This is a genomic window from Alishewanella sp. WH16-1 (assembly GCF_001441695.1).
GTDB classification, from domain to species: Bacteria; Pseudomonadota; Gammaproteobacteria; order Enterobacterales; family Alteromonadaceae; genus Alishewanella; species Alishewanella agri.
The window spans coordinates 1-40,826 of sequence record NZ_LCWL01000016.1; the positions used below are offsets into that span (position 1 = coordinate 1).

At 50.5% G+C, this 40,826-nt stretch carries 39 protein-coding genes; 12 read left to right on the forward strand and 27 right to left on the reverse strand.

Annotation, left to right across the window (positions count from 1 at the left end; all coding sequences use genetic code 11):
* Positions 1-66 precede the first annotated feature (66 nt).
* Both AAY72_RS02170 and AAY72_RS02175 read right to left on the reverse strand, forming a co-directional pair.
* The gene (locus tag AAY72_RS02170; protein ID WP_008984164.1) at positions 67-279 is read right to left on the reverse strand and encodes a cold-shock protein; all 213 of its coding nucleotides are present in this window, start codon (positions 277-279) and stop codon (positions 67-69) included.
* A gap of 229 nt (positions 280-508) precedes the next feature.
* A complete protein-coding gene (locus AAY72_RS02175; protein ID WP_057785445.1) occupies positions 509-1,843 on the reverse strand; it encodes a DEAD/DEAH box helicase in 1,335 nt (444 codons plus the stop codon).
* Between the two features lie 104 nt (positions 1,844-1,947).
* Between AAY72_RS02175 and AAY72_RS02180 the strand changes: the two genes are divergently transcribed.
* Positions 1,948-2,487 carry a DUF2058 domain-containing protein gene (locus AAY72_RS02180; RefSeq protein ID WP_057785423.1) on the forward strand — a complete coding sequence of 180 codons (540 nt, stop codon included), beginning with the start codon at positions 1,948-1,950 and terminating at the stop codon, positions 2,485-2,487.
* A gap of 39 nt (positions 2,488-2,526) precedes the next feature.
* Positions 2,527-3,384, forward strand: a complete 858-nt coding sequence (locus AAY72_RS02185) for a TraB/GumN family protein (RefSeq protein ID WP_008984167.1) — start codon at positions 2,527-2,529, stop codon at positions 3,382-3,384.
* Positions 3,385-3,417: 33 nt separating this feature from the next.
* Here the strand turns inward: AAY72_RS02185 and AAY72_RS02190 are convergent, their stop codons facing one another.
* Entirely contained in the window at positions 3,418-4,182 is a 765-nt protein-coding gene (locus AAY72_RS02190; protein WP_057785424.1) for a class I SAM-dependent methyltransferase, read from the reverse strand.
* 40 nt (positions 4,183-4,222) lie between these two features.
* On the opposite strand from AAY72_RS02190, the gene gloB reads away from it, so the two are divergent.
* The 3 genes from gloB to AAY72_RS02205 are packed head-to-tail and all read left to right on the forward strand — an operon-like array spanning position 4,223 to position 7,128.
* Positions 4,223-4,990, forward strand: coding sequence for a hydroxyacylglutathione hydrolase (gene gloB, locus AAY72_RS02195; RefSeq protein ID WP_008984169.1), 768 nt, complete (start codon positions 4,223-4,225; stop codon positions 4,988-4,990).
* Positions 4,991-5,045: 55 nt separating this feature from the next.
* On the forward strand, positions 5,046-6,629 hold the full coding sequence (locus AAY72_RS02200; protein ID WP_057785425.1) for a LysM peptidoglycan-binding domain-containing protein: 1,584 nt from the start codon (positions 5,046-5,048) through the stop codon (positions 6,627-6,629).
* A gap of 37 nt (positions 6,630-6,666) precedes the next feature.
* Positions 6,667-7,128, forward strand: coding sequence for a hypothetical protein (locus tag AAY72_RS02205; protein WP_231728876.1), 462 nt, complete (start codon positions 6,667-6,669; stop codon positions 7,126-7,128).
* Here AAY72_RS02205 and AAY72_RS02210 read toward each other — a convergent pair.
* The 16 genes from AAY72_RS02210 to pspA form a co-directional block, all read right to left on the reverse strand.
* Positions 7,112-7,324 (reverse strand): hypothetical protein, encoded by a 213-nt coding sequence (locus AAY72_RS02210; protein ID WP_008984172.1) that lies wholly within the window; start codon positions 7,322-7,324, stop codon positions 7,112-7,114. The two genes, AAY72_RS02205 and AAY72_RS02210, sit on opposite strands and share 17 nt — an antisense overlap.
* Position 7,325: 1 nt before the next feature.
* A complete protein-coding gene (locus tag AAY72_RS02215) occupies positions 7,326-8,171 on the reverse strand; it encodes a GAF domain-containing protein (protein WP_008984173.1) in 846 nt (281 codons plus the stop codon).
* Positions 8,172-8,326: 155 nt separating this feature from the next.
* Complete coding sequence (maiA, locus tag AAY72_RS02220; RefSeq protein WP_008984174.1) at positions 8,327-8,968, reverse strand: maleylacetoacetate isomerase; 642 nt, start codon at positions 8,966-8,968, stop codon at positions 8,327-8,329.
* On the reverse strand, positions 8,965-9,984 hold the full coding sequence (locus AAY72_RS02225; RefSeq protein ID WP_057785427.1) for a fumarylacetoacetate hydrolase family protein: 1,020 nt from the start codon (positions 9,982-9,984) through the stop codon (positions 8,965-8,967). The genes maiA and AAY72_RS02225 overlap by 4 nt, the downstream gene beginning before the upstream one ends.
* Positions 9,985-10,005: 21 nt before the next feature.
* Positions 10,006-11,136, reverse strand: a complete 1,131-nt coding sequence (locus AAY72_RS02230; RefSeq protein WP_057785428.1) for a homogentisate 1,2-dioxygenase — start codon at positions 11,134-11,136, stop codon at positions 10,006-10,008.
* Positions 11,129-12,202 carry a 4-hydroxyphenylpyruvate dioxygenase gene (gene hppD / locus AAY72_RS02235; protein ID WP_057785429.1) on the reverse strand — a complete coding sequence of 358 codons (1,074 nt, stop codon included), beginning with the start codon at positions 12,200-12,202 and terminating at the stop codon, positions 11,129-11,131. Before hppD ends, AAY72_RS02230 begins: the two co-directional genes overlap by 8 nt.
* Positions 12,203-12,428: 226 nt before the next feature.
* Positions 12,429-13,991 (reverse strand): transcriptional regulator TyrR, encoded by a 1,563-nt coding sequence (tyrR, locus tag AAY72_RS02240; RefSeq protein ID WP_008984178.1) that lies wholly within the window; start codon positions 13,989-13,991, stop codon positions 12,429-12,431.
* Positions 13,992-14,123: 132 nt separating this feature from the next.
* Positions 14,124-14,465, reverse strand: a complete 342-nt coding sequence (locus AAY72_RS02245) for a 4a-hydroxytetrahydrobiopterin dehydratase (RefSeq protein WP_008607539.1) — start codon at positions 14,463-14,465, stop codon at positions 14,124-14,126.
* Between the two features lie 10 nt (positions 14,466-14,475).
* On the reverse strand, positions 14,476-15,276 hold the full coding sequence (phhA, locus tag AAY72_RS02250) for a phenylalanine 4-monooxygenase (protein WP_057785430.1): 801 nt from the start codon (positions 15,274-15,276) through the stop codon (positions 14,476-14,478).
* 211 nt (positions 15,277-15,487) lie between these two features.
* On the reverse strand, positions 15,488-16,423 hold the full coding sequence (locus AAY72_RS02255) for a chemotaxis protein (RefSeq protein ID WP_057785431.1): 936 nt from the start codon (positions 16,421-16,423) through the stop codon (positions 15,488-15,490).
* A gap of 32 nt (positions 16,424-16,455) precedes the next feature.
* Positions 16,456-17,718, reverse strand: coding sequence for a PLP-dependent aspartate aminotransferase family protein (locus AAY72_RS02260; protein ID WP_057785432.1), 1,263 nt, complete (start codon positions 17,716-17,718; stop codon positions 16,456-16,458).
* A 117-nt stretch (positions 17,719-17,835) separates the two neighbouring features.
* On the reverse strand, positions 17,836-18,840 hold the full coding sequence (locus AAY72_RS02265; protein ID WP_057785433.1) for a TIGR01620 family protein: 1,005 nt from the start codon (positions 18,838-18,840) through the stop codon (positions 17,836-17,838).
* Positions 18,837-20,222: a YcjX family protein gene (locus tag AAY72_RS02270; RefSeq protein ID WP_057785434.1), complete on the reverse strand. Its 1,386-nt coding sequence runs from the start codon at positions 20,220-20,222 to the stop codon at positions 18,837-18,839. The genes AAY72_RS02265 and AAY72_RS02270 overlap by 4 nt, the downstream gene beginning before the upstream one ends.
* A 20-nt stretch (positions 20,223-20,242) precedes the next feature.
* Positions 20,243-20,659 (reverse strand): envelope stress response membrane protein PspC, encoded by a 417-nt coding sequence (gene pspC, locus AAY72_RS02275; protein WP_057785435.1) that lies wholly within the window; start codon positions 20,657-20,659, stop codon positions 20,243-20,245.
* Positions 20,649-20,888: an envelope stress response membrane protein PspB gene (pspB, locus tag AAY72_RS02280; protein WP_008984185.1), complete on the reverse strand. Its 240-nt coding sequence runs from the start codon at positions 20,886-20,888 to the stop codon at positions 20,649-20,651. Before pspB ends, pspC begins: the two co-directional genes overlap by 11 nt.
* Before the next feature lie 30 nt (positions 20,889-20,918).
* Entirely contained in the window at positions 20,919-21,584 is a 666-nt protein-coding gene (pspA, locus tag AAY72_RS02285) for a phage shock protein PspA (RefSeq protein ID WP_008984186.1), read from the reverse strand.
* A gap of 187 nt (positions 21,585-21,771) precedes the next feature.
* On the opposite strand from pspA, the gene pspF reads away from it, so the two are divergent.
* From pspF to AAY72_RS02320, 7 genes are read left to right on the forward strand one after another with little or no spacing between them, the layout of a single operon-like run.
* Positions 21,772-22,854 (forward strand): phage shock protein operon transcriptional activator, encoded by a 1,083-nt coding sequence (pspF, locus tag AAY72_RS02290; protein WP_057785436.1) that lies wholly within the window; start codon positions 21,772-21,774, stop codon positions 22,852-22,854.
* Between the two features lie 23 nt (positions 22,855-22,877).
* Positions 22,878-24,461, forward strand: a complete 1,584-nt coding sequence (locus AAY72_RS02295; RefSeq protein WP_057785437.1) for an ABC transporter substrate-binding protein — start codon at positions 22,878-22,880, stop codon at positions 24,459-24,461.
* On the forward strand, positions 24,458-25,474 hold the full coding sequence (locus AAY72_RS02300; protein WP_008984189.1) for an ABC transporter permease subunit: 1,017 nt from the start codon (positions 24,458-24,460) through the stop codon (positions 25,472-25,474). Before AAY72_RS02295 ends, AAY72_RS02300 begins: the two co-directional genes overlap by 4 nt.
* Before the next feature lies 1 nt (position 25,475).
* Positions 25,476-26,369: an ABC transporter permease subunit gene (locus AAY72_RS02305; RefSeq protein ID WP_008984190.1), complete on the forward strand. Its 894-nt coding sequence runs from the start codon at positions 25,476-25,478 to the stop codon at positions 26,367-26,369.
* Complete coding sequence (locus AAY72_RS02310; protein ID WP_057785438.1) at positions 26,369-27,364, forward strand: oligopeptide/dipeptide ABC transporter ATP-binding protein; 996 nt, start codon at positions 26,369-26,371, stop codon at positions 27,362-27,364. Before AAY72_RS02305 ends, AAY72_RS02310 begins: the two co-directional genes overlap by 1 nt.
* On the forward strand, positions 27,361-28,125 hold the full coding sequence (locus AAY72_RS02315) for an ABC transporter ATP-binding protein (protein ID WP_057785439.1): 765 nt from the start codon (positions 27,361-27,363) through the stop codon (positions 28,123-28,125). Before AAY72_RS02310 ends, AAY72_RS02315 begins: the two co-directional genes overlap by 4 nt.
* 49 nt (positions 28,126-28,174) lie before the next feature.
* Complete coding sequence (locus tag AAY72_RS02320) at positions 28,175-29,365, forward strand: cache domain-containing protein (RefSeq protein WP_057785440.1); 1,191 nt, start codon at positions 28,175-28,177, stop codon at positions 29,363-29,365.
* A 108-nt stretch (positions 29,366-29,473) separates the two neighbouring features.
* On the opposite strand, the gene ppiD is transcribed toward AAY72_RS02320, so the two are convergent.
* The 8 genes from ppiD to proB form a co-directional block, all read right to left on the reverse strand.
* The gene (ppiD, locus tag AAY72_RS02325) at positions 29,474-31,381 is read right to left on the reverse strand and encodes a peptidylprolyl isomerase (RefSeq protein ID WP_082628920.1); all 1,908 of its coding nucleotides are present in this window, start codon (positions 31,379-31,381) and stop codon (positions 29,474-29,476) included.
* Positions 31,382-31,522: 141 nt separating this feature from the next.
* Complete coding sequence (hupB, locus tag AAY72_RS02330) at positions 31,523-31,795, reverse strand: nucleoid-associated protein HU-beta (protein WP_008607515.1); 273 nt, start codon at positions 31,793-31,795, stop codon at positions 31,523-31,525.
* A 209-nt stretch (positions 31,796-32,004) separates the two neighbouring features.
* A complete protein-coding gene (gene lon / locus AAY72_RS02335; RefSeq protein ID WP_008984195.1) occupies positions 32,005-34,401 on the reverse strand; it encodes an endopeptidase La in 2,397 nt (798 codons plus the stop codon).
* Between the two features lie 108 nt (positions 34,402-34,509).
* Positions 34,510-35,790: an ATP-dependent protease ATP-binding subunit ClpX gene (clpX, locus tag AAY72_RS02340; RefSeq protein WP_008984196.1), complete on the reverse strand. Its 1,281-nt coding sequence runs from the start codon at positions 35,788-35,790 to the stop codon at positions 34,510-34,512.
* A 50-nt stretch (positions 35,791-35,840) separates the two neighbouring features.
* Positions 35,841-36,446, reverse strand: coding sequence for an ATP-dependent Clp endopeptidase proteolytic subunit ClpP (gene clpP / locus AAY72_RS02345; RefSeq protein ID WP_008607512.1), 606 nt, complete (start codon positions 36,444-36,446; stop codon positions 35,841-35,843).
* A 133-nt stretch (positions 36,447-36,579) separates the two neighbouring features.
* Entirely contained in the window at positions 36,580-37,890 is a 1,311-nt protein-coding gene (gene tig / locus AAY72_RS02350) for a trigger factor (protein ID WP_057785442.1), read from the reverse strand.
* Positions 37,891-38,145: 255 nt separating this feature from the next.
* Positions 38,146-39,399, reverse strand: coding sequence for a glutamate-5-semialdehyde dehydrogenase (locus tag AAY72_RS02355; RefSeq protein ID WP_057785443.1), 1,254 nt, complete (start codon positions 39,397-39,399; stop codon positions 38,146-38,148).
* Positions 39,396-40,517, reverse strand: coding sequence for a glutamate 5-kinase (gene proB, locus AAY72_RS02360; protein WP_057785444.1), 1,122 nt, complete (start codon positions 40,515-40,517; stop codon positions 39,396-39,398). The genes AAY72_RS02355 and proB overlap by 4 nt, the downstream gene beginning before the upstream one ends.
* Between the last annotated feature and the right edge of the window lie 309 nt (positions 40,518-40,826).

Below are 40,826 nucleotides of genomic sequence, written 5' to 3' on the forward strand. Positions count from 1 at the left end.
CGCCATGCCCGGCGCACGCAATAAAAAGCCGGCGCTAGGCCGGCTCTTTTACAAAAACGAGACTAATTAACCGGTAACAGTGACGTTTTCAGCCTGTGGGCCTTTTTGACCTTCAGTAACTTCGAAAGTTACTTTCTGGCCTTCAACCAGCGTTTTACGACCAGTGCCGTTGATGGCGCGGAAGTGTACAAACACGTCTTTGCCGCCTTCACGGGCGATAAAACCAAAACCTTTTTCCTCGTTGAACCACTTCACTGTACCAGAAATTAACTGTGACATAACATTCTCTTACTTAAACAAAAGTTTGCCGGAGCTCCGGCGTCTTAAATATTACCGGCCAGGTAATCGAGCTGATAGATATTCAACCTCATTATCAGTGGCGCTGATGCTGTGGTCAACATAAATACCGGAGCGAACAGAACTTTCGTTGCTGTACAGGCCGTACCGGCGACATGGCAAGTTTTGCTATGTCACTTTTTGAGTGTAGCAGCAGATGTTGAAAAAATAATCACTCTGGCTGAATTTTTTTCCGCCGCACCGGTGCACTGCCATCGTCGCCGCCCTGAAAGAAACGTTTGGCTGTTGCAGTTGGGCTGGTTTCAGGTTTTGCCACTACCCGTGTTGCCTTGCCAGCACCTGGCTTAGTCAGCTTAGTTTGTGCGGCTTTCTTCGGCGCCATCTTAACTACCGGCTGACCATTAAAGCGCGCTGTAAGCCCCTCCAGGGTACTGAATTCTGCCGGCCGTCGTAAGAAGGCTTCGATTTTTTGCAGTGCCTGCCAATCCTTCGGCCCCACCAGCGAGATTGCGGTACCCTTGGCACCGGCCCGGCCGGTACGGCCGATGCGGTGTACATATTCTTCCGGATGTTTCGGCAGGTCAAAATTGATTACATGTGATACTTGCAACAGATCCAGACCGCGCGAGGCCAAATCAGTCGTTACCAACACCTGATACTTGCCGCTGGCGAAATCCTGCATCACTTTATTACGCTGTGCCTGATTCAGCCGCGCACTTAAGCCAATAGCGGGCAAACCGGCTTGCTGACAAAACTCGGCCAGCCGGCCGGCGTCATCGCGGGTTGCGGTAAAAATAATCAGCTGCTTCAGGCTTTCCTGTTGTAACAACTTCGCTAGCAGCGCTTCTTTGTGCGTTAAATGATCGGCAAAATAGAAGCGCTGGCTGATATCACTGTGCAGCTCGTGCCCGCTATTTACACTAACCCGAAACGGATTTTTTAACAGCGCCAGTGATAACGCATCTAAGTCGGTATGCTCCAGCGTGGCGGAAAACAACAAGGTCTGCCGTAAGCGATGATCGGCGGCTTTATTAATGATGGTCAGTTGCGGTAAGAAACCCAGATCCAGCATCCGATCCGCTTCATCCAGGATCAGCATTTCCAGGCCCTGTAAAAATACCGACTTATGCTCGAGGTGATCAACAAAGCGGCCGGGCGTGGCCACAATAATATCAGGCTGGCGTTTCAGCAGCTTTTCCTGATCATTAAAATTCTCGCCCCCCACCAGCAGCACGGCAGTCACCGGGGTATTAGCCACGAATAGTCGTAACTGGGCGTAGACTTGTTTCGCCAGCTCACGGGTCGGCGTTAAGATCAGCGCCCGCGCATCCTGTTTCGATAATGCCCGGCTTTTTAACAACCGCTGCATCATCGGCAGCAAATACGCCAGCGTTTTACCCGAACCGGTTTTGGACGAGACCAGCAGATCGCGCCCAACCATTACCGCCGGTATAGCCTCCTGTTGGATCTCGGTGGGCCGGGCAAAGCCTAAATGTTGTACAGACCGCAGCAAACGCGGGTCCAGCCCCATATCCTGAAATTGCAAAATATCTGTCTCCAAAAATCTGGCGCCTAGTATACCCTAATTGTCTGTGCCCGCCCATCGCGCTAGTATAGCGCCACCTAACGCACTACTGAGATGAATTAAAGATGAGTAATGCCCTGAAAGAACAATTGTTAAAAGCTGGCCTGGCTGATGCCAAAAAACTAAAAACTGTAAAAAAGCAGCAGCATCAACAACGGGTGCAAGCACCAAAAAATCAAAAAGTGATTAATGAAGCTAGTATTCTCGCCGAGCAACGTCGCCAGGAACAGGTCGCCCGGGATCAGGAGCTAAACCGGCAAAAGCAGGCTGAACTGCAGAAAAAAGCCATTGCCGCCCAGGTGAAACAGCTGATTGAAAGCAATCAGATTAAGATGAGTGGTGAAGTGGCCTTTAATTTTACTGATGGCAAGTTGGTGAAACGGCTATACGTTAATGATAAGTTGCATAGCGAGTTAACCCGTGGTTTACTAGCCATTGCCCGGCTGGGCGAGCAATATGCACTGGTTCCGGCGCAAATCGCCGAAAAAATCCAGCAGCGTCAACCCGACAGCATTATTTTGCTGAATAGCCGGCAACAGCACGAGCAGGCAGCCGAGGATGATCCCTATGCTGCTTATCAGATCCCGGATGACTTGATGTGGTAGAGCCGGGTACGGTTTACCGCTAATTAAAGGAGCAACACTATGCGGTCAATAATTCATTTAAGTTTTATCTTGCTGTTCTTCGTCAGCCAGGCGCTGTCTGCAGCTTCGGTGTGGCAAGTTAGTAAGGGTGATAAAACCTTCTATTTGGCCGGCACCGTGCACCTGTTAAGTGAAAGCGACTATCCTCTGCCGAAAGCTTATGACACAGCCTTTAACGCCAGCAACAGTCTGCTGTTTGAAACGGATTTGGGAGCCATGACGCAACAACAAGGGATGATGCAATTGATGTCACGGAATACCTATGCCCCCGGTCAAAGCCTGCAACAGGTACTGTCGGCTGAGGTGCTGGCGAAATTGCAAGCGGAAGCTGAAAAACGGCAATGGCCACTGAATTCTTTATTGCAGTTTAAGCCGGCTTTTGCGGCGATGACAATGTCGGTATTGGAATTACAACGCCTTGGCGCTGCAGGTACCGGGGTCGATATGCACTATTGGCAATTGGGCCAGCAACAAAATAAAACGCTTGGCGGTTTAGAAAGCCTGGACGAACATCTGGCGGTGCTGGATGCGATGAACCAGTTAGATGCTGATGAAGTTATCAGCTCTGCCTTAAGAGATATCGATAAGATTGCCGCAATGTTAGATGACATGATCGCGGCCTGGCGCAGCGGCGATGTTGCCGCTCTGGACAAGCTATTTTTAACCGAAATGCAGCAATATCCGGAAATGGAAGCCATTCTGTTGACCAAACGTAATCATGCCTGGATGCAAACCCTCACCACGCTGGAACAAAATAATGTGATGGTATTGGTTGGCGCCCTGCACTTGCCGGGCAAAGATGGTTTACTAAAGCTGCTTGCTGACCAGGGATATAGCCTGACGCAATTAACTGAGTAATACCTGGTCCTGCCTTCTGCACTACCACGTTCGCTATTGCTGGCGTGGTAGTGCTTGCTCTGGCAGCGGTAATGTTTCCCGGGCACGGATCCCCTGCTGCGCCGCAGTAAAATTGCTTTGTACCCGCCACTTCGGGCGGATTGGCGTCAGCGGTAATTCTCTTTTGCGTGCCACTAATAAGTAACTGGAGGCAAACAGAGACAGGAAACGCTCATTAAACTTCTGCCAGCTATTCTGCCGAAACTCTTGTGCCAGCATGGCGCTGCAAAAAAATCGCTGTTCAGCCATTACTTCAAAACCGATCAGGTGTAGCCAATCTTTGATCCTGGCAGCACTAAAAAAGTGTCCTTGCCAGGGCAATTGCTGCTGATACGCAGGTAAACAGCGCCATAACCCTAACCAGCTATGTGGGTTAAAGCCACTGAGCAACAAATAGCCGTCAGCGACCAGCACCCGGTGTGCTTCACGGATCACATGATGCGGATCATTCTGAAACTCCAGGCAGTGGCTGAGCAATACCGCATCGACACTACTACAAGAGATCGGCAACGCATCCGGCTCTGCCACAACATCAGGGGTAATACTGGCAGAGCCCAGCCGTAACTGATAACGCACCCGGCATTCCGGCGTGCTAAGTTGGCAGCTGAGATCCCCAACTTTTAACAAATAATAGCCAAAGATTTGCTGCCACCAGGGTGCCAATTGCTGCTCTAATGCTGCGGCCAAGGCCGGTCCCTGCCGGAAACTTTGCCAGTGCTTCGGCGCGTGCAGCTGATTTTCACGTAATGCCGGTTTCATGTTAAGGTGCAGCCTTCTTTGCGATGCATGGAGCCTTCAAATGCCAGAACTGATCCCGCTACCTGCCTTTAATGATAATTATATCTGGGTTCTGACCGAGCAACACAACCCCTACTGTCTGGTTGTCGATCCGGGTGATGCTGAAGCCGTGATCCCGTTTCTGCAGCAACAACAAAAAATACCTGCGGCGATCCTCATTACTCATCATCATGCCGATCATACCGGCGGTATCCGGCAATTAAAACAACACTACCCAGCTTGCCGGATTATCGGCCCCGCTGCAGAAGAATCCAGAATTCAAGGACTTGAACAGCTAGTGTCCGGCGGAGACCTGCTAAGTGTACCTGAGCTAAACTGGCAGTGCCAGGTGTTCGACCTTCCCGGCCATACCGCAGGTCATATTGGTTTTTATTCAGCGCCCGTTCTGTTTTGTGGTGATACTCTGTTCAGCGTTGGGTGTGGCCGCTTATTTGAGGGGACCGCAGAGCAGCTGTATCAGTCTTTGCAATCCCTGGCGGCACTGCCGGACGATACGCTAATCTGCTGTACTCACGAATATACCCTCGCCAACATTGCGTTTGCGCTTAGCGTTGAACCAGAAAATGTCGATTTGCAGTTGTACCTTAACTTATGCCAACAAAAACGACACTTATCTGAACCAACGCTGCCAGCGTTAATGGCTACCGAGAAAAAACTAAATCCGTTTTTACGCTGTGAAAACAGTAAGCTACAACGGAAATTTAATCAAAACTCGGCTTTGGCTTTGTTTACTTACTTAAGACGAGCCAAAGATCAGTTTAAATCCTGACTTGCAATGTCTGGTCAGACAGGTAATATCGTCTTTTTACATTTGGAACCATGTTATGACTGTAAGAATCTCTGCCGTTGTATTGCTGGCACTGCTTACTGGCTGTGTCAGCACGACAGGGTCTGACTCTGATAACACGGCTGTTACTGCAGTGCAGCCCGCAGTAAAACCCAAAACAGCTGACTTTCATCGTAATACCGCCTCTGCCGAACAAATTGCGGAACGACTGTGGACAGCAGGCCTAAGTGAAGAGCAACTGCTGGAAGCCACCGAATTAGAAGATTTGTGGCAACGGATCCAGACGCAACTCACCTTTAAAGTGCCACAAACCCGCCCCATCGTTGAACAACGTAATTTTTATGCCGATAATCAGGGTTATCTGGATCGGGTAGCCGGCCGGGCACAACCTTTCTTATTTTTTATCGTTGAAGAGTTAGAAAAACGGCAAATGCCGCTTGAGCTGGCATTGCTGCCAATTGTGGAAAGCGCTTTTGATCCCTATGCCTTTTCACCAGCGCGGGCCGCAGGCATGTGGCAATTTATGCCGGCGACCGGTAAACGTTTTGGGCTACAGCAAAATAGTTGGTACGACGGCCGACTGGATGTAATCCAATCAACCCGCGCAGCCCTGGATTACCTGCAGTACCTGTATAACACGCTGGAACACGATTGGCTTAATGCGATTGCCGCCTACAACGCTGGTGAAGGCCGGATTATGCGCGCCATTCAGGCCAATAAGAAACGCCGCTTGCCCACCGATTTCTGGTCATTAGATCTACCCAGTGAAACAACGGTTTATATCCCTCGTTTACTGGCACTGGTCGATATCTTACAGCGGCCGGAAGAATTTGATATTGTCTGGAAGTTTATTGCCAATGAACCAAAAATTGCGGTAGTTGACGTCGGTAATCAGGTTGATCTGAGTGTCGCCGCAGATTTGGCCGGGATCAGTGTCGCCGATCTGCAAGCACTCAATCCGGGATTTAGCCAGTGGGCAACGGCTCCTGGCGGTCCGCATCAACTGGTATTGCCATTGGACAAGGCAGAACACTTCTCAGCGCAATTGGCGCAGCTACCTGCAGATAAACTGATGCAATGGCAACCCTATCAGGTCAAAAGCGGCGATACACTAGGTGCTATAGCCAAGCGCTATCAAATCAGTGTTGCTGAGCTGCAACGCCTGAATAAATTAAGCGGCAACACCATCCGGATTGGCCAGAGCTTACTGATCCCCAGAGCGGGCGACGCCAGCCAGCAACTGGCACAGCGTCCGGCAGCGGTGTCCCCGGCAACAGCTACAGAAATTGTACATTTAGTACAACGTGGTGACACCTTGTGGGACCTTAGCCGTAAATTTGATGTTACAGTCGCGCAACTGCGAAACTGGAACAAACTCAGCGCCAGTGCCAGCCTGCGGGAAGGTCAAAAATTATCCATTTTCAGCACTGCGGCATCAGAACTGGCGGCTCAAACCAGAACGCTGAACTATCGGGTTCGTCCCGGGGATTCTCTGGCCAAGATTGCACAAAGATTCAGTGTAACAGTGGCGGATATCGTAAAATGGAATAACATTAATACAGAGCGTTATTTACAACCAGGCCAACAGTTAAAATTGCTGGTTGATGCCAGCGCGGTATAACGGCACCATGATGAAAAATTGCATAGCAGCTAGCGTTTTGGTTTTACTGCTGTTACTGAGCACTAAAGTCTTCGCCGACTTTAGTGTCGAGGGAAAACTTGCGCTGCAATTTGCCGATGGGCAACAGCAGCAGCAAGCTTTTCCCATGCAGTTAATCCGTGAACAAGGCAGTTATATTTTTAGCGTTGGCAGTCAACAGACCCGGCTCAACGCGCCATTACAGAAATATTCATTGGCGCTGATCTTACAAAACGATCAGGATGTTTGGGTGACGGATTTTGCTAATCAGCCGCTAAACGGCTTTACATTAGAGATTGCCGGCTATCAGATCACGCTGCGCCGCGACCCTCAAGCCCGCGCTGCACGCGGACGTTATGTGGTGCAACTTAACGATGAGATTTTCTATTTTAGCCGTGGTCCGGGCCAGATAAATTTCGTTTTTAATGAACAAGGCATTGCTGAAGTGCAGGTTAAAAGTATGTTTAAGCCTCGTCGTTAGCCTCGCGCTGTGGCTGTAACGGCGGCCACAACCCAGATAACAGACACAGCGCCGGCGCAATCAGCATTAACCAGAAATAAGGTAAAGGGATGGCATGCCACCAGGCATGTACCGCAGCAGTTAACTGAAACAAGATACCGAAAATACCGGCATAACATAACGCCCTGTTAGCCCACCGTCTGGGAAAGTGCCACATCTTAATCCTCCCGCTGCCAACGCTGCTGCTGCCGCTTTAAATTCGCCAACACCCGGGCAAATACACTTAGCAGCAACCGCTCCTGCTCAGTGTAGTAATGATAGTGTCTTACTGAGTCAAAGCCAACAAAGCCGAGCACACCATCAGCATCACGAATGGGTAAGGTTAATAAACTTTTTATACCTTGTGGCTGCAAAATTAATTTTAGTGCATCACGGTCGGGCAAGGAGGGAACATCTGGAATGTACATTTCTCGGCCATGTTGATGGGTACTCACCCACTGCGGAATAGCTGCCAAAGGCACCTGCTGTAATGACTGTATTTCCGGCATGATGCCCGGTGCGCACCATTCGTGAGTATTGGAACAGGTTTGCAACACAAAGTCATAATCGAAAATGTAAACCCGATCGGCTGCTACTGCTTGTCCTAACTCTTGCAACGTTTGCTGCAACAGTGGCGCCAGCATTTCTGCTGTGACGCCAACAAAGCGCTGGGTTAATTCCAGTAATACCGCCGTTAAGCGATCGGCACCGCGAAGAGGCACTTGTTGGCGTGAAATCGCGACATCTGGCAACTGATGCATAGTGACTAGCTGATAGCCGGGTTCAGGCGCATGACTATTCACCTGGTAGTAAAAGCCCGTATTCGCAGAGAAATACAGTGCGCGCAGTGTAAACTGCACGGCCTGACTTTGCTGCAACTGTTGCTCCGTCAAGCCTGTAACAATCTTAAATACGGCATTAGCATCGACGAATTGACTCGGCTCCGTCTGTTGCATTGCGGTCTGAAACAACGCCGTTGCAAAAGGTGCTTGCCGCCACCACTGAAAATAGTCTGCTGCCGTCATCCTGTCCTCGCCACTCCCTGCCTCAGATCGTTATACCACAGCCCTTATCACCGTAACATCGGGGCACGTCAGCTTAACGGATCCACTGTCAGTATTCAATCAGCAGCCCTGACTGTCGCCAGTTGAAAAACAACCAGCGCCAGAGCTGCATAATCTTACAGTTGGGCATCCGGTTGTTGTTCGGGCGCGGCTAAGGCAAAAGCCGCTAACTGCAAACAGTTATGGTTTATTTGACGGATTAGCGGGTAGGACTTGAGATCGACATTAAAACGCAGCGCGTTATAAACCTGAGGCACCAGACACAGATCCGCCAAACTGACTTCGTCAGCATAACAATACTGACCAGCCGTATGCTGCAGCTTCTGCTCCAGCGCATTAAAGCCCAGTGTCAGCCAATGTTGGATCCAGCGCAGCTTTTGCGCTTCATCCAACGCCAGCTCACCCGTCAGATACTGCAGCACCCGCAGATTATTTAACGGATGCAGATCACAGGCGATATCCAGCGCCAGTGCCCGCACTTTAGCGCGGGCGAACGGCTCTTGCGGCAACAGGCGCGGCTCGGGATAGGTTTCATCCAGATACTCGATAATCGCCAGTGACTGACTCAGGCTACCTTGCTCATCGACCAAGGTTGGTACCAGTTCAGCCGGATTCAGCGCCTGATAGGCGCTGCTATGCTGCTGACCACCGTCTTTGAGCAGATGCACCGGAATGGTTTCAAAGCTCAGCTGCTTCAGATTCAGGGCGATCCGCACCCGATAAGCGGCAGAAGATCGCCAGTAGCTGTAGAGTTTCATTGTCTCTGATACTCCACCACTTGCTGGTCAATGGCACCAAAAATACTCTGGCCCTGCTCATCCAGCATTTCCAACCGGATGCTATCGCCAAAGCGCATAAAGTTGGTACTGGGTTTGCCATCACGAATGGTTTCAATCATCCGGATTTCGGCGATACAGCTATAACCGACGCCACCCTCTTCAATCGAGGTACCATAGGCAGTACCTTGCTTATTCGATACCGTACCCGAGCCAATAATAGCACCGGCGCCCAGATTGCGGGTTTTCGCCGCATGTGCGACCAACTCGCCAAAGTGGAAGGTCATATCAAGGCCGGCATTGGGTTTACCAAAAGCAATGCCGTTGTAATGCGACAGCAGTGGCAGATGCAAGCGCCCACCCTGCCAATATTTACCCAATTCATCCGGCGTCACGGCCACCGGGCTAAAACTGGATGCCGGCTTGGATTGGAAAAAACCAAAGCCCTTGGCCAGTTCATTTGGGATCAAACCGCGCAGCGATACGTCGTTGACCAGCATCAGTAACCGGATCCGGCTTAATGCCTGTTCGGCACTGATGCCCATAGGGACATCATCCGTCACCACCGCCACTTCACCTTCAAAGTCGATGCCGTGCTGCTCACTGACGGCAGCAATAGGATCGCGCGGGCCGATAAAATCATCCGATCCGCCCTGATACATCAGCGGATCGGTCCAGAAGGTTTCCGGCATCTCAGCGTTACGCGCCTTACGCACCAGCTCGACGTGGTTAACATAGGCACTGCCGTCTGCCCACTGATAAGCACGCGGCAGTGGCGACTCACAGTCGGCCTGCACAAAAACTTGCTCACCCGGTACTGTGCCGGCATTTAATGCCTGATAAATTTCAGCCGCCTTCGGCGCCAGGCTGGACCAATGATCCAATAATTGCTGCATGGTCACAGCGATATGCGGAATAGCAATACAGCGGCTCAGATCACGACTTACTACCACGAGCTGCCCATCACGGGTCTGATTTTTTAACGTTGCTAACTTCATCTTAATTCCTTAACTGAGCGCTCAGGCTTTAACTTTCCAGCTATTCACATAGTCCGGATTTTCGGTAGCCAGGGCCGCCTCCCCAACCTCCAGCGCATCCCGGGTATCCAGCATCACTGCGACTTCATCGGTAAACTTTTTCCGGTACTCTAACCCCGCCTGAAAGGCTTTCGGATGCGGGCCATGGGTAAAACCAGCCGGATGGAAAGTAACCATGCCTTTTTCGATATTATCGCGGCTGAAGAAATCACCGGCATGATAGAACAGCACTTCATCGTAATCATCGTTATTATGATAGAACGGCACCTTTAACGCGCCCGGGTCGCTTTCAATTGGCCGGGGTACAAAGGTACAGACCACAAAGCGCTGCGCGACAAAAGTCGTATGGGCTGATGGCGGTAAATGATAGCGGTGGCTCATTAAGGGCCGGATATCGCGCCAGTTAATCCGCATCACGGCTAAATCACCATGCCAGCCAATCGCATCCAGTGGATTATAGGGGTAAGTAATCACTGACACCTGGCCATGGCGTTTTACCTCAACCTGCCAGCTTTCCTCACTGTACTGAGCTTTAAAGGCAGCATCGATTTTCGGGGTGTCCAGCATCGCCGGATCAAAGATCGCATGATTGCCAACCAGACCTTTTTCCGGCAGCTGATAGCTGTCGTTAGTGGCTTCAATCAATACCACATGCAATGGCTCCAGCGGCTCTAACCGCCACATGGTGGAACGTGGAATGACCACATAGTCGCCATCGCGCAAGGTCAGATGACCATAATCGCAATACAGCTCGGCACTGCCCTCATGGATAAACAGTAACTCATCGCCGTCAGCATTACGCACCAGCCGCGTCATCTTATCGCTCAAGCGCCAGGTGCGGAATTTACAATGCGCATTATGCAGCAGCAAAGGGACTGCCCAGGGTGAGTCGGTACTCACTTCCAGGTTGTTAAAATCAAACAAGCGGGGACGCAGTGGCCCCTGCCAGTCACTCCAACCGGTTGGTGCATGGCGGTGATGGAAATGCGTAGCCGGACCGAAAAAGCCACTACGACCGGTTTCCCGCTCGTAAATCGCCTGCTCGGGGAAATCGGCATGCGCCTGACGTGATACATCACCTTCTTTTAATGGAAAGGACGCCCATTTACGCATTGCTCAGCACTCCGCGCTGGATCTGATCTTCCTCAATCGACTCAAACAAAGCTTTAAAGTTACCCTCGCCAAAGCCTTCGTTGCCTTTACGCTGGATAATCTCGAAAAACACCGGGCCAATGACCGTCTTAGTAAAGATCTGCAACAAAATACCGTCTTTCATCGGTGCGCCATCAATCAAAATGCGCAGCTCTTTTAACTGCTCCAGATCTTCAGTATGGCCTTCAACCCGCTCATTGACCTTGGCATAGTAGGTATCCGGCGTTGGCATAAAGTCCATGCCGCGTTCACGTAAGGTACGTACCGTTTGATAGATATCGTCGGTGGTCAGGGCAATATGCTGAATGCCCTCACCTTTGTATTCGCGGATAAATTCTTCAATCTGTGACTTATCATCAGAAGATTCGTTAATTGGAATACGGATCTTGCCACAAGGTGCGGTCATCGCCTTTGATACCAGGCCGGTCAACTTGCCTTCAATATCAAAGTAGCGGATTTCACGGAAGTTACCGATCTGCTCATAGAAACCAGCCCACAGGTTCATATTACCGCGCATCACGTTATGCGTTAAGTGGTCCAGCACTTCCAGACCCACGCCATGCTTGGCCATCTCGACCTGCCAGTTATCATAGTATTTAAAGTCGATATCATAGACTGAGCTGGCACCATAGCGATCAACAAAGTACAGCAGACTACTGCCGATACCATACACGGCCGGAATATTCAGCTCCATCGGGCCAATCTGATTTTTATATTCTTTGGCACCGTTGGCTAGAGCATGTTTTAGCGCCGCAGCCGCATCTTTTACCCGAAATGCCATGGCACAAACTGACGGGCCATGCTTACGGGCGAATTCTTCCGCCTGAGAGTTCGGTTCTGCATTAATGATAAAGTTGATATCGCCCTGCTTATACAGCCAGGCTTCTTTCGAGCGATGTTTCGCCACTTCAGTAAAACCGAGTGAACTGAATAAGTCTTTTAGCTTCTGAATGCCCTCGGCATCGGCTGCGGTATATTCCACAAATTCAAAACCATCGGTACCCAGCGGATTAATCATATCGGTCATGTGTCTACTCCTGTCTTTTATTTATGGCGCCAAGCGCTTGAGCGCTATCATGCGGTAGCGCCAGAAAAAAGGAAGAGGCGGCATTATTGTTGCGATATCAGGCGCTGACCTGACAAGTGTAAAATTAGTGATACAGTGGCTAATTTAGCGGCAGCGACATGAATGGAAAGGCCGCCACTGCGCAGCGGCGGCCAAAATAGCGTATAGAAGTCAGCACAAAGCGTAATTAAATTTTTACAGTCTTCCGGCTAATACCATAATCCCGCAGTTTATTCGCCACCGCGGTATGGCTTAAACCGAGCTTTTTCGCCAGCTGCCGTGAGCTGGGGTAAGCCGGAAACAGCTTACGTAGTAAATTGGCCTCAAACCGTTTTACCGCCTCATCCAGGGTGCCATCAAAATCCTGCTCCAGGTAACCAAAGTCATTGGTATAGCTTGGCAACTGCAGATGTTGCTTTTCCAGCTCATTACCATCCAGCAGAGTAACGGCCCGATACAACGCGTTTTCCAGCTGCCGCACATTGCCAGGCCACGGATACTGCTGCAAAAACTGGCTGCAATTATCGGTCAGTTTCGGCGCTTTACGCCCCAGTCGTGCCGCGTAACGGGCAATAAAGAACTCTGCCAGCGGCAGCACATCCTGTTTGCGCTCACGTAGCGGCGGTATGCTTAGCGTCAGCACATTCAGACGGTAGAACAAATCTTCACGGAATTTACCCTCCTGCACCATCGCCGGTAAATCTTTCTGGGTAGTACAGATCACCCGCACATCGACCCGCACTTCTTTTTCTTCTGCCACCCGGCGGAAACTGCCATCCTGCAAAAAGCGCAGTAATTTGGTTTGCAGTTGCGGTGACATCTCACCGACTTCATCGAGAAACACCGTGCCGCCATTGGCTTGTTCAAAGATCCCTTTCTTACCCTCAGCCGTGCCGGGGAAGGCATTAGGTCCATAACCAAACAGCTCTGACTCGGCCACATTATCCGGCATCGAGGCACAGGGTACCGTTAAAAAGGGTTTGCCGTTGCGGCCACCGGCGGCATGACAGGCCCGCGCCAACAATTCTTTACCGGTGCCGGTTTCGCCGACGATTAAAATGGGCGCATCAAGCTGCGCCATGCGCCGGGCTTCCCGTACCACCTTGCGCATGGTATTGCTGCTGGCCTGTATACTGTTAAAGCTCTCGGCATCGCCTTTTTTAAAGGCAATCATATGCTGACCGAGCCGGCTTTCCGATTTCAGGTTAATTACCGCCCCGGCTAAAATGTCCTGGCCGGTTTCATCCGGCACCAATACCGGCAAAATATCGGCAATAAAGCGTTTGCCATGAATTTCCAAACGCCGGGTTTGCGCCAGTACATCCTCGCCCTCCAGCCAGCGCTGGAAATTAAAGCCTTTTACCATACCTTGCAGCGATTGACCGACAATGGCGTCATAGCTCACCGACAAGGCTTCTAATGCCGCTTCATTGATCACGGTGACATTGGCTTTCAGGTCAATGGCAATCAAACCATCAGGCAGGGTACGAAGCAGCGTCATCACCTCGTTATGTTCGCGCTCAGACGGCATAAAGGCGGTGGTTTTCACATCCTCCACGCCCTGGATGCGGCGCATCCTGGCCATCAATTCCTGGAACTGCTCAAAATTCACGGTTGGGAAGGAAACGAAGATCTTATTAAGCGACGGGTCAACTTCTATCCCCCGTAAATCGAGCTGATAGCTAACCAGTACATTAAGTACATCTTGCGCCAACCCTAATCGATTTTGACACTGAATTTCTAAACGCATAGCCGCCTTACACCTCTGGCCTGACCGATGCAGCATCATACGGTAAATTAAAGCAGACAGACCAGTTTTTTTGTAAAGAATTATGAACAAAAAAGGACGCACCGGGCGTCCTGTTACAATAAGAAAGTAGGCTTAGGCTGCCAGCAGCGCATCCGTCTTAGCCGCACAAATAAAATCATTCTTGTGCAGGCCTTTGATCGAGTGCGACCACCAGGTTACGGTCAGCTTGCCCCACTCCAGCAGCAGCGCCGGATGATGGCCTTCTGCTTCCGCCATTTCGGCCACTTTATTATGAAAAGCCCAAGCTTGTTTAAAGTTTTTAAATTTGTACTCGCGTTCCAGCTGTAAGATACCGTCACGGACCACAGGCGTCCAATCCGGGATCTGGCGCATTAATTCCGGCAACTCGGCCTCTGATACTTTTGGTGCATCAGCACGGCAGGCTTCACATTTCATTGCAGTTAATTCGGTCATGCTTGGTTTCCTAGCTTGCTTGCTTTTCTTTAGGGGGAAATTTCGGGGCATGTAAACCCAGGGCGCGCGCCTGCTCAACCAACGCCATCAGATCCAGATGGGCGATATCAAACAGATCATCGATGCGGTTAATCATAAAATAAATCGGCTGCATAATATCAATACGGTAAGGTGTACGCAGTACATCCAAGGCATCAAACGGCTTACGCTCTGGCAGCTCGGATTGCAGCGCATAACGGGTTTCACCCGGCGATGACAGAATACCGCCACCATAAATGCGAAGCCCGTCCGGCGTTTGCAGCAAACCGAACTCAATGGTAAACCAGTACAGTCTGGCCAGATACACCCGATCCTGCTTATTCGCCGCTAAACCAAGCTGACCATAAATATGGGTAAACTCTGCAAAGGCCGGGTTGGTTAACATCGCGCAGTGGCCAAAAATTTCATGGAAAATATCCGGCTCTTGCAGATAGTCAAATTCTTCGCGGCTCCGAATAAAGGTCGCTACCGGAAATTTCTTATTGGCCAGCAACTCAAAAAAGCGATCAAAGCTAATCAATGCCGGCACCTCAGCGCATTCCCAGCCAGTGGTTGCACGCAATACCTTACTGACTTCCTCCAATTGCGGAATGCGATCAGTGGGTAAATTCAGGCGTTGTAACCCCGCCATATATTCATCACAGGCTTTACCTTCGATCACACCCAATTGCCGGGTGATCAGCTCGTGCCAAATCTGATTTTCTTCATCACTCCAATGGATAATGCCGTTGGCATCCGATTGGCGCGACACATATTTACTGGTCTTAGTCATACACTACCTGTTGTCTTGATCGTTAACAGCACAGGGCTGCTGGCTCAGTATTTTGATTTTTATAAAAGGGAGCCGATGCAGCGGATACTAGACGATAGTGACGACGGTGTTAATCTTTGGTCCCGGAAAAAGCCACGGCTAAAGTGTAACAAAAGCATTACACCCTAATCGCTTTTCACGGTGATGACGGGGGCAATGCTGCCCCGCAGGACTAAGCGTGCTGACTTGCTGCCAACCAATGATTGACGGCAGTCAATAATTCATCCGGGTGAAACTTGGCAATAAATTGATCGGCGCCGACTTTTTTCACCATCGCCTCGTTGAACACCCCGCTTAACGAAGAGTGCAAAATAATATGGATCGGGCGCAGTGCCGGCTCAGCTTTAATTTCTGCTGCCAGCGTATAACCATCCATCCGTGGCATTTCTATGTCTGAAATCAACAGCGGTACGCGCTGCGTCATTGTCTCGCCCCATTCTTTGGCTTTATTCCTTAACCAATCCAGCGCTTCCTGACCATCCTTAACCAACTCGGATTTAACCTGAATACTGTCCAGCGCTCTTTTGATCTGATTACGCGCTACAGCGGAGTCGTCCGCTACCAGTACCAGGATTTTATCCAAGGCTAAACCCTGCGATTTGGCCTTGGTATCATCACTAACCTCTTCATCAACGGGCATAATTTCAGCATAAACTTTTTCAACATCAATAATCTGCACCAGTTTATTTTCTATCTCAGTAACCGCAGTCAGATAATGTGATTTACCAGCACCTTGTGGTGGCGGTTTAATTTGCTCCCAGGTCATGTTCACAATCTTATCGACACTGGAGACCAGAAATCCCTGCACACTGCGGTTGTACTCGGTAACAATCACAAAAGCATTTTCGGTTTTACCGATGCCCTTGCCGGTGGTCGCTTCGGCTAAGTCCAGCACCATCACCGGTTCGCCGCGCAAATGTGCAATACCTTTGACACAGGGATGCGAGCCTGGCATCTCGGTCAGTTGCGGGCACTGGATCACCTCCCGCACCTTAAACACGTTGATCCCGAATGGCTGCGGCCCATTCAGCCGGAACAGCAACAATTCGAAACGATTCTGCCCGGCCAGATTGATTCTTTGGTTTACCGAGTTTAACAAATTACTCATGCAAGACTTCCCGGAAATAACGTCGACTCAGTCTAGTTATAGCAGGTTTCCGGCGTCTGTTTTGGATTTAGCGCAAGCTTTGGAGTAACTTTTGCATTTGGTTGGATTATTGACGTTAATGGCGCCAAAGCCTGTTCCAAATCGGCCAAAATATCATCAACATGCTCCAGACCGACAGAGATCCTGATCAAGCCATCGCTGATCCCGGCGGCGGCCCGCTCTTCTGCAGTATAGGGACTATGGGTCATCGAGGCCGGATGCTGAATTAACGACTCGGCATCGCCCAGACTGACGGCCAGACTAAGCAAACGGCAACGATTGATCATCTCCCGGCTTTGCTCCAGGCTGGCGTTGAGCTCAAACGCCAGCACGCCACCTGCGGCCTGCATCTGGTTGCCAAGGAAGCGGTAACCCGGATGACCAGGCAGGCCCGGATAATGCACCACGGCCACTGCCGGGTGCGCCGCCAGATATTCGGCGACCTTTTGCGCATTACTGCAATGCCGCTCTAACCGTACCGATAGCGTTTTTAAACCACGGATAATCAGCCAGGCATCGTGTGGGCTGATAGTGGCGCCCATATCTTTTAGCGTGGTCAATTTGATGGTGCGGATTTTTTCTTCATCCGAGACAATAATGCCGGCCACTACATCACCATGGCCATTCAGATATTTAGTCGCGCTATGGATAATAATATCAGCGCCAAATTTCGCCGGCTGCTGTAACAGTGGCGTCAGGAAGGTATTATCAATCACCGACAGGATATTATGTTGCCGGCACAGACCACATAAGAAGGACAGATCCAACACCACCAGATGCGGGTTAATCGGCGTTTCGGCAAACAGCATTTTGGTATTCGGCTTAATGGCCGCCACCACCGCCGCATGGTCGGTCATATCAACAAAACTGACTTCAATACCATAGCGGGCAAACTGATGACTAAACAGCGCAAAACTGCAGCCATAAATGGCTTTACTGGCAATCAGGTGATCACCCTGCTGTAAAAACGCCAGTGTCGCGGCTGCCACGGCGCCCATACCGGTCGCCGTCGCTGCAGCATCTGCCATGCCTTCCAGTGCTGCCACCTTAAGCTCCAGCTCACGGGTAGTCGGGTTACCTAAGCGGGTATAAATATAACCGTCCTGCTCGCCGGCGAAACGGGCTGCGCCCTGCTCGGCATTGTCAAACACGAAGGTCGAGGTTTGGTAAATCGGTGTACTGAGCGCGCCATACGGCTGTTTGGTTTTGCCGGCATGGATACACAGGGTTTCAGCATGTTTATTATTATTTTTCATCAGGGTGTTCTACTAATGACTGCAACTTTGTTCAGCATTAACAGAAAACGCTAAAATGGGAAGCAAGCCAGACGGCTTGCTGTCTGAAATAATAAAAACTCTGACCAGTCGCTGCTGTCAGCTTTTGTTGGCAGTCGGCTCAGCCGGGCTAAAACGTTGTACTAACGCTGCCGCCAATTGCCCTGGTTGGACTTTCGCGGTCTGTTGTAAGGGTAAGGGTCTTAACTGTTGCTGTGCCAGCGTGCCCAAACGCGCCACCAGCAAACCTGCGACCACACCCTGTCCGGCGCGAGCTGATAATTTTGCGGTCAGTTCACTACTTAGCACATCGGCCGCCAAGTCTAACGCCAGCTCTGAGCTACCCGCCCACAGCAATGCCGCCAGTGCGCGTTTTAACAGCGCCAGACTGCGCAACTGCCCAACCGGCGCACCATACAGTAGTGCTAATTGTCGCAGCATCCGGCTACTGCGCCATACCACTAACAGCATATCAGCCAGCGCAAAGGGGCTGACGGCGACTGCCAGACTGCTATCCGTACCGGCACGCCAGATAATTTGCTGCGCTTGTTTGTCACAGTCCCGCATCACATACTGCTCAAATAACGCCAGCACTTCGGCATCACTGTGTTCAGGTTGCACAGCTTTACGCCAGTTTTCGGTCGCCGTGGCGTGTTCAGTAGTTTGCGGCATCGCCAGCAGAATCGCTTCACACAGTGCCATGGCCTCACCGTATTGCACAGTATTGCGGATCCGCTCGGCCTGTTGCTGCCATTGTTGATTACGTTGTAAACGGCGCCATAACCGCCATTCGCGCCAGGCTACTCCACCCAGCATACCGGCAACTAAAATACTAAAAGCGCTAACCAAAGCGCCGCTAAACCAACCTTGCTGCCAGCTTTGTTGCAGCCACTCCAGCCATTGCCACAAAGCCAACACCAGCAATAAACCGAGCGCCAGTAATGCCACCAGCAACAAGCGGCTGCGCGGTGCAGCAGCTTCAGCAGAGGGTGCGATATCCTCCGTCAACAGCTGCCCGGCACTGAATTGTTGTGGCATTTTTGGTAAATCCGGCTCAGGCTGTGTGGTCTGCGCAAAATGTTGCGCCGGCTTAAGTTCACTCATAGCAATTTGTCTCCCAGCAGGAATTCCAGCGCATGGTCCATCCGCACATGGGGTAAAGGTTGTTCCGGATTGTTGTCTGTCGGCAAAAAGGCCGGAAACTGAAATTGATGGCGCGCGAACAGCTCCGCGGTTGGTAACTCAGCGGGAACTTCGCCTGGAAATAAGGTCTGCGTTGTCGCGGTGTGCAGGTCCCGCCCGCTCAGTACCGCCTGGCGCTGCCCCTGATGCTCAACAAAGCCACTTTTGCTGGCTCGAATCGCCGCCAGCGCCATGGCTTCGCTTTTCGCGCTGGCGTACTGGCTTTGTTTTATTGGTTGTCGCAGCAGTTGTTGTAGCAGTAAAGTCAGGGCTTTATGCTGTTCCGGCGTGACATGATCGGCTTTGCTGGCGGCAAACAGCACTTTGCTGATTTGCGGTTTAAACAAGCGGTGTAACAGGCTGGTCGGGCCATAACGAAAGCTTTGCATAATCAAGCCTAATGCCTGTTGCAACTCCCGTACTGCGGCATAACCGGCATTGAGCGCCGCTAAACCATCAACCAACACCACTTGCCGATCTAACGCAGAGAAATGCTGCCGGTAGAAGGGCTTTATCACGTAGTCACAGTAGGTTTGATAATGTTGACTCAGGCGACTGGCCAGCGCTGAGGTCTGCTCCAGCTGCTCAGGTAATAGCGGTAATAATTGCAGCATCGGGGCGCCGGCGAGTTCTCCCGGTACCAATAAGCGTCCGGGCTGCTGCAAATAACAACCCGCTTGCAGGCTAAAGCTAAGTAATAGCTGGCGATAGCTATCAGTCAGGCGCTGTAGCTGCAGCTCTGAGACATCGTTTAAATCCGTGGCCTGTAACAACTCAGCAAAGGGTTGGCTCAGCGTCAGACGATGAGGCTGGCGAAACAGCTGCCAGCAAAAGGCCGACCATTGTTGGTAGCTTTGCTGTAACATCGGCAAATCCAGTAACCATTCCCCCGGATAATCAATAATTTCCAGTTGAAGTTCACTGTGTTGCTGCAGGCGGGAACGGATGGCACCGGTAGGCCGGTACCGCAATGTCAGATTTAACTGGCTCCAACCCGTGGTAGACGGCGGCCATTGCGGCGGTTGCCCAGCCAAATATTGTAAATTCTGTTCATAGGGAAAACGCGGTATCGCCATGGGCTGATTCTGCGCCAGCCGGCCGCCAAGGTAACGGCCTTGCTGTAATACACTGAAAAACGGTAGATGTTGCGCCTGGTCACCTTGTGTTAGCTGGTGTACCAGCGAGGTAATAAAGGCAGTTTTGCCGGCGCCACTAAGGCCTGTTACACCCACTCTCAAGTGGCGATCCAGGGTGCGATTGCCCCACTGCCGGCCATGATACTGAATACTGCCTAACCAACTCATCTTTGTCGAATACTCCGGAATTACAGGTTGTTAAACTCGCGGTTTAACTGAAAGCGACTGGAGGTAACATGGCGCTCCATATCACGCAGCTTTAATTCCATACTGTTAAACTGGTGACTCAGATGCTGCAATGCCTGCCGCGGTGATTCACCCCGTTGCCAGACCCGGGTTTTTAACTCTACCGGCCGATCCGCCAGACTGGCAGCATGCTCGCTAGCTGTGCCGGCGAAGGCCGTTTTCGACTTTTTTTCCAGTACCACCCAGGCGGCAATATAAAGTACCAGCACGATGCCGCCACCACCGAGGAAGAATGCTGACACGGTAATAATTCTTACCAGCCACAGTTCCCAACCAAAGTAGTCGGCAATCCCCGCACAGACGCCGGCAATTTTGCCATTCTCGTCATCACGTAACAGTTCACGTTTTTTACTGGTCATGCTGATTCCTCCATCTTGGACTTTCAGCGTCCAGAATGGCTTCCAGCGTTTTAATCCGCTCTGCCATCTTTTCGGCTCTGACCGTCAGTTCGTTTAACTGGTTCAGTTCGCCATCGCTGAGTCCTTGTTTGATCTTATTCTTACTGCGATAGTGCATAATCACCCACAGTGGTGCCACGAAGATCATAAACAGGATCAGCGGCACAAAAATAATCTCATGAATATCCATTGGTTAACCCTTCAAAAGAGACGCCTGAAATCAGGCGTCTTTATTCTGCATTTTGGCTTTTAATTCAGCCAGTTCCTGGTCAATCTTATCCTGTGCAGCCAGTTCTGCAAATTCATCTTTCAGCGACTTTTTGCCAAGATCATAAGCTTCAACCTGCGCTTCCAGCGTATCAATTTTTTGCTCATAACGCTCAAATTTGTACATCGCATCATTGATCTTGTTGCTATCCAGCGTTTTCTTTACTTCCAAACGGTTAGCCACAGTTTGCCGGCGCATCAGCATGCTCTTCTGCCGTGCTTTGGCGTCGGCCAGCTTTTCCTGCAGCTGCGTGACTTCATCCTGTAACTTGCTGATATGCTCGTCCAGATTCGCAATATCCCGCGCCACGGTTTCTGCTTGTTCAGCCGCTTTTTGGCGTTCAATCAGTGCTGAACGCGCCAGATCGTCACGCTCCTTGGACAACGCCAGCTCGGCTTTAGCCTGCCAGTCAGTGGCTTCTTCCTGTAACCGGGTGATTAAACGTTGCAACTCTTTTTTCTCGGCAATAGTTTTTGCCGAAGAAGACCGGACTTCAACTAACGTATCTTCCATTTCCTGAATAATCAGGCGCACCATTTTTTCCGGATCTTCTGCTTTATCCAATAAAGCATTGATGTTGGAATTCACGATATCGGAGAAGCGTGAAAAAATACCCATAATAATACCCTCTGTTTAATGATGACTAACATCGACACCTTTAGTTATTCAGGATCCTTGCCAACTTGCCAAAGTGAATTAACATCATGAAAAATAATATATTATTTTTATTTTAAATTGTACTGTCACTGGCGGGCGTTATGAAATACACTATTTATTAGTAATTTTCGCTAACTTGTGGTTTCTGATGAATAGAAAGTTCCAACAAGACAACCTGCTGGGGCAGGCCAACAGCTTTTTAAATGTGCTGGACCAGGTTTCTCAACTCGCGCCGCTGGATAAACCGGTACTGATTATCGGCGAACGCGGCACCGGTAAAGAGTTAATTGCCGCCCGCCTGCATTTCTTGTCACAGCGCTGGGACCAGCAATATCTTACGCTAAACTGCGCTGCCTTAAACGAAAACCTGCTGGAGAGCGAGTTATTCGGTCATGAGGCTGGTGCTTTTACCGGCGCCAGTAAACGCCATGAAGGCCGTTTCGAGCGGGCCAATGGTGGCACGCTGTTTTTGGATGAGTTGGCCAATACGCCAGCAATGGTGCAGGAAAAACTGCTGAGGGTTATCGAATATGGTGAATTTGAACGGGTTGGTGGCAACCGGCCGGTTCGGGTTGACGTGCGTCTGGTCTGCGCAACTAATGAAGATTTACCTTCAATGGCGGAGCAAGGGGAATTCCGGGCTGACTTACTCGATCGCCTGGCTTTTGATGTGATCACTTTGCCGCCGATGCGCGAGCGGCGTGAAGATATTCTGCTGTTGGCTGAACACTTCGCCATTAACATGGCACGCGAGCTCGGGTTAGAGCTGTTTAGCGGCTTTAGTGAAAAAGCGAAGAAAACCTTACTCGATTACGACTGGCCCGGTAATGTCCGTGAACTGAAAAATGTGGTGGAACGTGCTGTCTACCGGAACAACAATGGTTATGTCCCGGTACATCATATCCAATTGGATCCTTTTGAGTCGGCGTATCGGCCGCGGCAACGGATTAAAGCCCCGACTAGTAGTGCGCCCTTACTTACACCCGCTACTACCGCGGCAAGCCAAACGGTAGCGCCAACCAGCAGCGCAGCAATACAGCCAGCTGAACCGGACTTAAGTACTGCAGTGGATTTTAAAACGCTGTCACAAGACTTTGAAATGCGCCTGATCAAACAAGCCCTGGCCGCCAGCCAGTATAATCAGAAAAAAACCGCTGAACTGCTTAATCTAACCTATCATCAACTGAGAGGTTACATGAAAAAGTACCAACTATTGGACAGCCAGCAGTGATCAAATATTGTTTGTCAGCCGCCATGCTGGCCTTAGGTTTAGCCGGCTGTTCAGCCGAACAACAAGATCTGCGGGCCGATGGCCTGGTGTACTGCGCAGAAGGCGCCCCGGAGCATTTTAATCCGCAGCGGGTTACCTCGGGCACTACCATCGATATTATTAGTCAGCAGTTATATGATCGCTTGCTGGATATTGACGCAGCCAGCGGTGAGTTGCGCCCCGCTCTGGCCAAAGGCTGGCAAAGCTCAGCTGATGGCCTGGTGTATGAATTTGACCTGCGCCACGATGTGCAGTGGCATCAAACCGACTATTTTCAACCCAGCCGGGTGCTCAATGCCGAAGATGTGGTCTTTACTTTTAATCGGATTATGGATCCAGAGCATCCATTCCATTTTATCGGCGGCGGTATCTATCCCTATTTTCAGAGCGTTGACTGGGCGTCCCTGGTTAAACAAGTTAGCGCACCTGAACCATATCGGGTCAGATTTGAATTAAGCCGGCCCGATAGCTCATTTTTATCCAACCTGGCAACCGATTTTGCTGCCATCCTGTCAGCAGAATACGCGGCGCAATTATTGGCCGCCAATGCGCCACAACTGTTGGACAGCCAGCCCATTGGCAGTGGCCCCTTTATTTTCCGCGAATATCAAAAAGACGTCTTAGTCCGCTTTTATCAGCATCCGCACTATTGGCGCGGTCCGGCGGCAATGCAGCAACTGGTGTTTGATATTGTGCCAAACAATGCCCGGCGCATGGCCAAGCTGCTGACACACGAATGTGATGTGATTGCCTATCCCCGCTTAGCTGAGCTGGCTCTGGTTACTGAACGGCCAGATGTCAAAGTGCAGGAAAGCACCAGCATGAACGTCGGGTTTTGGGCGTTTAATACCCAGCGCCCGCCGTTTAATCAGGTTAAAGTCAGACAAGCGCTGGCGCTGGCGATTAATCAGCGGGCAATTTTGCAAGCGGTTTACTTTAATCAGGCAACCGCCGCGCGTTCAGTACTACCGCCCACCTCCTGGGCATTTAACCAACAGCTGGCCACGCCGGAATACAACCCGCAGGCAGCGAAAGCCTTGCTGGCTGAAGCCGGCCTGGCGAGTGGCTTTAATATGACAATTTGGGCAATGCCAGTACAACGGCTTTATAACCCCAATGCACTGAAAATGGCCGAACTGATCCAGGCCGATTTAGCTCAGGTCGGGGTTAACGCGACCATCGTCAGTTATGAGTGGAATACGTTTCGTCGTAAGCTGACTGAAGGAGAGCATGACTCAGTGTTGATTGGCTGGGCTGCGGATAATGCCGATCCGGATAACTTCTTTCGCCCTCTGCTCAGCTGTGCCGCACTGGAGAGTGGCAGCAACAGAGCGCAATGGTGTGATCCGGTATTTGACCGTATTCTCAATCAAGCTTTACTCACTGATGATCAACTGCAAAGACGCAGTTTTTATCTGGCGGCGCAGCAATATTTACAAACTGAAATGCCGCTGGTGGCGCTGGCTCATTCACAACGGATCCAGGCAATTAACAGCCAGATCGAGGGAGTGACCATTAACCCCTACGGTGGCATCGCCTTATTCAGTGCCAGGCGGGTCCAGCCATGATTAATTTTTTACTCCGGCGGCTGTTTTTACTTGGTACTGTGCTGTTTGGCTTAAGCTTACTGGCATTTAGCCTCGGCTATCTGTTCCCCGGCGATCCATTACAAAACTTCAGCGGCATCCGCCAGCTTGAACCGCAACTGCGCGCCGAGCTTACTGCGGCCTACCGCCTGGATCACTCTTATCTGAGTCAATACCTGGCCTTTCTGAACCGCTTATGGCACGGTGATTGGGGACTGTCATTGGCCAGCCAGCAGCCACTGCTTAGCGAAATCCGCCAAGTCTTACCCGCTACCATTGAGCTTACCAGTTATGCGCTGTTGGTGTCTTTTCTGTTCGGCGTCCCCCTCGGCATCCTGGCGGCGATTAAACCAGAGGGTTACCTGGGTAAGATCATTAATACCATTACCGTTGCCGGCTATTCATTACCGGTATTCTGGTGGGCATTGTTGCTGATTATGGTGTTTTCAGTTGGCCTCGGCTGGTTTCCATCCGGTGGCCGGCTTGGCGTGCTCTATGAAATTCCAACCGTGTCCGGTTTTATGCTGGTCGATATTTTTCTGGCCGAAACACCTTATCAACAAGCGATCTTTCTTGATGCGCTGCGCCATCTGGCGTTACCCACAGTGGTACTGGCGACCTTTCCCACCACGGTGATGATTCGCTTTGTGCGTGACGCGATGCTGGAAGTGTGGGAGCAAAACTATATTAAAACGGCCAAAGCCAAAGGATTAAGCCGGCTACAGGTACTTTACCGGCATGGCCTGCGTAATGCACTGTTACCGGTAATCCGTCAAATAGGTTTACAATTCAGCGCGCTGATTACACTGGCTATGCTGACAGAAGTGATTTTTTCCTGGCCGGGTATTGGCCGCTGGTTACTGGATAGTATTTATCAACGCAACTTTCCGGCGATTCAGGCTGGCTTGATGATTATTTCGGTACTGGTGATTACGGTTAATATGCTGACAGAAATTTTGCATACTTTTTTCAACCCTCTGGCCAGGAAACGCTAAGATGCGCAAGTTCCGGCTGTACTTTGAAGAGCAACATCGCTCCCCGCTGGCACAATTGTGGCGTGAGTTTGCCCGTCAACACAGTGCGCTGTTTGGTTTAGCATTATTTAGCAGTTTTTTACTGTTAAGTCTGGTCGCGCCCTTTATTACCCCGCATGATCCATACCTGCAAGCAGATAACCTGCTGTTGTTACCGCCATCCTGGTCAGAACAAGGTTTAGTGCAATATCCATTTGGTACTGACGATCTGGGCCGGGATCTGCTATCCAGACTGCTTAAAGGCACCACCTTTACCTTTGGTCTGGCACTGGTGACGGTGATAGGTGCTTTGCTGGCCGGTTTGGCACTGGGTGCGCTGGCTGGTATGAGCCAAGGTATGAAATCGAGTTTTTTTAATCATTTACTTGATCTTATTCTGACCATCCCATCGTTGTTACTGGCCATTATTATTGTTGCGGTACTCGGCCCGGGTTTGGCAAACACCGCCTGGGCGGTCAGCCTGGCTTTGCTGCCACAATTTGTGCATGGTATTCGTAACGCCATCAATGAACAGCTGAAAAAGGACTATGTTACCGCTTACCGGTTGGATGGTGCCAACAACTGGCAAGTATTAACCCGGCTAATTATTCCCAATATCTGGGAGAAAATTATTGTAATGAGCAGTATGGCGCTATCCACCGCCATTCTGGATATCGCGGCTTTGGGTTTCCTGAGTTTGGGTGCGCAGGCCCCCATCCCGGAATGGGGAGCTATGATCAGCGACTCACTGGATTTAATTTATTTAGCCCCGGCTAGTGTCGCCATCCCAGGTTTATTAATTTTTGCAGCCGTGCTATCGGTTAATCTGGTGGGTGACGGTCTGAAAACGGCGATGCAACGCCGACGGGAGAGCTAATGCTGTTGCTCGATATTAAAAATCTGACCATTGAACTGGAGACGCCGGATGGCTTAATTCGTGCTGTTGACCGGGTGAGTCTGAGTTTAAAAGAAGGCGAAACCCGCGGTCTGGTTGGCGAATCCGGTTCGGGTAAAAGCTTAATTGCCAAGGCCATTGTTGGCGTACTTAATCGGCGCTGGCGGATCCATGCCGACCGTTTCAGCTGGCTGGGACAAGACTTACTAAGACTTTCCAGCGAACAACGACGTAAAATTATTGGCCGTGACATTGCGATGATCTACCAGGAGCCGAGTCGTAGCCTGGATCCGACAGCCGCTATCGCCGACCAGTTAGAGGAAGCCATACCCAGTGAACTGCTGGAAGGCAGTTGGTGGCAGCGACCTTTCTTACGTCGAAAAAGAGCCATTGCCCTGCTCCACAAAGTTGGGATCCGTGACCATAAAGCGATTTTGCAAAGTTATCCGTTTCAGCTTTCAGAGGGACTATGCCAAAAAGTGATGATTGCCATGGCCATCGCGAAAAATCCCAAACTACTGATCGCCGATGAACCCACTACCGCGCTGGAAAGTACAACTCAGGCGCAATTATTTCGCTTGCTGGCCAGTTTTAACCAGCTTAGAGGCATGTCGGTACTGTTGATTAGTCACGAACTGGAAAGTGTTGCCCGCTACACTCAGAATCTGAGTGTGTTGTACTGCGGGCAATTAGTAGAAAGTGGCGAGACCAGCAATATTCTGAGCCAACCTTTCCATCCTTATACCGATGCTTTAGTAAAAAGTGTGCCGGAGTTTCAGCCTGAGTTAGCACCCAAAGCGCCACTGTATGCTTTACCCGGTAGTATTCCAACCTTGCAGCATTTGCCTATTGGCTGTCGACTGGGGCCACGCTGTCCGAACGCTCGTAAAGAGTGTGTCAAAACTCCGATGCAAGAACGGTTGCAAAATCATTTTTATAGCTGCCATTTTCCATTGCAGTACAAGGCCGAAAAATGAATACATTACTGGAAGTGGAACAACTGAGTAAAAGTTACTTTAAACCGCAAGGTTTATTTGGGCGTAAAAAAATTCAGGCGTTACAAAATATCAGCTTTAGCCTGCAAAGCGGTAAAACGCTGGCGATTGTCGGCGAAACCGGTTCGGGTAAAAGCACTCTGGCCAAATTACTGGTCGGCATCGAAAAACCTGATAGCGGCCAAATTCGTCTGGCGGGTCAAGAAATCCAGATCAGCGATTACAAGAAATATAATCATGTGATCCGTTTTATCTTTCAGGATGCCAGCCAATCCCTGAATCCGTTGCAAAAGGTCGGCCAGATGCTGGAGGATGTGTTGCGTTTTAGCACCATTCTGGACCCGGCACAGCGCCAGATCAAGATCCGTCAAACCCTGCGCCAACTGGGTTTGTTAGATGAACACGCTGAATATTATCCACATATGTTTTCTGGTGGCCAACTGCAGCGGGTAGCCCTGGCCAGAGCGCTGATTCTCGATCCGAAATTACTGATCCTGGATCAGGCGTTGTCGGCGTTAGATCCCTCTTTACGGGCACAAATTGTAAATCTACTGTTACAATTACAGCAGCAAAACGGTTTAGCTTACCTGCTGATTACTAATAACTTACAGCTTGTACAACATCTGAGTGATGATATGCTGGTGTTAGCTCAGGGGGTAACGACAGACTACGGAGCGACCGCAGATATCTTCCGTAACCCACAGCACGACTATACCCGCAAACTGCTAAGTAGCCTGCTGTAACGTCTGCCTCTGCTATACTCGGTAATAAAATAATAAAATAAGGTCAGACATGCTTGCTTTGGCGTTCTTGGCAGCTCTGGGTGCAGCAATACCCGCTCAGCTTGGCACCAACATTGCCTCTCCCGCAGAAGACAGTGCCGTGTTGCAGGTCGCTTGTATTATGCAACAGCTGGAACAACCCTATAATCTGCTGTCGTTACCCTGGCTTCGCGCACGACAGGAAGTTCGCTTAAACCGGCTGGATGGTTATTTCACTGCCGTTTTACTGCAGGAAATGGAGCCTTTTGGCCAACTGTCAGCACCACTTTATCTGGAAAACTGGTACTGGATTGAGCACCGTTCAACCCTCTCAGTACCTCCGCCGGTGAAGCGTTTGGGTGCTGTACGTGGCAGCCACCAGGCGAAATGGTTCGAAACTATGGATTTAGCCGCCGCGGCCGAGGTTAATACCAGCGAAGAGCTGGTAAAAATGTTAAACCTGAAGCGGGTTGATCGCATCCTGATGGATTTAGAAGTATTTGAACAAACGGCAGCACGTTTGGGGCTGGTAAGACAGGACTTCTCAGTACGTTTTTTCCGCTATGTCCCTTTGGGTGTCTACTTTTCCAGTCAATTCTTGCAACAAAGACCGGGGTTCTTAAGTCGTTTTAATGCGCTGATCCCCAGCTGCAGCCAAACACCTTTTATCTTGTCCGAACGCGAACAGCGTATAGTCTTAGACGCATTTTTGCCGCCAGCATCAGAACTGGCAACACAAGCGCTCATTCAGCAAGCTCTGCAGAGCCAAAATGCCACACCCTGGTCACCAGAGCAGATTTCCCAACATGACCAACGCTGGATTGACGAAGTGAAACAAGGCCAACCACAACTGGCCGAAAGTATGCTACACACAGAATTATCGCAATGGTTAGCGCGGTGGCAACAACAATTCTCCGGTCGCGTTGCAGAAATCATTCTGATGGATGCGCAGGGCCGTAATGTGGCGATTAGTGCCGTCACCTCAGATTACTGGCAAGGCGATGAGATTAAGTATCGGCAAGTGTTTGCGCAGCCAGTCAGTCATCTGCTGGACAGTGTGCGTTTTGATGCGTCCAGCCAGCGCTTTCTGGTGCAGTTAACTGTGCCGGTCAATAATGCGCAGGGAGAGCCACTTGGCGCGTTGACACTTGGGTTGGACGTTGAACTCAGCTTACAGTACTGTCAACGTAATGGTATTAGCCCCGGCTACTGTGTTGATTAGTTCGCAGGACGATGCCCGCTGTGAGTAATAGTCCACCGCCATTGGAAGTGGTTTAAATTTAAAAGTAAAAAGGGAGCCGCAGCTCCCTTTATCTTCTAGCTTTTCGGCTTAGAAATCTTCATTCACTACGGTGTTACGCAGCTGACGGCTAATTGTGGCTTCTGCACGTAAAGTCGCTAGCAATGCCTGGTAGTTTTGCTCAGCTTGTTGCCGGGCAATAGCTTCCAGTTGACCGGCATCGGGCACACTGCTAATTTGCGCATCTACGACCTTATCGACCGCTATCACAGCAACATCACCCGAGGCCAACTGTACTGAATCCAGACTGCTGCTGTCAGCGGCTGGTTTTGGCATAGCAAAGGCCTTAGCTCGGATTTCGGTCGCCAGACTACCACCAAAACGTGGTGTTTCAGCACTCACAGTAATGTCTGCTGCGGCTTGCTCCGCCAACTGTTGCAGACTTGCAGCATCAGCCAATAAGTCTTGTACATATTGCAGGGTTAACTTTGACACTTCCTGCTGCTGCACGGCAGCTTGCACCACGTCGCGCACTTCTTCCAGAGGTTGAGTGCGTGCCGGTTGATGTTCTTTGATCCGGGCAACAACCACATGCTCACGGGCCAGTTCCAGCACGTCTGAGTTTACCCCTTCAGCGATAAAGCCCGGGTTAAACAGCCGGGTTAAAATCGCCGGTGCAGCCAAGACTTCTGGCGCCGTTTCGCGACTAAACAAGGCGGTAGACTGCACCGAAGCGCCGATGGCCTCAGCGGCCTCTTCCAGGTTATCCGGTTGTTCAAAAGCCAACTGCGCTAAACGTTGCTGCAAGTCGAAGAACAAGGCAGTAGCTTGTTCAGCTTTTAACGTAGCCGCAATTTCCGCTGATACCTCATCCAGCGTTTTGATGCTGGCTGGCGTGTAGCTGCTCAGTTTAATAATATGGTAGCCAAATTCGCTTTTCACTACCTGGCTCAGCTGACCCACTTCCGTTAAGGCAAATGCAGCAGCTTCAAATACCGGGTCCATCTGCCCGGCCACCAGTTCGCCTAGCTCACCACCATTCTCTGCAGAAAAGGTATCGGCAGAATGTTGTTTGGCCAGAGCAGCAAAATCTGCACCCGCCTGTAACTCAGCCAAAATTGCTTCCGCTTGCTGTTGTAAAGCAGGATCATCTTGCTCGCTCTCTAGCATAATGTGAGCGACAGAGCGCTGCTCAGTGCTGCCAAATCTGGACTGATTGGCTTGGTAGTAGTCAGCGATCTGCTGCGACGTAACCTCAATATCTGTTGCCAGTTGCGCGGCCGATAATTCGACATACTCCACCGCGACCTGCTCTGGCGTCATAAAACGCTGCAGGTTTTGCTGATAGTAGCTATTCAGCTTGTCATCGGTCAGTTCAACTTGTTCCGCAAAGCGGCTGGCGGGTACGGTAAAGTAGCGGATATCGCGGGTTTGCTGCTGTAACGCTAACAGCTGGTTAATTTCACCAGCGAGGCCGAACTCACTACCGACTAAACCTTGCATTAGCTGTGACGTAGACAGATCCTCACGCACCAGCTCGCGAAAATCTGCCGGTTGGTAGCCTGCCTGACGTAATAGTGCCAAGAAGCGATCATTGTTAAATACGCCGTCTACCTGGAACTGTGGCAAGTTAACGACAGTGTCACGCACTTGCTCGTCACCGACACGTAACCCCAGCTTGCGGGCAAACTGCTTTTGCAGTGTATCGTCAATCACCCGTTCCAGCACTTCACTGCGGAAATTCGCCATATAAGTTGGGTCAGCAGCCAGCACATCGTACATTTCACCGAATTGCTGTTGCATTCTCGACCGTTCATTTTGTAAGGCTTGCTCGTAAGTTGCCTGACTAATCTCTTCGCCATTCACCACAGCGACTATCGCCTCGCGGGGCGAACTGAGGTAACCGCCAACACCTGCCAATGCAAATGTCAGGATCACCAGGCCAAGAATGATCTTGGCGGTCATACCCTGCGAGCCTTCTCTGATTCGTTCTAACATCGTTGCGCGTTCTCTGTTATTCGTGACACAAAAGTTGTGTTAAAAAAAAAGCGCATCTTAACAGATGCGCCTTTTTTATAGAAGCCTGCGAATACACTGCTGGCTTGCGGAACTCCCCCGGCGCGCCGGACGAAAGTTCTATTAGTTAACTGCGTCTTTTAACGCCTTACCCGGCTTGAAAGAAGGAATCTTCGCAGAAGCGATTTGAATAGTAGCACCAGTTTGTGGGTTACGGCCGGTACGGGCAGCACGCTCACGTACACTGTAAGTACCAAAACCGACTAAAGCTACTGAGTCGCCTTCCTTAAGAGCTTCGGTAACAGCGTCGATGAACGCGTCTAACGCGCGACCTGCTGCGGCCTTAGAGATATCTGCATTAGCAGCAATTTTGTCGATCAGTTGAGACTTGTTCACAATATCATCCCCTTCAATTGTTATTATTTTCTACAACAGCGAACTACTAGTTCTAAGCATTGCCTGCTTGTTATAACAAGCAACGGCCGTGCTTGCAAGCAGCAGAAACATTAAAACTAATTTTTTTGGCTTAGGCTACAGCCCTTGCTACACAAGGGCTTAGCCGAAACTGTCCATAACTTAGCACAGCCAACAGGAATGAAAAGCCCCTAAACCGGATTTTTTTCGGTTTTTTTGCTTTTTGCTGCATTTTTTACCGTATTTGCCACTGTCACCCGTGCCAAAGGCTCTTGTAACGCGGCTTCCAGTACTTCCTCAATCCATTTTACCGGTCGAATTTCGAGCGCCGTTTTGACGTTTTCCGGAATTTCTTTCAGATCACGAATATTGTCATGCGGTATTAATACCCGTTTAATGCCACCACGGTGTGCAGCTAAAAGCTTCTCTTTTAAGCCACCAATCGGTAGCACTTCACCACGTAGCGTAATTTCACCGGTCATAGCGACATCTGCCCGCACCGGATTACCGGTTAGGCTCGACACCAGCGCTGTGACCATCGCAATACCGGCACTGGGGCCATCCTTTGGCGTTGCGCCTTCCGGTACATGCACATGGATATCACGTTTCTCGTAGAAGTCTTCGTTAATCCGCAGTCCCTCAGCACGGCTGCGTACCACCGTCATCGCCGCCTGAATGGATTCTTTCATCACATCACCGAGTGAACCGGTATAGGTCAGCTTACCCTTACCCACGACAGCCGCCGCTTCAATGGTTAGTAAATCGCCCCCCACTTCGGTCCAGGCGAGACCTGTCACCTGACCGATGCGGTTGCTGTCTTCGGCTTTACCGTAGTCAAAGCGGTGTACACCTAAGAACTCTTCCAGATTAGCGTCGTTAATCACGACTTGCTTTAAACCTTTGCTCAGCAGAATTTGCTTCACTGCCTTACGGCAAAGTTTCGAAATTTCCCGCTCTAAGCTGCGCACCCCGGCTTCACGGGTGTAGTAACGGATAATGCCGATAATGGCGCTATCTTCAATCAGCACTTCGGACGGCTTCAAACCATTGCGACTCACCTGTTTTGGTACCAGGTGCTGTTTGGCAATATTCAGCTTTTCATCCTCGGTATAACCCGATAAGCGGATGACTTCCATCCGATCCAGCAGAGCCGGCGGAATATTCAGGCTGTTAGAGGTGGCGAAAAACATCACATCAGACAGATCGTAGTCAACTTCCAGGTAATGATCGCTAAAGGCACCGTTCTGCTCCGGATCCAGTACCTCTAACAACGCCGCTGCCGGATCACCACGGAAATCCGATGCCATCTTGTCAATTTCATCCAGCAGGAACAATGGGTTACGCACTCCAACTTTTGCCATCTTCTGGATAATCTTGCCTGGCATCGAGCCGATATAAGTACGGCGGTGACCACGGATTTCCGCTTCATCCCGCACCCCGCCTAAGGCCATCCGCACATATTTGCGGCCGGTTGCCTTGGCAACCGATTGCCCCAGTGACGTTTTACCGACACCCGGCGGACCAACTAAACACAGAATGGGCCCTTTTAACTTGTTAACCCGCTGCTGCACTGCCAGATATTCCATGATCCGCTCTTTGACCTTCTCCAGGCCATAGTGATCGGCATTCAGGATTTGCTCAGCAGCGGCCAGGTTTTTCTTCACCTTAGAGCGTGTTTGCCAAGGTACCTGAGTTAACCAATCGATATAGCTGCGCACCACTGTCGCTTCTGCTGACATCGGTGACATCATTTTCAGTTTTTGCAGTTCTGCTTTCGCTTTGGCTTCAGCTTCAGCCGGCATTTTTGCTTCAGCAATTTTCTTCGACAGGGTTTCAAACTCATCCGGCGCATCTTCCAGCTCACCGAGCTCGCGCTGGATGGCTTTCATTTGTTCGTTCAGATAGTACTCGCGCTGGCTTTTCTCCATCTGCTTTTTCACCCGGCTACGGATGCGGCGTTCAACCTGCAGAATATCGATTTCGCTTTCCATCATCGCCATCAGATATTCCAACCGCGCCGTAACATCGGTTAGTTCTAGTACTTTTTGCTTATCTTCGACTTTCAGCGGCATATGCGCCGCCATCGTATCAGCCAGACGAGCCGCATCATCGATACCACTTAGCGCAGTGAGTACCTCAGGCGGGATCTTTTTATTGAGCTTGATATAGCCTTCAAATTGGTTAATAGCCGAACGCAGAAACACTTCCTGCTCTCGGCTATCAATATCCTGAGTTGGCACCAGCTCGACAAAGGCCGCAAAGCTGTCTTTGGTCTCAGTAAATTTACTCAGTTTGGCGCGCTTACCGCCTTCAACTAACACCTTTACAGTGCCATCCGGTAATTTTAACAGTTGCAGAATAGTGGCAACGGTACCGATCTGATAAAGGTCTTTTTCGGTCGGATCATCCAGAGTGGCGTCTTTTTGTGCCACTAAAAAGATCTGCTTATCGTTGTCCATCGCCGCATCTAAACACTTAATAGACTTCGCCCGGCCAACAAAAAGTGGGATCACCATATGCGGGTAAACAACGACATCCCGCAATGCCAATACCGGCATATGCAAGGTTTCTTGGTGTTCTGTGGTCATGAAATAGCTCTCGAAATTAATAACTGCAGGCGATATAAGCCAGTATATGGGGCTTTTTCCGGAAACTTCAATTCATCAGATAAAAAAGGAGCTTTACAGCTCCTTTTTTTAATGCGATTCGGCTACCGCCGGCTCGCTGCTCTCGTAGATAAGTATGGGCTGACTCTCGCCGCGGATCACTGTCTCGTCAATAACGACCTTGCTGACATCCTGCATCGACGGTAATTCGTACATGGTGTCCAGTAACACGCCTTCAACGATAGAGCGTAAACCCCGGGCGCCGGTCTTACGGTCCATGGCTTTTTGCGCGATGGCTTTTAATGCATCATCGCGAAACTCCAGATCGACCTCTTCCATCGCGAATAAGGCAGCGAACTGCTTAATCAGCGCATTCTTTGGCTGACTCAGGATTTGCATCAAGGCAGCCAGGTCAAGTTCGGTTAAGGTAGCAACAACTGGCAAACGACCAATAAATTCCGGGATCAGGCCGTATTTCACTAAATCTTCCGGCTCGACATCGCGGAAACTCTCGGTCAGGCTGCGACTACTTTCCTTGCTTTTCACTTCAGCGCCAAAACCAATACCCGAACCTTTGGCTAACCGCTGTTCAATCACTTTATCCAGACCTGCGAAAGCGCCACCGCAGATAAACAGAATTTTAGAGGTATCAACCTGCAAAAACTCCTGCTGTGGATGCTTACGACCGCCCTGCGGTGGTACTGAAGCGATAGTGCCTTCAATCAGCTTTAACAGTGCCTGCTGTACGCCTTCACCGGACACATCACGGGTAATCGACGGGTTATCAGACTTGCGGGAGATCTTGTCGATTTCATCGATATAGACAATACCGCGCTGTGCTTTTTCAACGTCGTAATCGCATTTTTGCAGCAGTTTCTGAATGATATTTTCCACGTCTTCACCAACATAACCGGCTTCGGTGAGTGTGGTAGCGTCGGCCATGGTAAAAGGCACATCCAGTAAACGCGCCAGGGTTTCAGCCAGCAGCGTTTTACCGCTACCGGTAGGACCAATCAACAGAATATTACTCTTACCCAGTTCCACATCCTGCTTTTGCTGGATGCTACGCAGGCGTTTGTAGTGGTTATAGACCGCTACCGCCAGAACCTTCTTCGCATGCTCCTGACCGATCACATAATCGTCCAGATGTTTGCGGATATCACGCGGCGTCGGCAACTTCTCGGTATCGCGCTTCGGCGAGATATCTTTGATCTCTTCCCGAATGATATCGTTGCATAGGTCAACGCATTCATCACAAATATAAACTTGTGGGCCTGCGATCAACTTACGCACTTCATGCTGTGATTTGCCACAAAAAGAGCAGTACAGTAATTTGCCGCTCTTATCGCCGTCAGTGCGGTGATCAGACATGTAACTACCTCTTGTTCAACCAGCCGGGCCCAAACCCGGCCTGCTATAAATTATTTCGCATCCCGCTGCGTTAATATGGCATCGATCAGGCCATAATCCAAGGCTTGCTGCGCACTTAAGAAGTTATCGCGCTCGGTATCCTTGCACACTTGCTCATAGCTCTTGCCTGAGTGTTCCGCCATTAAGCGGTTGAGCTTCTCTTTAATACTTAAAATCTCCCGGGCATGGATCTCAAAATCCGTCGCCTGGCCCTGGAAGCCCCCTAACGGCTGGTGAATCATCACCCGCGCATTCGGTAAGCAGTAACGCTTACCCTTGGTACCGCCGGATAACAGGAAAGCGCCCATACTGGCTGCCTGGCCAACACAGACGGTTGCGATATCCGGCTTGATATAACGCATCGTATCATAAATCGATAAACCCGCCGTGACCGAACCGCCCGGTGAATTGATATAAATATAGATGTCTTTTTCCGGATTTTCAGATTCAAGGAACAATAATTGGGCGACAATCAGATTCGCCATATGATCTTCGACCTGGCCGGTGAGAAAAATCACCCGTTCTTTTAACAGCCGCGAGTAGATATCAAAGGAGCGTTCACCCTTGGCGGTTTGTTCAATGACGATGGGTACTAAGGCGTTGACAATCTCATTCATGTCACGAGACATTGGCATAATCTGGGATCCCTTCTCTAAAGCTGTAAGGTGTCGAAAATAGCGGTGCCGCAAAATAAAATGGCCCGAACAGGTGTCCGAGCCATTAAAACCGTGCCAGCCTAAGAAGTCAATCTTAGTTAGCGGCCTTCGGGTTCATAATCTCATCGAAAGCAGCAGCTTGTTCAGTGACTTTAGCAGCTGCCAGCACCACTTCGATCGCCTGCTCTTCTAAAGCCACGTTACGCATGCTTTGCATCAGCTCTTTGTTGCCTTTGTAGTAAGCCACAACTTCAGCCGGATCTTCGTAGGCAGAAGCGACGTTATCGATCAGCTCTTGTACCTTAGCTTCGTCAACTTTCAGGCTGTTAGTCTTGATGATTTCGCCCAATAACAGACCGACTTTAACGCGATCTTTCGCCTGCTCTTCGAACAGAGAAGCTGGCAGCTCTGGTAATTGCTTCGGATTCACATTCTGACCAAAACGTTGCATCGCTTGCTGACGCAGTACGTCAACTTCGCTGGCGATCAGGGCTTTTGGTACTTCAACTTCGTTAGTTGCCAGTAAGCCTTTGATGACCTGCTCTTTCACTTTACCTTTAATGGTTTGCTTCAGCTCGCGTTCCATGTTTTTGCGTACTTCAGCTTTCAGTGCGTCAACAGTGGCTTCAGTTAAACCAAACAGCGCCGCGAACTCGTCGTTCAGCTCAGGCAGTACTTGCTGCTCAACTTTGTTTACTGTTACGGCGAAGCTGGCGGCTTTACCTTTCAGGTTTTCCGCGTGGTACTCTTCCGGGAAGGTCACGTTAACGGTAACGGCTTCGCCGGCTTTTTTGCCGATGATGTCATCTTCAAAGCCCGGGATCATCCGGCCCTGACCTAACTCCAGTACGAAGTTAGAGGCTTTACCGCCTTCAAACTCTTCGCCGTCGATAGAACCAACGAAATCGATGGTGACGCGATCACCAGAGGCAGCAGCAGCGTCTGAAGCTTCCCACTTGGCGTGTTGCTTGCGCAGCGTTTCCAGCATCTTGTTCAGATCGTCTTCAGAGATCTCAACCACTGGCTTCGTCACTTCCACTTTATCCAGTGCAGCAACAGTCACTTCCGGGTAGATTTCGAAAGTCGCAGTGAAAGCCAGATCTTTACCGCTTTCCAGCGCTTCCGGAGCAAAAGTTGGCGCACCTGCTGGGGTTAATTTGTGTTCGATAATGGCTTCGTAAAAAGCGCGTTGCATTTGCTCAGACGCCACTTCCTGCAGTACCGCCAGGCCAAAACGTTTTTGGATGATTGAAATAGGCGCTTTACCAGGACGGAAGCCATCGATACGCTGACGTTTTGCTACGTCACGCAGGCGGCTTTTTACTTCGTTATCTAATGTTGCAGCCGGCACAGTAATATTTACACGGCGCTCTAAACCCTGGGTGGTTTCAACAGAAACTTGCATCGTTTTACCTCAAATTCAATGTCAGGCGCCTTGGATACGCCGTTTTGTCTTGGCCGGGTGTCGACAAACTTAGGATGAACCTGACCTGCTAATAATTGGACGCGGCATTATAGCGGGCTAGAAGCCGCGAGTCGAGCCCTTCAATTTACTGTCTTTAAGTGTTTGTAAGAGCTAATAAAAAACGGGCTCTCGTTAAACGAAAAGCCCGTTTTTTCTGCATTTTTTGCGACAACAAGTCAGATTTATTTCGATCCGTTAGCCGCGCGTCTGACCCTCACCCTGGACCACAAATTTTTCGGTGGTCAGGGCTTCCAGTCCCATAGGGCCATAGGCATGGAGTTTACTGGTAGAGATGCCAATCTCTGCGCCCAACCCCAGCTCACCACCATCAGAAAAACGCGACGACGCATTATGCATTACCACGGCAGTATCAACGCTGGCGAGGAAGCGGTCGGCTGCCACCTGATCAGCGGTGCAAATCACTTCAGTATGCTGACTGCCAAAGCGGTCAATATGCGCCAAAGCCGCAACCAAATCATCCACTACCCGCACCGCTATCTCCGGAGCCAGATATTCCTGACCAAATTCGTCATCGGCAATCGGCGAAGCACCATTAAAGTAAGGCAAACTGCGCTGGCAGGCATGCACCTTGACCTGATGTTCGGCCAGTGCCTGCGCAGCCAATGGTAAGAAGTCGGCCGCGATCGCCTGATGCACTAACAACCCCTCAAGCGCATTACAGACGCCGGGACGTTGCACCTTGCCGTTTAACAGCAGTTTCAGCGCCATGGCCGGATCGGCGGCCTTATCAACATACAGATGACAGACACCTTTAAAATGTTGGATCACCGGAATACGGCTCTGCTCGGTGACAAAGCGGATCAGGCCCTCACCACCGCGCGGGATCACTAAATCGATATACTCTTCCTGCTTTAATAAGGCTAACAGCAGGTTACGATCCGGATCCGGTACTATCGTCAGTACCTCAGGCGGCAACTGATGCTCGGTTAATGCCTGACGCATCGCACCGGCAATCGCCAGACTGGTTTTAATCGCCTCGCGGCCACAACGCAGGATCACCGCATTACCGGCTTTAAAGCACAAGGCCCCGGCATCGGCCGTGACATTCGGCCGCGCTTCATAAATCATACAAATGACGCCCAGCGGAATACGGCGCTTACTAATCTGAATACCATTTGGTCGCTGCTCGATAAAGCGGCTTTGCCCGACCGGGTCCGGCAACTGAATAATTTGCTCAATGGCTGCCGCCATGGCTTCAATACGTTCTGCGGTCAAGGTCAGACGGTCCAGCATGGCTGCACTGGTGCCATTCGCCGCCGCTTCGGCAACTTCGGCACTGTTCTCTGCCAAAATGGTAGGCGTAGCCAGGCGGATCTTGTCGGCAAAAGCTTGTAATACCGTATTTTTTTCAGCGGTGCTTAAGGTCGCAACCGCTTTAGCGGCCTGAGCGGCACCGGCGGCTAAACTGGCCGCTACATCGCTAGTCATAATTTCTCCAGTAACATCATTTCACTGCGGTGGATCACCGCATTACTGCCATTGGGGCAAAAACCCAGGCAAGAGGCAATTTTCTCACTGTGCTGGCCTTTGATCGAAAATAACTGGCTGGCACTAAAACGGCTGACACCTTTGGCAATAGAGCGCTTGCTAACTGAACAACGCACAATCACCGCATCGCCCGGCGCGAAATCGCCCTTCACCCGCACTATACCACTGCTCAATAATGAAGCGCCATGCTGGCACAACGCATCAACACAGCCGTCATCAACCCAAATTTCGCCTTTGGCGCGCAGGGTATGTCTAACCCAATGTTTTTTAGCCGGTAAGGGTATTTTCTGACCATAGAAAATGGTGCCCGGATTGTTACCCGCTAAAAGACACTGAAAGGTTGTCACCTGATGGCCATCGACAATCAGCGTATCCACCCCCTGGGCGGTGGCTTTTTCTGCCGCTTCAATTTTGGTGCGCATACCGCCGGTGCCCACTCGTGAACTGGCACCACCTGCCAGCGCATAAATCTCTGGCGTAATTTGTCTGACTTCCGGGATCAGTTTGGCGGCGGGATCTTTGTTTGGATCGGCGGTATATAAACCATTGACATCCGAACAAATAATCAAGGCATCAGCCTGAACCACACTGGCGACCATCGCTGCCAGGTTATCGTTATCACCGACTTTCAGCTCATCAGTAGCGATAGTATCGTTTTCATTAACGATCGGTAAAACACCATGATCTAACAACCGTTTCAGAGTGTTTTTAACATTAATGTGCCGCACCCGATCACTGAGATCGCCATGGGTCAGTAACACCTGCGCACAGGGGAAATCGAAGCAGCGGCTCCAGAAATTCATCATTTCGGTTTGGCCAACAGCAGCCATAGCCCGTTTCAGTGCGATTGGCACCCGCTGATGTTGAAACTGAAAATGATGGCGACCGGCAGCGACGCTACCTGAAGAAACCAGGATCACTTCCCGGTTAAGTTGACGACATTGTTGAATAAATTCGGCAATAGGACGCAAATATCTTTCGCTGCATCCATCTTGGTCCGGCGCAATCAGGGCACTGCCGACTTTCAGTACTACCCTGCGCCAGGATGGCTTAAGCATAACTCCTCCATTGGTTGTTCCGCCGGCTATTCTAGCAAAAACTGTAACCCGGCACCACCCGGGTTACAGTTTGCACCACGCTTGCGTTTTAATATAAGCATTATTATTCATAAATTTAGCATCAAACCACAAAAGCAATGCTGCTTTAGCAGACTATAGGAATAGCGGAAAACTGTAATTAAATTACAAATTTAGTGGCTATGTTGCGGGCTGAGTGCCGCCTAGGATCGGTGGGCAGCTTAGTCTGGTATTGATTTGCGAAATGTTGGGTATAGCGGTGTGGATGAACGGAATGCTTACCACCTCGTT

Excerpts from the sequence above, each read along its gene's own strand:
- AAY72_RS02190 (WP_057785424.1), bottom strand. The coding sequence starts at position 4,182 with ATGAAACCGGCATTACGTGAAAATCAGCTGCACGCGCCGAAGCACTGG.
- AAY72_RS02315 (WP_057785439.1), top strand. The coding sequence starts at position 27,361 with ATGAATACATTACTGGAAGTGGAACAACTGAGTAAAAGTTACTTTAAA.
- AAY72_RS02255 (WP_057785431.1), bottom strand. The coding sequence starts at position 16,423 with ATGAGTAATTTGTTAAACTCGGTAAACCAAAGAATCAATCTGGCCGGG.
- hppD (WP_057785429.1), bottom strand. The coding sequence starts at position 12,202 with ATGACCGATATGATTAATCCGCTGGGTACCGATGGTTTTGAATTTGTG.
- AAY72_RS02225 (WP_057785427.1), bottom strand. The coding sequence starts at position 9,984 with ATGAAGTTAGCAACGTTAAAAAATCAGACCCGTGATGGGCAGCTCGTG.
- proB (WP_057785444.1), bottom strand. The coding sequence starts at position 40,517 with ATGCTTAAGCCATCCTGGCGCAGGGTAGTACTGAAAGTCGGCAGTGCC.
- AAY72_RS02230 (WP_057785428.1), bottom strand. The coding sequence starts at position 11,136 with ATGCGTAAATGGGCGTCCTTTCCATTAAAAGAAGGTGATGTATCACGT.
- phhA (WP_057785430.1), bottom strand. The coding sequence starts at position 15,276 with ATGACTAAGACCAGTAAATATGTGTCGCGCCAATCGGATGCCAACGGC.
- AAY72_RS02180 (WP_057785423.1), top strand. The coding sequence starts at position 1,948 with ATGAGTAATGCCCTGAAAGAACAATTGTTAAAAGCTGGCCTGGCTGAT.
- pspB (WP_008984185.1), bottom strand. The coding sequence starts at position 20,888 with ATGGATATTCATGAGATTATTTTTGTGCCGCTGATCCTGTTTATGATC.
- pspF (WP_057785436.1), top strand. The coding sequence starts at position 21,772 with ATGAATAGAAAGTTCCAACAAGACAACCTGCTGGGGCAGGCCAACAGC.
- pspA (WP_008984186.1), bottom strand. The coding sequence starts at position 21,584 with ATGGGTATTTTTTCACGCTTCTCCGATATCGTGAATTCCAACATCAAT.
- AAY72_RS02265 (WP_057785433.1), bottom strand. The coding sequence starts at position 18,840 with ATGAGTGAACTTAAGCCGGCGCAACATTTTGCGCAGACCACACAGCCT.
- AAY72_RS02260 (WP_057785432.1), bottom strand. The coding sequence starts at position 17,718 with ATGAAAAATAATAATAAACATGCTGAAACCCTGTGTATCCATGCCGGC.
- maiA (WP_008984174.1), bottom strand. The coding sequence starts at position 8,968 with ATGAAACTCTACAGCTACTGGCGATCTTCTGCCGCTTATCGGGTGCGG.
- AAY72_RS02200 (WP_057785425.1), top strand. The coding sequence starts at position 5,046 with ATGACTGTAAGAATCTCTGCCGTTGTATTGCTGGCACTGCTTACTGGC.
- AAY72_RS02355 (WP_057785443.1), bottom strand. The coding sequence starts at position 39,399 with ATGACTAGCGATGTAGCGGCCAGTTTAGCCGCCGGTGCCGCTCAGGCC.
- AAY72_RS02320 (WP_057785440.1), top strand. The coding sequence starts at position 28,175 with ATGCTTGCTTTGGCGTTCTTGGCAGCTCTGGGTGCAGCAATACCCGCT.
- AAY72_RS02310 (WP_057785438.1), top strand. The coding sequence starts at position 26,369 with ATGCTGTTGCTCGATATTAAAAATCTGACCATTGAACTGGAGACGCCG.
- AAY72_RS02305 (WP_008984190.1), top strand. The coding sequence starts at position 25,476 with ATGCGCAAGTTCCGGCTGTACTTTGAAGAGCAACATCGCTCCCCGCTG.
- clpP (WP_008607512.1), bottom strand. The coding sequence starts at position 36,446 with ATGAATGAGATTGTCAACGCCTTAGTACCCATCGTCATTGAACAAACC.
- pspC (WP_057785435.1), bottom strand. The coding sequence starts at position 20,659 with ATGACCAGTAAAAAACGTGAACTGTTACGTGATGACGAGAATGGCAAA.
- tyrR (WP_008984178.1), bottom strand. The coding sequence starts at position 13,991 with ATGCGTTTAGAAATTCAGTGTCAAAATCGATTAGGGTTGGCGCAAGAT.
- gloB (WP_008984169.1), top strand. The coding sequence starts at position 4,223 with ATGCCAGAACTGATCCCGCTACCTGCCTTTAATGATAATTATATCTGG.
- AAY72_RS02185 (WP_008984167.1), top strand. The coding sequence starts at position 2,527 with ATGCGGTCAATAATTCATTTAAGTTTTATCTTGCTGTTCTTCGTCAGC.
- AAY72_RS02170 (WP_008984164.1), bottom strand. The coding sequence starts at position 279 with ATGTCACAGTTAATTTCTGGTACAGTGAAGTGGTTCAACGAGGAAAAA.
- AAY72_RS02300 (WP_008984189.1), top strand. The coding sequence starts at position 24,458 with ATGATTAATTTTTTACTCCGGCGGCTGTTTTTACTTGGTACTGTGCTG.
- AAY72_RS02245 (WP_008607539.1), bottom strand. The coding sequence starts at position 14,465 with ATGACCGAATTAACTGCAATGAAATGTGAAGCCTGCCGTGCTGATGCA.
- clpX (WP_008984196.1), bottom strand. The coding sequence starts at position 35,790 with ATGTCTGATCACCGCACTGACGGCGATAAGAGCGGCAAATTACTGTAC.
- AAY72_RS02215 (WP_008984173.1), bottom strand. The coding sequence starts at position 8,171 with ATGACGGCAGCAGACTATTTTCAGTGGTGGCGGCAAGCACCTTTTGCA.
- ppiD (WP_082628920.1), bottom strand. The coding sequence starts at position 31,381 with ATGTTAGAACGAATCAGAGAAGGCTCGCAGGGTATGACCGCCAAGATC.
- AAY72_RS02295 (WP_057785437.1), top strand. The coding sequence starts at position 22,878 with ATGCTGGCCTTAGGTTTAGCCGGCTGTTCAGCCGAACAACAAGATCTG.
- AAY72_RS02210 (WP_008984172.1), bottom strand. The coding sequence starts at position 7,324 with ATGTGGCACTTTCCCAGACGGTGGGCTAACAGGGCGTTATGTTATGCC.
- AAY72_RS02270 (WP_057785434.1), bottom strand. The coding sequence starts at position 20,222 with ATGAGTTGGTTAGGCAGTATTCAGTATCATGGCCGGCAGTGGGGCAAT.
- tig (WP_057785442.1), bottom strand. The coding sequence starts at position 37,890 with ATGCAAGTTTCTGTTGAAACCACCCAGGGTTTAGAGCGCCGTGTAAAT.
- lon (WP_008984195.1), bottom strand. The coding sequence starts at position 34,401 with ATGACCACAGAACACCAAGAAACCTTGCATATGCCGGTATTGGCATTG.